Raw genomic sequence first — 43,117 nt, 5'->3', positions numbered from 1 at the left:
TTAAATTGTTAAAGAGCTTTACTTGTCGAGCATTCCTTTTAGTAAGGAGCCTCTCGAAGTGGACGGCCATTCTAGCGGATTGAATTCCAGTGTCAAACACTTTTTCCAGCTAATTTTTCAAAGCATCTTAAATGCTTATCACCGTCTTGTCACTCAGTTCAAACCGCTTGGTTATCCTTGGCAACGGAGGCGCATTATAGAGAGAATAATCCTTTGCACAAGGCTAAAAACGAAAAAAAGCCGCCACCGGCGACCGTTCGAACACTATTCACACAAAGCGTTCAAAATAGGTACGATCAAGCCTTAATTTCGACCAATCGCACCTACCGTTCTTACTTCAACTATTGGTGAGCAATAATGCGGTCGTTGTTTACTAATAGCTGCACTTTCTTATCTGGATTAATTTTTCCTGCCAATATCGCTTTCGCTAACGGGTTCTCGACACTTTGTTGAATCGCTCTTTTCAAAGGTCGCGCGCCATATACTGGATCAAAACCAACTTGAGAAATCAACTTGAGTGCTTTATCCGAGACTTCAAGCTCATAACCATTGTCTTCCATGCGCTTCTTAAGGTGCTCAAGCTGAATAGCGGCTATCGACTGAATGTGCTCTTGACCCAATGGATGGAACACCACGCTTTCATCAACTCGGTTCAAAAACTCAGGACGGAAATGTTTACCTACCACTTCCATCACTTCATTCTTTATTCCTTGGTAGTCGAGCGTATTGAAGTTCTCTTGAATTCTCGAAGAGCCAAGGTTGGATGTCATGATCACTACCGTGTTTCTAAAATCGACTGTACGACCTTGTCCATCGGTTAAGCGTCCATCATCAAGCACCTGCAATAAGATATTGAAAACATCCGGATGCGCTTTCTCTACTTCATCTAACAAAATCACCGAGTAAGGCTTGCGACGTACCGCTTCTGTTAAGTAGCCACCTTCTTCATATCCAACGTAACCCGGAGGAGCACCAACTAAGCGAGCAACAGAGTGTTTCTCCATAAATTCAGACATGTCGATACGCACCATTGCATCGTCACTATCAAACATGAAGTTCGCGAGTGTTTTACACAACTCGGTTTTACCAACGCCGGTTGGGCCAAGGAATAAGAAAGAGCCAATCGGCTTGTTCGGATCAGATAAACCTGCACGGCTACGACGAATCGCATTCGATACCACTTCGACTGCTTCCGCTTGGCCAATAACGCGCTTATGCAGAACACCTTCCATTTTAAGAAGCTTCTCTTTCTCAGCTTCTAGCATTTTAGAAACAGGGATGCCTGTTTGCTTCGATAACACATCTGCAATTTCTGCATCCGTGACCTTATTACGCAGCAGTGTCATTTCTTGCATTTCAGCTTGAGTCGCAAGATCTAACTGCTTCTCTAATTCTGGGATTCGACCGTATTGCAATTCAGACATTCGGTTAAGATCACCAGCACGTCTCGCAAAATCCATATCCATACGAGCCTGTTCTAGCTCTGACTTGATGTGTTGCGTGCCTGAAAGCGCGGCTTTCTCTGCATTCCACACTTCTTCAAGCTCTGCGAAATCGCGTTCTTTGTCAGAAAGCTCTTCTTGTAATGTTCGAAGACGTTTTTCACTGGCTTCATCATTTTCATTGGTAAGAGCTTGCTGCTCGATCTTCAATTGAATGATCTTACGCTCGAGCTTATCTAGCGACTCAGGTTTTGAGTCGATCTGCATACGGATACTCGAAGCCGCTTCATCAATCAGATCAATCGCCTTATCTGGCAGCTGACGATCAGAAACGTATCGATGAGATAATGTTGCCGCCGCAACAATCGCTGGGTCGGTAATTTCTACATGATGGTGAAGTTCATAGCGCTCTTTCAAACCGCGGAGAATTGCGACCGTGTCTTCCACGGTTGGCTCATCGACAAGCACTTTTTGGAATCGACGCTCTAACGCAGGATCTTTCTCTATATACTGGCGATATTCATCGAGTGTGGTTGCCCCTACACAGTGAAGCTCACCACGAGCCAATGCTGGTTTTAGCATATTACCCGCATCCATAGAGCCTTCGCCTTTACCCGCACCTACCATGGTGTGAATTTCATCGATGAAGAGAATGATATTGCCCTCTTCTTTCGATAATTCGTTAAGAACTGATTTCAAACGTTCTTCAAATTCACCACGATATTTAGCGCCTGCAATCAAAGAGCCCATATCTAACGAAAGTACACGTCGGCCTCTCAAGCCTTCAGGTACTTCATTATTGATAATACGCTGTGCTAAACCTTCGACTATCGCTGTTTTACCAACACCTGGTTCACCGATAATGACGGGGTTGTTCTTAGTACGACGCTGAAGTACTTGGATAGTACGGCGGATTTCGTCATCTCGGCCAATTACCGGATCCAGCTTGCCTTGCTCCGCTCTTTCAGTCAGATCGATGGTGAACTTCTCTAACGCTTGGCGTCGGTCTTCGGCATTTGGGTCATCAACTTTTTGACCGCCACGAACCTGCTCGATAGCTTGAGATAATTTTTGCTCAGTAAGACCTAGCTCTTTAAGCAGGTTACCTAAAGGGCCTTTATCTTCAATTGCGGCAAGTAGGAAGACTTCCGAAGAAATGTATGTGTCTTGACGCTTTTGTGCGACCTTGTCACATAGGTTGAACAAAGTACCCATTGCATTCGACAGTTGAACATCACCACCGATACCACTTACTTTCGGTACACGGTCTAATATTTCGCTTAGCTTTGAACGCAATTGAACCACATCAATATTCAGCATGGTGAGCAATGGACGAATTGCACTACCATCTTGATTAAGCAAAGACACCATTAGGTGCACAGGCTCTATATATTGGTGATCACGACCTAATGCGAGCGACTGAGCATCAGATATCGCAATTTGGAATTTACTAGTGAATCGATCGAGACGCATGCCAACCTTCCTACTCTTAGATATGTTTATCTTATGGTTAGAAGATGGATACGGTAACGCGGATTTTCAAGGGATAAGAATGAAGAATAGAGCTGTTATAAAAATATAAATGAGCTGGATGACTGGTTGCACTAGTTAAAGGTTACTCTAACCAAATAAAAGTAGCTTGGCGTCCAGTAATACCATCACGACGATAAGAATAGAACGCATCGGCATCAGCGAAGGTACATAGATTAGAGTCTGTCACAGAAGTTACACCAACTTTGTTCAGTCGTTGCGTTGCAAGCTGAGACATATTCGCTAGCCATTTGCCTGGTTCAGCTTTGGCTTCAAATGCGAGCTTAGCTTGAGAGTCAAAACTAACGAAAGCTTCCAACACATCATCGCCTACTTCAAAAGCTTGTTTGCCTATTGCAGGACCAAGCCAAGCAATGATCTTATTCTCTGAACCTAAGTTTGAAAACTTTGCGACGGCATTTTCAAGAATGCCACCAGCAAGACCACGCCAACCAGCATGAACAGCTGCGACTTGAGTGCCTTTGGTATCAGTAAGAATGACTGGCAAGCAATCGGCTGTCATTGCAGAACAGACAACACCGGTAGCCGTGGTAAATGCCCCATCAGCATCGAGAATATCCGTCGTCGGTTCTAAAACCGTAACAACATCTGTTGAGTGAGTTTGGTTTAACCAGACAGGTGAAGTTGGCATATTCGCTTGTTGCTTAAGCCATGCGCGGTTACTTTCAACAAGTGAAGTATCATCCCCAACATGCGTACCTAGGTTTAATCCTTGATACGCACCAGTAGAAAAACCATCAAAACGTGTCGAAGCAAATGCTTTCACGTTTTTTGGTGCATTCCAGTTAGGGATGATCATCGACATGATTAAATGTCGTCTTCCAAGTTTTCGCGCGCATCAACACGTAACGCTTCAGCCATCACAACCATGTCATTTGGCACAGGAGCGTGGAACTCAACTTCTTCACCTGTAATTGGGTGAACAAATTTAAGCATAACGGCGTGCAGTGCTTGGCGATCAAAAGAACGAATCATTGTTGTTAGTTCTTCAGATGCACCTTTTGGAATACGAGCACGACCACCGTATGCAACGTCACCTAGCAGCGGATGCTGAAGGTATGACATGTGAACACGAATTTGGTGAGTACGACCCGTTTCTAGGCGTAGACGAATACGAGTATGCTCGCGGAAGTGCTCAGCAACACGGTAGTGAGTTACCGCTGGCTTTCCTAATTCATTTACATCCATCAAGGTACGCTTAGTTGCATGACGGCTAATGCCTTTCTCTACCACACCACCAGCGGTCATTTTGCCAATTGCAATTGCTTCATATTCACGAGTAATACGACGCTTAGCAAGCGCACGCACAAGACGAGTTTGAGCTGGAACCGTTTTAGCCACAACCATAAGACCTGTTGTGTCTTTATCAAGACGGTGCACAATACCTGCACGAGGCACTTCTGCAATCTGTGGGTAATGGAAAAGCAATGCGTTTAGTATGGTTCCATCCGGTGTGCCTGCGCCTGGGTGTACAACCAGATCGCGAGGCTTATTGATAACCAATAAGTCATCATCTTCGTAGACAATGTTTAGAGGAATATCTTGTGCTTCCCAGCGCTCTTCATCTGCAAGTTCAGCTTGCAAGATGATCTCTTCACCGCCCAAAACCTTAACGCGCGGCTTTGTAATAACTTCGCCATCCACTTGGATTTTGCCGTCAAGAAGCCACTCTTTAATGCGAGAGCGAGAAAAATCGGTAAATAGTTCAGCGACAGCTTGGTCTAAACGTTGACCTAACTGGCTGCTTTTTACTGTGTCTGTTAATGTGATCTGCTGAGCCATATCGAACTTTTTTAAAAACCGTGAGACTAATACCCATTAGTATGGATAAAATAGAATAATTGCATCATTGTATCTGTTACTGGTTAGAAAGTAACGGAAGCTTACGAAATATTTAATTCAAGGAATCGACGCCTGACATGAAACACCTTACTTTATCGGGTCTATTAGCCGTATCACTCTTGGTTGGTTGTTCAAGTAGTGAAGAGATAGTGCCAGATGTACCACCATCGGTTCTCTACTCTGACGCTCAAGAATCACTGCAGAGCGGTAGCTGGCTTTCAGCAATAGAAAAGCTAGAAGCCCTAGACTCACGTTACCCATTCGGCGCCTATTCTGAGCAAGTACAGCTCGATCTGATTTACGCTTACTACAAAAATGATGACTTGGCACTTGGCCTCGCTACCATTTCACGTTTCCTACGTTTGAACCCAACGCATGAGAAACAAGACTGGGTTCTTTACATGCGCGGCTTAACGCACATGGCGCAAGACCGAAACTTCATGCACGATATTTTTAATATCGACCGTAGTGACCGAGATCCTGAACCAGTGAAACTTGCGTTTGCTGACTTCAAGCGACTACTCGAACGTTTCCCTAGTAGCCCTTATGCTGAAGATGCACAAAAACGCATGTTCGCACTTAAGAACCGCCTAGCAGAGTATGACTTAGCAACCGCTGATTTCTACCTACGCCGCGAAGCTTGGATTGCTGCGATCAACAGAACGCAAGAGCTGCAAAAAACTTACCCAGACACCATTGCTGCGCGTAAGTCTTTAGATATCCAGCTAAAAGCTTATCAACAACTCGGCCTAGATGACGCTGTGTTAAGAACAGAAAAGTTGATTGAGTTAAACCCACTACCTTAATCAAACCTCTTACATCTCAATCCTAAAAGCGCGCTAATTTACTAGCGCGCTTTTTTTCATCTACATATCGCAAACTTGATGGATCGCATAATACACGGTATCTTCAAAAGATAACTTTTAACAAAACATCAACATGGAGTGTGGATGTGAGTAGGTTGTTATTATTTATCTGGATATCGCTATTTAGCCACTTATCCTACGCATTAGAACTGTCTCCATTAAGCAATAAGCCTTACATGGGTGACTTGGATGTGCTCAAAACCAAAGGAACGGTTAGAGTGCTAGTGTCTGCCGATCTTGGTTTCTATTACATCGAGGATGGCAAGCCAAAAGGCATCGTGGCAGAAATGCTCTACCACTTTGAGAAAAGCCTTCGTAAGAAACATCCCTACCTCAATGTTCAAGTCATCCCCGTGCAACGAGATGATCTACTTCCCTCTTTAGAGTCTGGCTATGGTGATGTCGCTGTCGCTAACCTAACGATCACCGATAAACGATTACGAACCATCGATTTTTCGGATCCGATGATTAAAGATGGTAAAGAACTCATTATCACAGGGAAAAAGGCCGAACCTATCACCGAAATCAAGCAATTGAGTGGCAAAGAGGTGTGGATACGAGCAAGCTCGAGTTACTTCGAGAGTGTACAAAGAGTTAATAAGGAGCTTAACGAGCTAGGTTTACCACCACTGCATGTCCACTTTATCGAGGAGTCATTACAAGACTACGAGCTGATAGAACTGGTTAACCAAGGTTATATACAAGGCACAATTCTGGATAACCATAAAGCCAAGCTCTGGATCGATGTAATGGAAAACATTCAAGTCCATAACGACTTACCTTTACGAGAAAATGGTCGTATTGCTTGGGCTTTAAGAAAAGACAGCCCTCAACTGAAGAAAGAGATAAACAAATACGTCAAGACCGCACGAACAGGCACCCTGCTTGGGAATGTCATCTACCAGAAATACATCGACAATACTCGCTGGTTAGGCCGAGCACTCAACCCCAATAAAGTAGACCGAGTAGCTAAACTCTCAGATGTCTTTGAAAAGTATTCGAGCAAGTATGAATTTGATCCTTTAATGATGTCAGCTCAAGGTTTCCAAGAATCAGGACTGGATCAGAGCCGGATTTCTCATCGCGGGGCTATTGGTGTGATGCAGGTATTACCGAGTACCGCCAAAGATAAAAACGTCAACATCAAGAACATCCATAAGGTGGATAACAACATCCATGCGGGTGTGAAGTATATGCGCTTTATCAAAGACCGATATTTTGACGACCCGGCAATATCACCCGACAATCAAATCTACTTTACCTTGGCTTCTTACAACGCTGGTCCTGCTAAGATCAGAAAGATGAGGAGCATTGCCAAGCAGAAAGGTTACAACCCAAACATCTGGTTTAAAAACGTAGAAATCATCACTCGCAAATACGTGAGTAAAGAACCCGTAACCTATGTTGCCAACATCAATCGTTACTTCGTAATCTATAAACAATTACAAGCTATCAATGCTATCCGAGAGGACGGCACAGCGAGATTACTGAACACTAACGACTAGGATCGCCTCCATCCCAGAGCTGGGGAGCCAAAGGTATTAGGTAAAGCTAAAAAACACAAAAGCCGCATAAGAATACTTATGCGGCTTTTGTTTATCTAATTCTGAAGAAGCTTATGTAGCGACCTATATTACAAGACCTATATCACAAAACACTATTGAGTAAATTTCAATCAAGCACTTTCCATAGGCTGTAGGACGCCCCTAAAAACTGATTTAATTTTTAGCGAAGCCTTGCCTCCAAGTTATCGTTTTTCATAAGGATAACAAGCATTTTTCGCCAAAAAGATACTAAGACTTGCGTAAGATCACATTTGATTTTAATGCTTATCCTACCCAACCAAAACAAGATCTAGATCACATTCTTTATTCCTAAAAGTCGTAATCTGAAGTTAACCCATGAGGGATACAACAGAGGAAAACTTCTATGAAAATGAACATCACTGGTAAAAACATCGACATTACCTCTGCAATCCGTGATCACATAGAAAGCAAATTTAAAAAGCTAGATAAATGGCAAGTAGACATCATTGGCTGCCAAGCGAGCTTTAGCGAAGAACCAAACAAGAAGAAGAAATTTGAAGCGGTACTAACCGTACCAAAAGGCCAACTTGTTGCTTCATCAATCCATGACGACCTCTACGTAGCGATCAACGAAGTAGAACAAAAACTAGAGCGTCAACTCAACAAGCTACGCCATAAACCAGAAGCGCGCCGCGCTGAAAAGCCTGAAATCGAAGAGCTAGAAGCTGAAGTAGAATAAGGAAAGAGAACAGATTAAAAAATAGCGCCTCAGGGCGCTATTTTTTTGCTTGACGCTCGTAGCTCGCTTGCTTATTGTGTTTAAACATTCATAAAACAATCACTTTTTATGCACACTCAATCTTTGTTTATTTTTGACTTCTTTTTTCTTCCGTAAATCGGAGGCTAAGTCGTTTTAGAAAAACAAGTCAAAAACGAACAAGAAGCCTCCCACACTAGGGAGGCTTTTTTATAAGGACACATTTATGACTGACCGCTCAATTTCACTGGATGATATCCGCCTTCGTCTTAATGATTTAGACGACGAACTCCTGAAGTTACTTTCAGAGCGTCGCAAGCTAAGTATCGAAGTCGCTAAAAGCAAAGTAGAGACATCAAAACCAGTTCGTGATGCAGTACGAGAACAACAACTATTAGTTAAGCTGATCAACAACGGCAAAGATAAATACGAACTTGATGCGCAGTACATTACCAAGCTGTTTCACACCATCATCGAAGATTCCGTTTTACTACAACAGTCATACTTACAAAACCTAGCGAACCCGCAAAGCCGTAAACCATTGGCTCGCGTTGCATTCTTAGGTTCTAAGGGATCGTATTCTCACCTTGCGAGCCGCGAATACTTCAGCCGCAAGAATATGGAATTGATTGAGCTGAACTGTAATCACTTCAAAGAAGTCGCATCAACAGTAGAGTCTGGCCATGCCGACTACGGTGTCCTGCCGATTGAGAACACCAGTTCAGGGTCAATTAACGAGGTCTACGACCTGTTACAGCATACGACTCTATACATTGTTGGCGAACTTTCTCAACCGATTGAGCACTGCCTTGTTGCTAAAAGTGATATCCGTTTAGAAGACATCAAAACACTCTACTCGCACCCACAACCTCATCAACAATGCAGTGAGTTCTTGAGCCGCCTTAAGGGTGTCAACCTTGAGTCTTGCGCAAGCACCGCTGATGCAATGAAAAAAGTTAAAGAATTGGGTGGTAATGACGTAGCTGCTATTGGTAATGCATCGAGCGGTAAGCTTTATGGACTACAGCCAATCCAGAGCAATATTGCAAACCAAACAGAGAACCACACTCGTTTCATCGTTGTGGCGCGTAAGCCTGTTGAAGTATCGACTCAAATACCAGCGAAAACAACGCTCATCATGTCGACATCTCAAGAGGCGGGTTCTTTGGTAGAAACACTACTGATCCTGCAACGCTTAGGCATCAACATGACTAAGCTAGAATCTCGTCCTATCATGGGTAACCCTTGGGAAGAGATGTTCTATGTCGATTTAGAGGCGCATCTGGATTCAGATAATATGCAACAAGCGATAACGGAACTAACAGCCATTACTCGCCACCTTAAGGTGTTGGGTTGCTACCCAAGTGAGAACATCAAAGCGACTCAAGTTAAGTTGTCATAGCTGAAAGTGAGTATCAGCTTTTAGCTAACATAAGTATTTGGCCTACAGCAGGCCAAATACTTAAATCACCCTCTAGTCGAGTACTATTCTCGCTAAGAAAACTCACCCTAGCATGCCTGAAACACAATTCACTTGTTTCGCACATTCGGCACGCTTACTCTCTCCACTACTTGAGCCTTTCTAACAAAAACTCATTAGTGGCTTTTTTTATCAATAAAGACAAAACCTTACCCCCTTCACAGGAAATCATCGAACTACGTATAATTAATAGCGAGTAAGCATTAAGTAACATAAACTTATGCGCTTAATTTATAAATAGTGTTGTCATTAACTATGAAGCTAAGTACTAAAATCTTACTACTAATAGCCCCTGTGATACTGATCAGTACCGCGGCTTCTAGCTATATTATTTATTCGACGCAAAAAAGCAGTTTCATCAAACGCGAAGACAACGCACTTCAACTGAACATGGAAAAACTAGCCGGATACTTTCGCCAATCTCGTTCGTTCCTCAATAGCTACTCTTACACCTTGACCCAGAGTGATATGGTGAAGCGTTATTTTCTCACTGATCAAAATCTATCTCGCGATCTTGAACTGGTCAGTAACCTTCGAGAAGCCATTCATTTCCTGCAAGATGACGATGAAAGCTATACAGGTTTAGCGCTTCTTAATGGTGATCGAAAACTGCGTTATTACGCGGATAATAGCAATGACTCACGCACTCAGATTGACAGTAAGATATTGGAGTATGTTGACCTGCACTATCAAGACACCTTAGCAACATCGAGTACCAACTATATTCAAAACTCCCAAGGCGAAGGGATGTTGGTTCACTATGACAAGGTAGATAGAAAAGCGATTTTCCCAACCGTTAACAATCAACCCGACGATGTGTTCTTTGTTGTTGTCTCTGTCTCTCTCGACAAATTTAATGCGCTGAGAAAACAGATAGAGTTCGACTACCAAACCAGTTTATTCTTCACATCCATAGCGGTTTCTTTGGAAAATGATGTCACCCACTCAGTCAAGCTTGCTCCAGAACTGTACGCCACGGTCGATCCGGCGCAATTCCTATTAGAAAACAAGCTCGATTCAATTTGGAACAAGCTGAGTTTGTCGTTTGCCCTGTCTGCGTTTGTGACTGTCGCTCTTCTACTCATGCTTCTGTCTCGCACTGTGATTACTCCAATAACGCGGCTCGATCGACAGCTACAGCAAGTCGAAAAAAAACAACGTAAGAACATCGAACGCTTGGGCACTCGTGATGAGCTTGGCCGCCTATCACAGCGTTTTTATGACATGTACCAAGAGTTAGATAACACCTACCAACAGACCAAGCTCTTGGCCGAAAATGATCAGTTAACCCAAATAGCCAATAGGCATCAGTTTCAAACCTTCGTTCAGCAATCGTTGCCAAAACCGAGTTCGAATACCGAAACCTGGGTTCTCTATTTTGACTTGGACAACTTCAAGTTTGTGAACGACAAATACGGACATCAAATCGGCGACTCGATTCTGGTCTCTTTTGCTCAGCGTATTTCAGATATTTGTCGTCACTATAAAGAGGAGTTCGACGCTCATTGTATGCCAGCCCGACTTTCTGGAGACGAGTTCGTTGTCTACATTAACGCTCCTAGTCACCGAGGAAATGTCGCGCATCGATTCTCGAACGATTTGCTCACTCCACTGCAAAAAGGCTTTGTCACCGAATCAGGCAGCTTTCCGATCACGGTCAGTATTGGTATTGCGACCTACCCTAATGATGGCAACTCAATCGAGAAGCTTCTGTCCAACGCGGATACCGCGATGTACCAAGCCAAGCGTGCCGGTAAAAACCAATTTGCTGACTATTCACGGGATTTAGACAAAGCCATTCAGCGCCAAGCAGATATTGAACGTGCGCTTAGAGGTAAGAATTTTGATGATGAATTCAGGCTCGTTTACATGCCCTACATGGATTCCACCGGGACTGATGTTATTGGCGTTGAGGTGTTATTGCGTTGGAATTCAAAGCAACTTGGTTTGGTTCCACCAGATGAGTTCATTCCAATAGCCGAACAAACCGGGCTGTTTGAACATGTTGACCGCTGGGTAATACAGAATGCGTTTGCTTCATTCCATCGACTTCAGGCTCAATTTGATCACTCAATTCAATTGTCGATCAACCTATCTTCTGCTGGCATTGAAACCACTCATCTTGCGGGTTTCATTAAAGAACACGCGGAGTTAAATCGAATTCCACCAAGCCTAATCGATTTTGAAATCACTGAAACCTTTTACTCAAATTCAGAAGGTTTTCCATTGCTGAACGAACTGGCATGCATGGGCTATCGACTTGCGATTGATGATTTTGGTTCCGGTTACACCTCTATCACTCAACTGGTGCAGTATCCAACTCAGAAAATTAAATTGGATAAAGCGTTTTTGGATACCTTGATTGAGACCAATAACCAGAACATCGTAAAACCGGTTATCGGGTTGTGTCATGCTCAAGGGAAAAAGGTCACCGCCGAAGGGATTGAAACTCAAGGCATGCACCAGTGGTTACAGGATGCACAGTGCGATATGCTGCAAGGCTATTACTTTGGTAAACCCATGCCACTAGAAGAATTGAGTGACTGGTACCGACAACATCAACTCAATCTAATCGACAACAAAAAGAATCCGACACATGAAATCTGTAATCATCGCATCGCTGAACCCAGCTAAAATCAACGCCGTTAAAAGTGCGTTCTTATCTGCTTTTCCTGATACTGAATTTGATTTCCAAGGCATCAGCGTCCCTAGTGGTGTAGCCGATCAACCGATGAGCAATGATGAAACCTATCAAGGTGCCGTGAATCGAGTTCACAACGCAACTCAAGCTCAGCCTGATGCAGACTTCTATGTTGGTCTAGAAGCGGGAATAGAAACAAACGTCACCTTTGCCTGGATGGTGATCGAAACGAATGGCCAACGTGGCGAGTCTCGTTCAGCAAGTCTGATGCTGCCACCAGCCGTGCTTGAGAAACTAGAGCATGCAAACGAGTTAGGGGATGTGATGGATGAAGTGTTTGGTACCGACAATATCAAACAGAAAGGTGGTGCCATTGGCCTACTGACACATAACCAATTGTCACGCAGTTCGGTCTATCATCAAGCTTTAATTTTGGCTCTGATCCCATTTGTGAATCCTGAACACTTTCCTATTTAGTATTTGAGGCTTCCTTAAACTTCAAAAGATTCCAAGAACAATCTTCAGAATCGAGTAGGAGGAGGCCTCACGGCCTCCGTCCTCTCACACCACCGTACAAGCGTGGGTCGCATACGGCGGTTCCGAATATATTTTCAGTGACTCATACCCATCTCGCAATGAGTACAGGCCCAACTCCTCGAACCATTTTATTGGCATGGCGTGATTTAACTGCGGCGTTAAGGCCAAGTGCCACCACCCTTTATCTGACATCGCTACCTTCCACGCATTGCGCTCCGTTACACCTTGTTGTTGTAACCATGTCGCTATGCCGTATCTGCGTTTGCGTTGTTTTAAGCGGTAACATCGTAGCCGTCGCCGTATCCATTCGTCTAAGCGCTGCAAGCTGCTTTTCCGTATGGCGAGTTTGAAGTAGTGTTGCCAACCTCTTAGGTATTGAGTTAATTCCGCTATGACTGCTTGCAACTCTCGCCCTCGGTTTCGCTTCGTTATCGACTCTTTAACTCGATAAGCGGCTTCTTCACTATGAACGTAGATTTGGCAGTCGTCTGCATATCGACAGAACTTATGCCCTCTGCGCTCTAACTCTTTATCCAGTTCATCTAGTACGATATTGGATAGCAACGGGGATAATGGTCCACCCTGTGGTGTCCCTCTTTGTCTCTGTTCAACCATCCCGTTTCGCATTATGCCTGCCTGTAGATATGACCTGATGAGCTTCAACACTCGTTTATCACTGATGTCCTGTGACAGTCTGTACATCAGTCTATCGTGATTCACTGTGTCGAAGTATTTCGCTAGGTCGATATCTACAACATAACCTCGACCTTCTCGGATGTAATGACTGGCTGCCGTTAATGCATGGTGCGCACTGCGGTTTGGTCTAAATCCGTAACTGCTATTGGAGAACTTGGGGTCATAGATATCTGACAGTACTGAGGTCATTGCCTGTTGGACAACTCTATCAAGCACGGTTGGGATACCTAGTTGCCTTACGCCACCACTAGGTTTAGGGATTTCTACACCAAGTACCGGTTGAGGTTGGTAGCTTCCTTCCAGAAGACTCTGGCGAAGCGCTTGCCCATTTGAAGCCTGTCGAAGTGTTGAGATAGTCGCATCTATGTCGAGTTTGTCGACACCTGCACATCCTTTGTTCTTCTTCACTCTTCGTAGAGCTTGATTCAAGTTGGTTGAAGAGCAGATTTGCTCCATCAACGACGTTGAGATCACCAAGACTCGTCCTCCTGTTTACGCCAATCATGCTTGTCATTCTTCATCACCATGAGCTTTACTTGCTGTATCGCCCATTGGGACGTAGAGATGGTTTTCATCTTGCTATGACCCCACATGATTGAGTGTCTAGTGACTGCTTCTTGATATATTCAGTTCGGGCCTTCCCTTAAGTTGTACTTCCTTAAGGTATTATGCCTTCTGCTGACTTCTTATTGCTCGTCATACCGCATCGCTGCTGTATTAGTCTCTATCGAGACAAGTAATAAGATCTCCCGAGGTAAGACGTTGCTCTTTCCCTTGGCCGTGCCTGATTTATCACTACACACTTCCCGTCGAGGCATCGGGCTATTCTATCTATTGCTAGGTTGCCCAAGTTGTAATGACCTACTATCAGATTTCTGTTCGTCACAACCAAGTTTTGCCATTTGCTTCCTTCAGATTTCACCTCACGGTGAACACCCTTGCATAGGCTAACGGTTCTCGCTCGACTGAGCCCGTAGAGGACTTTCACCTCCTAGATCAACGCCATGCTCGGCGCACAACAAAAAACGCTAACATCCAGTTAGCGTTTTTTATCGAATTCGTATTCATACTATCGCGTGATAGCTTAATTCCATTATTACTTTAGCAATAGGTCGGCGATCACGACTTTCTCTTGCTCAGATTTGGCCTTTAGCTCATTTGAGCCTCTGGTTATCGTCGCTACGCCTACGCCCAGCATTTGACTCACCTGTCGTTGAGACATATCGCCTTTCATCAGCTCACAGAAGATATTAATTCGAGCAACCAGAGCATCTCGCTCGTCTGGTGTCATCATCATAGTCAACAACAGCTCGTGCTGATCTTTTTCGACAGCCGTCTTTACCAAGTCCATCAGTTGTTGCCAATTATCATATTCAGGTTGTGATGCCATATCTCTACACTTACTTTTAAATTCTGACTTTAAAGAGTCGCTTAACGATTGAAAGCGTTTAACACTTTATACCGAAACACTTGATGCGATCCAATGTAAAAAGGCAGTAAGTGGAAATGGTTCGCACTCACTGCCTTTATTCTTACTCAGTTTCGGGCCAAATGCCGAAGGCTTAGTATTTCGTTTTTGCCTCATGGGGCGCTAAAAACGTCCCTTTCTCACCCAAGATATCTCGATAGTAGGTCTCAAACATCAAGATATTCTGAACGTAGCCACGTGTCTCTTTGAATGGGATCATTTCGATAAATGCAAAGGCATCGAGCTTTTCATCGCTGCGTGAACGCCACTGTTTCACACGGCTAGGTCCAGCATTATAAGCCGCAAACGCAAAGATACGGTTGTCATCATATTGAGCGAGTAAACCATCTAAGTAGTGACTGCCAATCTCAATGTTTTTGCCGACATCATAAAGATCATCGCTGCCCTGATACTTAATCTTATGTTTGTTCGCTGTGTATTGCGCCGTCTTGGGCATAATTTGCATAATGCCACGCGCGCCAACTGGAGAGCGAGCTTCTGAATCCATCGCACTCTCTTGTCTTGCTAAAGACATCAAAGTGATTGGATCGAGATCGTGCTTTTCAGCGTAGAAGGTAAACCACCACTTATGAGCAACAGGGAAGCGCAGCGCAATGTTATCCCACATCTTCGCAGAGATACTCGCTGTTACGGTAAAGTGATTCCAACGCTGTGTCGCAGCGTAAGCGGCAAGCATCTCTTTTTGCTCTTTATCTGCATTGGTCAGTAACCAGCGCCATTCACTTTTCGCTGCCGCAATTTTGTCTCGGTCAATCAGTTCACCAATACGCACCAAAGAGGTGTCGAATGGCTTCACTGTTTCAGCATTGTATTTAAGTGTCGATGTTGGATATTGAACTGGCTTACCTAACTGCTTAGCCGCAGCCACACTGTAGAAATTACGCTGACCCAAGATATCTGACAGTCGCTTATTGCCTTTGTCAGTATCGCCCGTCGCGATTTCAGCTCTGCCCTGCCAATATTGCCAACGAAGCGAAGCCTGATGTTTATCATCCAAGCGCGCTATCCACTCTTTCAAACCCGTCCAATCGGCATGTTGAATTGCTAAGCGAGCACGTCGTTCCAGCAGAACTTGCTTTGATGAACTCGCGAGCATTTTGTCGCGCCACACCATTAACTCTTCAGAGTCGGTGTTGATCAGACGAAACGTTAGGTAATCAGCGAGCTCTTGAGATTTCTCTTTCGAAAACTTCTGAGCCTTGATGACATCATCAAACACCTTTTGAGCACTGCTTGATGATTTCCTTGCTAGCTTCTCGAAAGCAAACTCGGTTTGAGCTTGGTAGAATTCATTCGCTGGATGTTTTTTAGCAAACGCGAGTACATTTTCAGGCTTGTTGTACAACGCCTTCATCTGCTTCGCTTGAGCAATTGACTCATCATGATCCAATTGCTTAATCAGATAGCTCATTAACTTACCGTTACGGCCCTCGAACGCTAGCAGCATTCTATCCAGAATCAGCTCATCAGTTCTTAGCCCAGCTTGATCCCAGCTTTTAAATAAAGGGTCACAAGCGTCATCAACACCACTACCACTCAACCAAAGTTGTTTAGCTCCTTTAAAGGCAAGCTCTTGGTTACCTTGCTCGTAATGCGCTCGATAATAAATACATTGGTATTTTTCACCGACAGGCTCTTTGGTTTGAAACTCAAGGATCGTCTTCCACTGTTTTTGAGAAGCCAATGAGTCCAAATAAGGTGCGCGCATTCGATTGGAGAAAGGCAATGCCTTGTTCTCTTCAATGAAAGCATCGACCTCAGCAGGTGTGCGATCACCTAAGCCAATCAGAAAGGCCCGATAATCGGTGTAAGGTGTTAAAGGGTATGTTTGAATTTTGTTACGCAGCGCGGAGTAAGCTTTTAGATCACGGCTGTCTAAAACCTCTTGCGCTTTGTCATAAACGTCACGCTGCATTTCAAGCTCGGATGCATTGCTAGCCATAGCGACCGGAGCCAGTGAAACCGAAGACAAAATTGCCGATGCAGCCACAGCAATTTTCGTATTACCAATGCGGAAAAACATTCGCTCTTTCCTTAGTGCGTGTATGAATACGTGAAGTCTATTTACGCCCGACATCACATCAAATGTAAAGGATTTGAGTGTAAATATTATTAATATTTAACACTTCGCCTCAGAAGCCCATTAAATATAGTTTTAATGACCAATGTGACAATAATAGGTAAGGATTAGTTCAAGAGTGGCTTTTCTGCCCTAGGAGTAACATCTTTGAGGATATTGGTATAAAATAGCAGACAATTTTGAACAATAATTAGGATCGATCGGCAATGGCTGAATACGTATATACCATGTCTCGGGTGAGCAAAACTGTTCCACCTAAGCGTCAAATTCTTAAAGACATTTCTCTTAGCTTTTTTCCTGGCGCTAAAATCGGTGTTTTGGGTCTAAATGGTTCAGGTAAATCTACCCTACTACGTATCATGGCTGGTATTGATACTGATATTGATGGTGAAGCACGTGCACAACAAGGCCTTAAAGTAGGTTATCTACCACAAGAGCCTGTGCTAGACGAATCAAAAACTGTTCGTGAAATCGTAGAAGAAGCGGTTTCTGACGTTGCTGACGCACTTAAGCGTATTGATGCGGTTTACGCAGCTTACGCAGAACCAGATGCAGACTTCGATGCACTGGCAAAAGAGCAAGGCGAACTAGAAGCTCTGATTCAAGCAAAAGACGGTCACAACTTAGAGACTGCTCTAGAGCGTGCTGCTGATGCACTTCGTCTTCCTGAGTGGGATGCGAAAATTGAATTCCTATCAGGTGGTGAGCGTCGTCGTGTTGCTATCTGTCGTCTACTTCTTGAAAAGCCAGACATGCTGCTTCTTGATGAACCAACCAACCACTTGGATGCAGAATCAGTAGCATGGCTTGAGCACTTCCTTGTTGATTACAGTGGTACTGTTGTGGCGATTACCCACGACCGTTACTTCCTAGACAACGCAGCTGGCTGGATTCTAGAACTTGACCGTGGTGAAGGTATCCCATGGGAAGGTAACTACACGTCTTGGCTAGAGCAAAAAGACGAGCGTCTTAAGCAAGAAAAAGCGGGCGAAAGCGCACGTCAAAAGACAATCGAGAAAGAACTTGAATGGGTTCGTCAAAACCCTAAAGGCCGTCAAGCTAAGTCTAAAGCTCGTATGGCTCGTTTTGAAGAACTGACAACTGGCCAATACCAGAAGCGTAACGAAACTAACGAACTGTTTATCCCGCCAGGTGAGCGTCTAGGTGACAAAGTTCTTGAAGTGAACAACCTAACTAAATCGTTTGGTGATCGCGTTCTTATCGACGACTTATCGTTCAGCATGCCTAAGGGTGCAATCGTCGGTATCGTTGGTGCCAACGGTGCAGGTAAATCAACACTATTCAAGATGCTAAGCGGTGCAGAACAGCCAGATTCAGGTACAGTTGAACTAGGCGAAACCGTTAAGCTTGCTTCTGTTGATCAGTTCCGTGACAGCATGGACGACACTAAGACAGTATTCCAAGAGATCTCTGAAGGCGCTGATATCATTAAGATCAACAACTTCGAAATCCCTGCGCGTGCTTACTGTTCTCGTTTCAACTTTAAAGGCAACGACCAACAGAAGATCATCGGTGAGCTTTCTGGTGGTGAACGTAACCGTGTTCACTTAGCGAAACTGCTAAAAGCGGGCGGTAACGTACTGCTACTCGATGAGCCTACCAACGACCTTGACGTTGAAACGCTACGTGCTCTTGAAGAAGCACTGCTTGAATTCCCGGGCTGTGCAATGGTTATCTCGCATGACCGTTGGTTCCTTGACCGTATTGCGACCCATATCTTAGACTACCGTGATGAAGGTCAAGTTAACTTCTACGAAGGTAACTATACTGAGTACACTGAGTGGCTTAAGCAGACTCTAGGCGCACAAGCGGCAGAGCCGCACCGTATCAAGTACAAGCGTATAGCTAAGTAAATAAGCTTGTATTTTGAACAAAGGCCGCGATAATAGCGGCCTTTGATATATCTGGCTTACGTGTAATGCATCGATATAGAGAGATTACTTATGGTTGAAAGACGTCAATTTTCACGAGTTATTTATCAAGTCCCGACTGAGATCTCACAAGGACAAGTAAAGGTATCAGGCTCAGTGCAAGACTTATCACTCCATGGTTTACTCATTCAATGCAATGAATCAAAACAACTTAGCCATGATGTCCCTGTTCAAGTGAGCTTTAAACTCGAAAACAGTGATATCAATATTCAGTTAGAAGCAACGATAGTCTCTACCATCAATACCTCAATGCGTTTACGCATAGAGCATTTAGATATTGATAGTATCAGCCACCTTAAGCGACTTGTGGAGCTTAATGTTGGCGACGATGAACTGCTTTATAGAGAGATTGAACACCTTACCGACTTAGGTAGTAAGTGACATCTCCATTACCCTTTTTCTATTAGAAGCATTTAGTTAATACAGAACCATGTCTAAAAAACTATCCATTACTATTCCCTCCAGTCAGGGGGAACAGACGTTTTACTTCGGCCGTAAAGCCGTGCTCATTTGCACTACTGCCATTTTTTCAGTACCGCTATTGATTGGCGGAGCGGCGTACATGCACTTCGAGAGTAAACAAGAACTCGCACTGCAAGCGGGTGATGCCCAACAGTTGATTGAAACACTGATTGTTGAAAAAGAACAAACAGAATTTCTTTATGCTGAGCAAGTAGAAACCAACCATTCGCTATCGCAAACACTGACCGAGAAAGAAGGCACGATTCAGCTACTTGGTAAGCGTGTATTCGATGTGGAATCAGTACTGGGTCTTGCTGATGAAGATCTGCTTACCGATGATATTTCTTTAGAAGATCGCATTGATGCGGCTGCAGTCGATTCAGCAGTAAGAGCCACAATGTTCCGCTTGATTCCAAACGACAGTCCGATGGCTTATCAACGTATATCTTCTTCTTATGGTAGCCGCACTAACCCTATTTCAGGGAAACGCCATGTACATACTGGTATCGATCTAACGTGTAAGCGTGGTGAAGATATTGTCGCGCCCGCAGATGGAGTCATTGAAACGGTACGCCCAAGTAAAAAAGGCTTCGGCAACTTTATTACTATGCGTCACTCGTTTGGTTTCATGAGTTCTTATGCGCACCTACAGAAGTTCAAGGTACGTAGCGGTCAGTTTGTGAGTAAAGGCGATGTGATTGCGAGCTGTGGTAACTCAGGTAACTCAACCGGCCCACACTTACATTATGAAGTACGCTTCCTTGGTCGTTCATTGAACCCTCAATACTTGATGGATTGGACACCGGAAAACTTCAACTACGTGTTCGAGAAAGAGAAAAAGGTGAAATGGGGCCCACTAGTTCAGCTGATTGATAATGTGGTTCGCTTGCAGATCAACCTGACTAACGTGCCTTACATTAGCTCGACCATCGACACCGTATCGAGTGAAGATAGCAAAAAACCTATCACGACTAACTAGTTGTTAATGGCTAACTAGTTGTTAATAGCTAAGACCTGTTGATTTGGCCTATGATGATCTAATTGCTTTTAGTCTACTGTAGGCAAAATGCTTTCATAGCGTTCAGCACAAACAAAAAGAGCGACCAGATGGTCGCTCTTTTTTATGATTTCAAATCAGTATTAACCACGATGAATCGAGTCATGTGCTTGTTTTAGAAGACTTTGGCTCTCTTGCAAAAATTGTTGTGAGTAGTCACCAAACCAATCACTCACTTGGTTGAAGCTATCAACAAACTTAGCCTTATCTTTGCCATCTAGGATTTCTAACGCTTCTCCGAAACAACTATGGAAGCGTCGAATCATCTCAATATTCTCATCTGAAGAAAGAATGATATCACCGTACAAGTTCGGGTCTTGAGCAAACAGACGACCAACCATCGCAATCTCAAGTCGGTAGATTGGTGAGCTTAGCTTCAGAAGCTGATCAATGTTCGGGTTCTCTTTACTCAGGTGTAAGCCGTAAGCAAAAGAGGTGAAGTGACGAAGTGCTTGAATCAAGGTCATGCCGTGATCGTGTTCAGCTGCATCCATCTGGCAAAGGCTCGCGCCCCAAATACCAAATTGATTCAGTAGCCATTGGTAACTTTCAGAACCACGACCATCACTGTAAACAATCACCTGCTTAGCAAGGCTAGGAACATCAGGGCCAAACATTGGGTGCAATCCAACTACTGGGCCTTGATGCATGTTCATCATTGCTTGTAGAGGTTTAGATTTAATTGACGTCAAATCACATAGAATACAATCGCTTGGTAGATTACCTAGCTTCCCAATCACACCTTCCGTTAGGTGAATTGGAACCGTAACAACCACAAGCCCAGCATTATCTAAGATTTCGTCGGCCTTATCCCAATCTTGGCTGCCAAGGATTTTTACTTCGTAGCCAGACAGTTTGAACATACGACCAAACAAGCCACCAAGTTGACCATTACCACCAACGATAACCACTGAACGTAACTCTGGGTTAAGACACTTAAAGCCAGAATCTTTCTCGCTGGCATAAGACTCACGCATAGTACGACGCAAAATATCTTCGATTAACTGTGGTGGAACCCCTATTTTCTCAGCTTCTTGACGACGAGATGCCAGCATCGCAGCTTCACGCTCTGGTACATAAATAGGTAAACCATGTTCACTTTTTACTTCGCCTACTTTCTCTACTAGAGCAAGGCGTTGAGCCAGTAAATCCAACATTTGTTTATCGACAGCATCGATTTGGTCGCGTAATTCGTTCAGTTCAACGGCCATTTTATTCCTTACTAATCTATAAGCCCGTGCCAATCTATAAGCCCACAATCATGCAGGTTCGCTAGCAACAGATCTTAAAATGCCTCATTAGATGAGGCACTTAAATTTAAACTCTGACTAACCTTTCAAGCGGTTCTCTAAGAACGGGACTAATTCCGTATGTGCATGTTTTAATAGTGCCTCAGTTGAATCCCAATTGATACACGCGTCGGTAATAGAAACGCCGTATTTCATCTCATTGAGAGGTATATCCGAAGATTGGTTTCCTTCGTTAATATGGCTTTCAATCATCAGGCCGATAATCGACTTGTTGCCTTCACGAATTTGGTGAATCACATCTTCTGCAACTAAAGGTTGGCGACGGAAATCTTTACGAGAGTTCGCGTGGCTACAGTCGACCATTAGCGCTGCCTCTAAACCAGATTTACCCAGCTCTTGCTCACATTCGTGTACCGATACTGAATCGTAGTTCGTCTGCTTACCGCCACGTAAAATCACGTGACCATTTGGGTTACCTTGCGTTGTTAGTAGTGCAACCTGACCTTCGCGGCTGATACCCATGAAACGGTGGCTAGAAGAAGCCGCCTGCATTGCGTTGATTGCAGTGCCTAGGTTGCCATCGGTGCCGTTTTTAAAACCGATTGGCATTGAAAGACCACTTGCCATCTCACGGTGAGTTTGAGATTCAGTCGTACGAGCGCCAATAGCCGCCCAGCTGAAGGTATCTGCTAGGTATTGCGGGCTAATTGGGTCTAATGCTTCAGTCGCTAGTGGGATTTCCATCTCAGCGAGTTCAACAAGTAGTTCACGACCAACATGCAGACCATGCTCAATATCGAAAGTGCCGTCTAGATGTGGGTCATTGATCAAACCTTTCCAACCGACAGTGGTACGAGGTTTCTCAAAGTAAACACGCATAACAATATACAGTTGATCGCTAAGTTGCTCAGATAAGGCTTTTAGGCGTTTCGCGTACTCTTTCGCAGCTTCAATGTCATGGATAGAACATGGGCCACATACAACAAGCATGCGATGATCTTTCTTATGAATGATGTTTGCGATAGTTTGACGAGACTCTTGAATGAAACGACGAGCATTATCACTCAAAGGCAGTTTTGCTTTTAACTCCTCAGGAGTAATCAGTACCTGTTCGTCGATGATATTGACATTGCTTAATTCACTTTTCTGCATAACTCAACCTGTATATTTATTTTTACACCCAACATTTCCATTTGGGCTAACAATCTTTAAAAACACAATAACAGCTAAAAAAACGATTGCAAGTGTAAACAATAAAAAACATTAACTGTAAATTTTATATTACACATTGAATTTAGCTCACTCTAAGAGATAAATAGGTTTAAACCATGGATCACACATACAAAAAAGGCGATATTTATCATATCGCCTTATCTAAAATTATTATGTGTTTATTTATCACTCACTGCCTAGCATTCGCTTAATCGTCTCTGAGGTCTCTTTCCACCTAGCATCCGAGTGAAGTGTCGACAAATCAAAGCTGTGTTTTTTAAGCAATGAGTTGGCTAAAGGCACCTCTTGAATCGCTAAGTTATCCAGAGCTTCAATTTGTGCATCTCGTTTATTACACATCAACACCATGTCACAACCTGCATTCAAGGCCGCTTTCGCTCTGTCGGCTGGTCCACCCATTATGGCAGCGCCTTCCATCGTTAAATCATCAGAGAACACCAAGCCTTTAAACCCAAGCTGCTGCTTCAATACTTTCTGCAGCCAATACTGTGAACCGCTCGCAGGTTGATCATCATAGTGAGAGAAAACCACGTGAGCTGGCATCATGGCATCCAATATTCCAGCTTCAATTTGCGCCTTGAAGATTGCCATGTCTGTTTCAAAGATGTCGTCTCTAGGGTCATATGGCGTCTCTAAGTGTGAGTCAGCAATCACGCCACCGTGTCCAGGGAAGTGCTTGCCTGTCGTCGCCATGCCAACCGACTTCATGCCTTTGATGAAAGCGCTGCTATGACGAACAATAGTATCAATATCTTCGCCAAACGCTCGGCTACCAATCGCTTTACAGTCATGGCCTTTGTCTAATACTGGCGCAAAGCTCAGATCGATATCGTGGGCAATCAATTCTGCCGCCATCAGCCAGCCAGCCTGTTCTGCTAAATGTTCACCGTTATTCTTAGTCGCAAATTCCTGAGCAGCAGGAATAATTGAAAAGCCGTCACGAAAACGCTGAACTCGACCACCTTCTTGGTCAACACCAATCAAAATAGGACGTTTCGCTACCTTACGAATTTCTTTGTTTAACGCCGATAACTGTTTGCTATCGTGGTAGTTTCGAGCAAATAAGATGAGACCACCAACAGTTGGGTGATCTAAAATTTCTCTGTCTTCAGCTGTCAGCTCGTAGCCTGCAACATCAACCCACAACGGTCCCATATTTATCCCTTATTAAACCTAATTTCATAAACTTCCCGAGATTATTCTCTTTAAATTTGCTTTACAATGTTTTTAAACCAATCTGTGGAAGACTTTAAGAATGCAGTGCAAGAGCTTAGAAATGGATCATAAAGAACTGTATATCGGTGTGATGTCAGGGACGAGTATGGACGGTGTTGATACTGCCTTAGTGTCGATTGAAGATACGCGCATCACATTGCTTGCTCATGATGAGTTCCCAATGCCTGACGACCTCAAAGTGCGTCTGCTTGAAGTTTGTATTGGTCAGAAAACCGATTTAATTGCCATTGGAGAACTCGACCACCAGCTTGGCCATCTGTTTGGCGATGCGGTTTTGCAACTTCTCGAAAAGTCAGGTACACCTGCATCTTCTGTGACTGCGATTGGTAATCATGGTCAAACGGTATTCCACCAGCCAAGCGGCGAATCTCCATTTACCATGCAGTTGGGTGATGCCAACATCATTGCCGCTAAAACACAGATTCAAACGGTTGCCGATTTCAGGCGTAAAGACATGGCATTAGGCGGACAAGGTGCGCCATTAGTCCCTGCCTTCCACCATACTATTTTCCAGCCACAAGACAGCTCAGTTGTGGTGTTGAATATTGGTGGTATCTCGAATATTTCAGTGCTGCGCCCTAATCAGCCAACACTTGGTTATGATACTGGCCCGGGCAATATGTTGATGGACGCTTGGGTTGATAAACACACGGGCGATAAGTTTGACCGTGATGCCCAATTTGCGCTTAAAGGTCAACTCAATCAAGCTTTACTCGAACAGTTGTTAAATGAGTCTTATCTATCTCAAATGCCACCGAAAAGTACTGGTAGAGAACTATTCAACCTACCTTGGCTAGAGCAACAATTAACAGAATTTAAAGATCTTGCAGTAGAAGATGTTCAGCGCACGCTTTATGAATACACCGCATTGACGATAGCCAATGAAGTGGAGACTTATCGCTTGGGTAACCAGCCTGCACTGTATGTGTGTGGCGGTGGTACAAGAAACCCATTGTTGATGAAGAGACTGTCTGAACTGCTTCCAAGTTGGGAGGTTGACTCAACCACCAGTAAAGGCGTGGATGCCGATTACATGGAAGCAATGGCCTTTGCGTGGCTTGCTCAGCGTCATGTTCATAAACTGCCAAGCAATTTACCAGAAGTGACTGGCGCAAGCAGAGCGGCCTCTCTAGGCGTTCTCTATCGAGCTGACTAAACAACTTTAGAACCATAATTTTAGAATCACCATTTAAGGATCATTATGAGTAACGACGCTCTCATATCAGCGCTCTCGCACCTCGTTTCGGAGGGGAGAAACCCTGACACTATGGATATTGATCTGCTCACCTCTCTCGAAGTGGTTGAAAAGATTAACCAACAAGACAAACAAGTCCCACTGGCGATTGAAGCGGAACTGCCACAGATCGCGAAAGCGGTCGATAAAATTGCTCATGCCTTTCAAAACGGTGGTCGACTGATTTATATGGGCGCAGGCACCAGTGGTCGATTGGGTGTTTTAGATGCATCAGAATGCCCTCCGACTTTCGGTGTTTCAGACAAAATGGTTATCGGCTTAATCGCTGGCGGACCAGAAGCGATTTTAAAAGCCAAAGAGGGAGCGGAAGATTCGCTGACTCTCGGTATTGAAGACCTGAAAGCCATTCAATTTACAGAAAATGATGTCGTGGTAGGTATTGCTGCGAGCGGTCGCACACCTTACGTGATTGGTGCACTCAACTATGCCAATCAGCTTGGCGCAGTAACGGTTGCATTATCTTGTAACCCTGACTCTCCAATTGCTGAAATCGCTCAAATCGCAATTAGCCCGGTGGTTGGCCCAGAAGCCTTAACCGGTTCAACACGACTCAAATCAGGTACAGCACAAAAGCTGGTGCTTAATATGCTGACCACTGCCAGCATGATTCGCATTGGTAAGAGCTACCAAAACCTTATGGTCGACGTAAAAGCGACCAATGAAAAGTTGGTTGCCCGCGCCGCTCGTATCGTTATCCAAGCAACGGAGTGCGATAAAGCACTGGCGGTGTCGACACTTAAAGCGACTGATTACGATGTGAAGTTATCTATTTTGATGATTCTAACAGGGCTAGATTTAGAGTTAGCCAAGGCTCAGCTTGATAAGCAAAACGGCTTTTTAAGAAAAGCTGTAGAGAATAACCAGTAACCTAGACTCTGCTGTTGAGTGTTACTCCGGCTACCGACAAAAAGACCAGTACACACGCGGTACTGGTCTTTTTTAGTTTTAATTTTTCATCGCTAGCTTGGGCTTAGTAGTCGTTTGAGAACTCGTCCCAGCCGCGTTGCCATTCCATACGGAAACGTTGAGCGTCTTCCGTACCAGAACACACGCCTTCATACACCTGACCAGATAAACCAATCTGATAAGCATGGTTCGGATTACAATATTCAGTCACACCTAGGTGATAACCTTCTGTGTAACTCGCTTGATCGACTGCGCCAAGCTCAGTCATCTCTGAATACGAACGCTGAGTGTGGCCTTTGATACCATCACGATAGCCAATCTCTTGCCAATTGCCTTCAGCTGCTAAATCTTGAACATTGGCGCTGCATCCTGCAAGGCTAAATGCCACGGCGAATAGTACGATTATTTTTTTCATTTCAATCCTTTATATTGTTACTTCACCACTTTCTGACGAAGCGCTGCCTTTGTGGTGATTCTCCGCTGAACGCCTATCGATGTCCACTTATTGTCTAATGTTCGCCACTTTAGGTTCATTCCGACCACTCAGAATCAATAGTCGCCGTTAAGCCAACTCAAACAACCTCTCTATAGAGCTAATAGGCCTCTCGATAGAAATATCGGCCACTCAGCACAGTGAACAAACCACTAAATCAGTTATAACACCGCTAAATTGGCTATTCGACCACTCACTCTCGTAGCGGAAGTTTCTTCTCATCGACTCCTTTAATATACACCCTGACTTAATTAATACATTCAGGGATAACAAATTATGATGTGGTTTCTTACCTGTGTCGCAGCACTCATTGGTGGCTACTTTATTTACGGTGCCTTTATCGAGAAGATTTTCGGTATCAATGAAAAGCGTCAAACACCCGCTCACACCAAGCAAGACGGCGTGGACTTCGTTCCAATGTCGACGCCAAAGGTTTACCTAGTTCAACTGCTTAACATTGCAGGTGTAGGTCCAATCTTCGGCCCTATCATGGGTGCCCTTTACGGCCCAGCAGCAATGCTTTGGATCGTGCTAGGTTGTATCTTCGCAGGTGCCGTACACGACTACTTCTCAGGTATGTTATCTATCCGCAATGGTGGCGCTTCGGTTCCAACCATCACTGGACGTTACCTAGGCAATGGCGCAAAACACTTTATGAACATCTTTGCCATTGTTCTACTGCTTCTTGTTGGTGTGGTGTTCGTTTCTGCTCCAGCAGGCATGATCACTAACCTAGTGAACGACCAAACTGATTTCGTAATGTCTACGAGCACCATGGTTGTCATCATCTTTGCTTACTACATCATCGCAACGATTGTCCCTGTCGATAAAATCATTGGTCGCTTCTACCCATTGTTCGGTGCACTGCTTATCTTTATGTCTGTTGGCCTAATCACTGCGATTGGTCTATCTGACGAGCACCAAATCATGGGTGGCTTCGAGATGAAAGACATGTTCACCAACATGAACCCTAACGATCTACCACTTTGGCCTGCTCTATTTATTACCATCGCTTGTGGTGCTATCTCTGGCTTCCACGCAACTCAGTCTCCACTAATGGCGCGTTGCATGGAAAACGAGAAAAATGGTCGCTTCGTATTCTACGGTGCAATGATTGGTGAAGGCATCATCGCTCTAATCTGGTGTGCACTTGCTCTGTCTTTCTTCGGTTCGGTTGAGTCTCTGTCTGACGCAATTGCAAACGGCGGCCCAGGTAACGTAGTATACAGCGCTTCATTTGGTCTACTGGGTGTATTTGGCGGTATCCTTGCTTTCCTTGGCGTGGTTATCCTACCAATCACTTCTGGTGACACAGCGTTCCGTTCAAGCCGTCTTATCCTTGCTGAATACTTCAACATGGAACAGAAAACACTGCGTAACCGTCTACTAATGGCGTTACCACTGTTCGTTATCGGTGGCATCCTGACTCAAGTTGATTTCGGTATCATCTGGCGCTACTTCGGTTTTGCTAACCAATCAACAGCCGTAATGATGCTGTGGACAGCTTCAGCTTACCTACTTCGCCACAACAAACTGCACTGGGTAACAACAGTTCCAGCTATCTTCATGACGTCTGTGTGTATCACATTCATCCTGAACAACAGCCAACTGGGCTTCGGTCTACCAATGCAAATCTCAACCATCATTGGTGTGGTGAGTGCGCTAGGTGTTGCGGCTTACGTTATTAAAATTTCAAAAGGCAAAGGCGATATCGACCTAGCTGATGAAGAAGAGAAAGAAGCAAAAGGCGTCACCAAAACAGCCTAGTTCTTTAAGGCTCTTGGGAACAAGAGACCAATCTTCATAGAAAGAGATAAAAGAACAGCCAAACACAACTTCGCTTGCTCCCGTAATCACTCAGTGATTCGTGGAACCTAAGACTAAAGCCCGTCCACTGTGATGGGCTTTATTGTTTGTAGGCGTTAGTGCTTTCGACTCTGGGAAGCGAATATAGGCTACTAAAACACAAGCAAAGCTACCGTTACCAAGCAATGAGCTTTACACTTAACAAGCGTCTCAATAGGTGAAAATATGGAACTCATTCTCTCTCTGCTGCAACAAACCTGCGTCTACTTAGTGATTGCTTACATGCTGAGTAAAACCCCACTGATTCTCCCTTTGTTGAGCATCTCTTCACGCTTAGGCCATAAGATCAGCTGCTACGTTCTGTTCTCCCTATTCTGTATTATGGGCACCTATTTCGGACTGCAAATCAATGATGCCATCGCCAACACGCGAGCGATGGGCGCGGTAATGGGCGGTTTGTTTGGTGGTCCTGTAGTTGGCTTTGCGGTCGGCTTTACTGGCGGGATTCACCGTTACTCATTAGGCGGCTTCACGGACTTAGCTTGTGCTATCTCAACGACAGCAGAAGGCTTGATTGGTGGCCTGCTGCATGTGTACTTAGTCAGAAAGAACAAAGCCAGTCAGCTGTTTAATCCGCTGGTAGTGTTCTCTGTCACCCTATTTGCAGAAATTATTCAAATGTTGATTCTGCTCGCAGTCGCCAAACCATTTGAGCAGTCCTACGCGCTTGTTTCCGATATTGCCGCGCCAATGATCATTGCCAACTCTGTGGGTGCAGCACTGTTCATGAGCATCATCCAAGACAGAAAGACCATCTTCGAGAAATACTCCGCCACCTTCTCACGCCGCGCACTTACTATTGCCGAGCGTTCGGTAGGTATTCTGCATGGCGGCTTCACTTCCGATAACGCACAAAAGATCGTGCGTATCGTTTATGAAGAAACTAATGTTGGTGCGGTGGCGATTACCGACCGAGAAAAAATCCTCGCGTTCGTCGGCATTGGCGATGAGCACCATATTCCAAATACCCCTATTTCATCGCAAAGTACCCTCACCTCGATGGAAAAGAACGACATCATCTACCTTGACGGTAAAGAGAATCCATACCAATGTTCTCTATCTCAAGATTGTAAGTTGGGCTCTGCACTAATCATTCCACTGCGTGCTGGTAACGAAGTGGTCGGCACCATCAAGCTCTATGAGCCAAAGCTGAAACTATTCTCAACTATCAATATGTCGATGGGTGAAGGTATCGCTCAACTATTATCGAGCCAGATCCTATTTAGCAACTACCAGCAGCAGCAAACGCTACTGACACAAGCAGAAATCAAACTGCTGCACGCTCAAGTGAACCCGCACTTCTTGTTCAATGCGCTTAATACTATCAGCGCAGTAACACGTCGTGACCCAGATAAAGCTCGAGAGTTGATTCAACACCTGTCTCACTTCTTTAGAAGCAACCTAAAGCAGAACATCAACACCGTGAAGCTCAAAGACGAACTGGCACACGTCAACGCTTACCTGACCATAGAGAAAGCACGCTTTACCGATCGACTAGAAGTGGAATGGGATATCGACCCGCAGTTATATGAATCTCAATTGCCGAGCTTTACCCTGCAACCGCTGGTAGAAAACGCCATCAAACATGGGATATCTAATATGTTGGAAGGCGGTAAAGTAAAGATATCTAGCGAGGCTTTCGAGGGTGGGTTCAAGTTAACCGTTGAAGACAATGCAGGTAATTATCAGAAGCCATCTCAAGATCATGTAGGATTAGGGATGGAAATTGTTGATAAACGACTCACTAATTTCTTTGGACAAGACTCAGCACTAAAAATAGAATCTCAACCACAGCAATTTACTCGAATGAGCTTTATCATACCTATACTAAAATAACGGTCTTTTCGCAGGTGATAGCTTCTCGGTAAGCATATTTAAAAGACATATATAGAAAACAAGCAGGGATAGTAACAAGATGAAGATTGTAGGATGTTAAAAGCACTAGTTGTCGATGATGAGCTTTTTGCTCGCGAAGAGTTGATTGAGCTGCTGACTGAAACTGGAGAAGTGGAAGTCATTGGCCAAGCAAGTAACGCAATTGAAGGGCTTAAGCAGATCAACCTTCTAAAGCCTGATGTGGTGTATTTGGACATTCAAATGCCTCAGGTCACTGGGATTGAATTGCTGAGCATGCTTGACCCAGAAACCATGCCCTACGTGGTATTTGTGACCGCCTACGATCAATATGCGATTCAAGCCTTTGAAGACAATGCCTTTGACTACCTACTCAAACCCGTTGAACCTTGTCGATTAAATAAGAGTGTTTGCCGCCTGAATAAAGTCATCAAGCAAAACCAGAAAACACCGGAGCAAGACATCTCTGCGATTGCTCCCTGTCACTTAGAGCAAATCCCATGTATTGGTCATAACCGCATTGTGATCATGGCAAGCCAAACGGTAGAGTGCGCCTATTCCGATATCAGTGGTGTGCATGTTCGTAGCTCATCGCAAACCGCAACCTCACAGTTAACACTAAAGATCTTGGAAGAAAAGACCGATTTGATCCGCTGTCATCGACAGTATTTGATCAACATAAAATCGATCCAAGAGATCAAACTGCTAGAAAATGGATTAGCAGAGATCATTACCCTGACTGGCTTTGAAGTCCCGGTGAGTCGTCGTTATTTAAAGACTTTAAAAGAGCAACTCGGTCTCCAGTAACGCGTTAGAATTAGACGCCTTGTTCCAAAGCACGATCAAAAAAGCCAACGTATCAACGTTGGCTTCCTGCTGTTTACAAATCAATAGTGTTTGCAAATCGATAGTGTTACGCATCGATCTTGTCACCAATCAATAGAGATTAGTCGACTTGCTTAATCTGTAGCTCTTTTGGTACTTCAAAGAACATGTTCTCTTCACGACCTTGAATCTCTTCAACGTCAGTCGCACCTAGCTCACGAATACGATCTAGAATTTGGTTTACCAGCTCTTCAGGAGCAGAAGCACCGGCTGTTACACCGATTTTCTTTTTCCCTTCAACCCACTCGGTTTGAATGTCTTCAGGACAGTCAGTTAGGTAGCCTGGTGTGCCTAGTTTCTCAGCTAGCTCTTTTAGACGAGTTGAATTCGATGAGTTCTTAGAACCAACCACTATCACCACATCAACGTCATTCGCCATCTCACGCACAGCGTCTTGACGGTTTTGAGTCGCGTAACAGATGTCGTCTTTACGTGGGCCTTGAATCTCAGGGAACACTCGACGTAGCTCTTCAATCACATCTGCAGTTTCATCTACTGATAGCGTAGTTTGGCTAACATAGTGCAGGTTACTTGGATCATTCACCACGAGGTTCTGTACGTCCTCTGGTCTTTCAACCAAGTACATACCACCAGTTTGGCTCGCGTACTGACCCATAGTGCCTTCCACTTCAGGGTGACCTGCGTGGCCAATCAGTACCACTTCCATATGTTTGCGGCTCGCACGAGCAACCTCCATATGAACTTTAGTCACCAAAGGACACGTCGCATCAAATACCGTTAACTCACGCTCTTTCGCTTCTTTACGAACCGCTTGAGAAACACCGTGAGCCGAAAAGATCACGATGTTGTCGTCTGGCACCTCACTCAGTTCTTCGACAAAAATAGCACCACGCTGCTTGAGCCCCTCAACAACAAAGCGGTTGTGTACCACTTCATGGCGAACATAGATCGGTGGCTGATACATTTCGAGTGCACGCTCTACGATGCTGATCGCACGATCGACACCGGCACAAAAGCCACGAGGGTTAGCTAACATTATTTTCATTTCATTGCTCATCATTTACCGCGGTACTAAGGTTGCTTCTATAGAGTTCGCCGTCAGCGAGGTTCGCATTCTACAGTGAAGCGTCTAGACAGTGAAGCTCTGGGTGAGATCACAGCTGTAAGGCTATCTTATTCTAGCGTGAAGACAGCTATTCTAACGTTAAGAGAGTTATTCTACCGTTAAGATATTGACGTCAAAGCTAACGTCTTGACCAGCGAGTGGGTGATTAAAATCAACCGTCACTGAATCACCTGCGATCTCAGTAATAATACCTGGAATTTCCATACCGTCAGGACCTGAAAATGCCATGATAGTGCCCACTTCAACTTCAGAGTCGCCAACAAACTTAGCACGATCCATATAGTGAATATGATCTGGGTTTGGCATACCAAACGCGTCTTCCGCCTTCAGTTCGATAGACTTTTCAGTGCCGGCTTCAAGTCCAAGTAAGCACGCTTCAAAGTTCTCACTTAGGCTGCCATCACCCATGACGAACTTCGCTGGTTTGCCCATGTTCTCCGTACTATCGGCAACTGAACCATCCTTCATTTTAATCGTAAAATGTAGAGTTACTGCTGAATCATTTTTAATTGCTGCCACGTTACTTTCCTTAGACTTCTTTATTATTTGAGGATGCGCTGTGCTTTGCTTCCTTGTTGACTGAAGCATAAAAAAAAGCGCCGTCGGAATCAACCGACAGCGCTTAGGGCTATTCTATTCTGTGAGTCATAGACTGACTTTGAAGCAAGCTATTTGCTTTCGTCTTTCTTACGGAAACCATCTAAGATGATCATCGCAGCACCGATACAGATTCCCATATCCGCTAAGTTAAATGCAGGCCAGTGGTAAGTGCCCCAGTAGAAGTCTAAGTAATCGACAACAAAGCCATGTACGACTCGGTCAAACACATTACCTACTGCACCACCAATGATGATCGCATAAGCAATGTTATTCCACTTCTCTGTTGCTGGTAGTTTGCTCATCCAGTACGTCAGCATACCTGTTACCGCAAAGGCGATACCCGTAAATAACCAACGCTGCCAACCACTTTGATCACTCAAGAAGCTAAACGCTGCACCGTAGTTATGCACGTACAAAAAGTTAAAGAATGGCAGCACCTCAATACGGTTTGCCCAACCATAACCCATATTGTCCATGACAAAGAGTTTAATGCCGATATCAGCCAAGAAGACCAATAGAGCCAGCCATAACCAACGTACACCAGATTGTTTTAACGAAACTTCACTCATTTCTATTCCTAGTATTTACGAAGTTGGTATTCATTGTTAGTCACCTTACGTGACCTTGATTACCAACTTGGTTAAACACATTTCCTATAACTAAAAATAACCCCAGTTGATACTGGGGCTATGATTTTTACAAAAAGTTCAGTCTTTCTCTGAGTCGTTATGCGAACTTACGCACTTCGCCTTCACCGTCGATGTTCGACACACAACGACCACAAACTTTCTCGTGACCTTCGATAGTGCCTACATCTGGAGTGTGGTGCCAGCAACGGTCACACTTCTCAGCTTCAGTAGCCGCAACTTCAACGAATAGACCAGCAACGTCTGTCGCTTGCGCTGCATCAGACTTCTCGCTCAGTGGCTTAACAACAGCTGCAGAGGTGATAAGTACGAAACGTAGCTCATCTTCTAGCTTGTTGATTTTAGCCGCTAGTGCATCGTCAGCGTATAGAGTAACTTCAGCTTGCAGTGCACCACCGATCGTTTTCTCTTTACGAGCATCTTCAAGAAGCTTGTTCACTGCGCCACGAACAGACTGGATTTCAGTCCAGAATTCGTTGCTTAGCTCTTCGCCTTCTGCAAGACCAAATAGACCTTCGAACCACTCACCTGTGAATACGAACGTGTCGCGCTGCTCTCCAGTTGGTAAAGAGCTTGGCATTTCGTTCCAAATTTCATCTGCAGTGAACGACATGATAGGTGCCATCCAACGAACTAGAGCTTCTACGATGTAGTAAAGCGCCGTTTGACAGCTACGTTGAGCATGGCTGCCCTGCTTCGCTGTGTACTGACGGTCTTTGATTACGTCTAGGTAGAAAGAACCCATTTCGATAGAACAGAACTGCATTAGACGTTGAGTCACACCGTGAGTGTTGTACTCGCCGTATGCTTTAACAATCTCTTCTTGTGCAGCTTGAGCACGGCCAACAGCCCAGCGATCAAGTGCAACCATCTCTTCAGCAGGAACTAGGTCAGTTTCAGGGTTGAAACCGCTCAAGTTCGCTAGGAAGAAACGAGCCGTGTTACGAATACGACGGTAAGCATCCGCTGAACGCTTCAGGATTTCATCAGAAACCGCAACTTCACCCGTGTAGTCTGTAGAAGCAACCCATAGACGCAGGATATCTGCACCTAGCTTGTTGGTTACATCTTTAGGTGCAACAACGTTACCGATAGATTTAGACATCTTACGGCCGTTACCATCAACCACGAAACCGTGAGTTAGCACTTGCTTGTACGGTGCTTCGTCTTTCATCGCGATAGATGAAATTAGAGAAGACTGGAACCAGCCACGGTGTTGATCTGAACCTTCAAGGTAAAGATCAGCACTGTTACCGTTGTACTCTTCACGAGAGTCAACAACAGAGAAGTGCGTAACACCTGAGTCGAACCATACGTCTAGCGTATCCATTACTTTTTCGTACTTATCAGCGTCTTCTGCGCCCATAAGTTCAGCAGCGTCTACATCCCACCAAGCTTGAATGCCTTTCTCTTCAACTAGCTTCGCTACTTTTTCAATAAGTGCTGGGCTATCAGGGTGAAGTTCTGACGTTTCTTTATGGACGAACAGAGCAATTGGCACACCCCAAGTACGTTGACGAGAGATACACCACTCAGGACGACCTTCAACCATGCCTTCGATACGGCTTTGACCCCATTCAGGCAACCACTCAACACTCTTGATTGACTCTAGTGCTTTAGCACGTAGGCCAGCTTGATCCATAGAGATGAACCATTGTGGTGTTGCGCGGAAGATGATTGGAGTTTTGTGTCTCCAACAGTGTGGGTAGCTGTGCTCGTAAGCGTGGTGATGCAGAAGTGCACCTTTCTCTTTTAGAACTTCTAAAACAGAGTCGTTCGCTTTGAATACGTGCTGACCAGCAAATAGCTCGGTATCTGGCAGGTAAACGCCGTTAGAACCAACTGGGTTAGCGATTTCTAGGTTGTACTTTTTACCAACCACGAAATCTTCTTGACCGTGACCAGGCGCAGTGTGAACCACACCAGTACCTGAATCTGTTGTTACGTGATCGCCAAGAACTGCAGGAACAGTAAAGTCGTAGAACGGGTGGTTGAACTGAGAAAGCTCAAGATCAGCACCTGTAGCAAAACCAAGGTTGTGGAAGTGCTCGATACCTGCACGATCCATTACGTCTTTTGCTAGTTCAGAAGCAACAACGATACGTTGAGCAGGCTGGTCGCCATTCGCTTCAACTTGGATAAGCACGTATTCAAGATCATCACGTAGACATACTGCGCGGTTAGCAGGCAGAGTCCATGGTGTTGTTGTCCAGATAACGATAGAAATTTCGCCTTGACCCTCATGACCTTCAGCTAGAGTAAATTTCTCTAGAAGCGCCGCTTCGTCAGCTGCTGTAAATTTCACATCGATAGATGGAGAAACTTTATCTTTGTATTCAACTTCAGCTTCAGCCAGAGCAGAACCACAATCAGTACACCAGTGAACGGGTTTGAAACCTTTAAGAAGGTGACCTTTGTCTGCGATTTTGCCAAGAGAACGAATGATGTTCGCTTCTGTGCCAAAATCCATAGTGCGATAAGGTTTGTCCCACTCGCCCATGATGCCAAGACGTTTGAAGCTCTCTTTCTGACCTTCAACTTGACCCGCAGCGTACTTTCGACACTCTTCGCGGAATTCAGCCGCCGAAATCTTCTGACCAGGCTTACCTTTCTTCTTCTCAACCATTAGCTCGATTGGAAGACCGTGACAGTCCCAACCAGGGATGTACGGTGCATCAAAACCAGAAAGGGTCTTAGATTTGATAATAATGTCTTTAAGAATCTTATTCAGCGCGTGGCCAATGTGAATATCGCCGTTCGCGTATGGAGGGCCATCATGCAGTACGAAAGATTTTTTACCTTTCTTTGCCTTACGGATTTCGCCGTAAAGATCTTCTTTGTACCAACGCTTCAGCATTTCTGGCTCACGATTTGCCAGATTGCCGCGCATTGGGAACCCTGTTTCTGGTAAGTTCAGGGTATCTTTATAATCACTCATCGATTCTTAATTCCGTTATATTGGGCGAAGTTAGACATTATGTTAATCGGTGGAATCATCCGATTAATTCTTTAGCTGAAGCAGCCACACCCTTGCGGCTTCAGCATCCAATTCTATTTGATTCTTTAGTGCGTCGAACGATTCAAATTTTATCTCGTCGCGCAGTTTGTGCAAAAGTCGTACTTCTAACTGTTTACCATATAAATTGGCTTTAAAGTCAAAAAAATGCACTTCCAATTGCTGCCTTACCCCATTAACTGTTGGTCGTTGTCCAATATTAGCAACGCCACCGACAGGAACACCGTCGATATCCAAAGCTTCAACAACATACACTCCCGATACAGGAGAAACACAACGCTTTAATGGAATATTAGCGGTAGGGAAACCGATAGTTCTCCCTAGTTTTCGACCATGGGACACTCGACCACTAATACTGTAATCACGTCCTAACATGGTAGCACTTGCAGCCAAGTCATCGACCGCTAATGCATTTCGTATCTCAGTACTGCTTACTCGTAATTGGTTTAAGCAATAGCTTTGGGTGCTGACCACCTCAAAACCGTACTTCTCGCCCGCCTCTTTGAGCATAGCGAAATTACCGGTACGACCTTTACCAAAGCAAAAATCGTCACCAACCACCAAGAACTTCACACCAAGCTTATCAACCAAAAGATCCTTAATGAATGCTTCCGCGGATAAACTTGCAAAATACTGATTAAAATTAACACACAATAAGCGACTGATATCTAGCTTACTCAGTTGCACGTATTTGTCTCGTAAACGAGTTAAACGTGCTGGCGCTCTATCTCGGGCAAACAGCTCCATAGGCTGCGGTTCAAACGTCATAACAACAGAAGGTAGCCCTAATGCTGCAGCTTGTTTAGAAACCTGACTCAAAACCTCTTGATGTCCTAAATGAACACCATCGAAGTTACCTATGGTTAATACACAGCCATGATGCTGCGCTTTAATATTGTGTATACCTCGGATCAGTTCCATTATGATCAGCTAAAACCTGTTATTTGCATCATTTATTGTGTGAAACCGACGGATTATATACTAATCAGTATTAATCTGTCGCTGCTTTTAAATGTTTTACTCGGATACCTAAAATCAGTACCGAAACAATATAAACAAAGCCACCAAGTCCAATCAAGCCAGTTAATGTCAGCGCTCTCTGGCTAAAGCTCCATTCAAGCCAATGTTGCATATTATCCAGCTGCCATAAAATAGCCGCTACCATCACCACACCTGAGATAATTAATTTGGCACTGAACAACAAGGTTGTCTTAGTTAATTGATACACACCCGCAAGGTGCAATCCTCGATATAACAAGGCCATATTCACAAAGGCAGACAGTGCCGTCGCAATCGCCAAACCCACATAGCCATAAAAATAAGCAAAGATCGCGTTAAACACCATATTGGTCACCATAGCGATAATGCCGTACTTAACCGGTGTTTTGGTATCTTGGCGAGAGTAATAGCCCGGAGCTAAAACTTTAATCAGCATGAAATTAAGCAAGCCTGATGCGTAAGCTACCAATGACATCGATGCTTGCTGTACATCGTGTGGAGAGAACTCACCACGCATAAATAGCACCATCAACATGGGTTTAGCTAAAACGATAAGACCTAACATCGCAGGAATACCAAGCAGCAACACCATGCGCACGCCCCAATCCATGGTATGCGCGAACCCTTCCCCTTGAGCATCTACGTGTTTACGAGACAAAGCAGGAAGAATCACAGTCGCAATCGCGATACCGAATAAACCGAGAGGAAATTCAAGCAGTCGGTCTGAGTAGTACAACCAACTGATAGAGCCTGTTGCGAGGAAGCTGGCAATAAAGGTATCAAACAATAAGTTGATTTGGCTGACCGATACACCGAACAGAGCAGGGATCATTAATGTGCGGATCTTAACCACACCCGGGTCTCTCCATCCCCACTTCGGCTTAACCAACACACCCGCTTTGATCAAGAAAGGCATTTGGAAAAGGAATTGGACTAAGCCACCAAGAAACACACCAATAGCCAAACCAATTTCTGGTTGTTCTAAATTAGGTGAGATAAACCATGCAGCGCCTATGATCATCACGTTCAAGAACACAGGAGTAAAAGAAGAGACCGCAAATTTACCTAATGTATTAAGAATGGCACCAGATAAAGCGACGAAGGTGATAAACCATAAATAAGGAAAGGTAATCTTGAGCATAAAGCTCGCTAGCTCAAATTTGGGTGCTGATGGGCCATCATTTAGCCAGTCGATAAACCAACCCGCACCAAACATCGCGGTGATCACGCCAGAGCCCAATACCCCGATGACGGTGACAATAGAAACTAAAACCCCGAGCGTCCCCGACACCTTAGCAATTAAATCTCGTGTCTTATCTTTATCACCTGCGGCGTGATATTCCGTTAATACAGGAACAAACGCTTGAGAAAACGCACCTTCTGCAAAAAGTCGACGTAAGAAATTAGGAATTTTATTAGCGAAGAAAAATACGTCGGCACTCGCTCCTGCCCCCATCAAATTTGCTACTACTACATCACGTACTAGCCCCAATACACGGGAAACAAAAGTCATTGCGCTGACAATCAGGCCTGACTTTAATAGTCGTTTACTCACAGAAACCTCTGACACTGGTTGATTACTTTCAAGCGAGGATAAATACTATCCTGTCCTAAGAAGCATATTTATTAGCATTGGTCTAAAAATGCTGTTAGAATCCCCGCCATCTTAACCGCGATGACCTTTCCATACCAAAGTTTGTTTGGCTACGATTGGTTTTTGCACAAATCATTTGACAATTAAGCGCTAATGAGGGATAGTCCTCGCCCTTAAATTGTCACCGAACTAAGTTTTTGGGAGTTAGACCCTTGGCAAACAGTAAATCTGCTAAGAAGCGCGCTATCCAAGCTGAGAAACGTCGCCAGCACAATGCTAGCCGTCGTTCTATGATGCGCACTTACATGAAAAAGACTATCGCAGCTATCGCAGCTGGTGATAAAGAAGCTGCAACTGCTGCTCTTGTAGAAGTTACACCACTTCTTGACCGTATGGCGACTAAAGGCCTTATTCATAAGAATAAAGCTGCACGTCATAAGTCTCGTTTCGCTGCTGCAATCAAAGCTCTTTAATAGAAATTTGATTACAACGCAAAACGAAAAAAACCGGCCTAGGCCGGTTTTTTTATATCTAAATTTTGAGTAACGCTTTTATTTTACGTGCTAACAGCCGTTTTTCTGACCGATAAACAATTTAAGCAGATAGATAAAACAAACAATCAGAAAAATAAATAGAGAAGCAAATTGGTACGTAGATAGATAGGTAAACACTAACGTTCAATGTGAAATGCTAACACTTCCTTGTGTCATTCTATCGCTGATAAGAAATCCCCCTCCCACCAGCAATAAGCTACTTGCAGTAAATACCATGCAGTAGGTTAATCATCGCTTTTACTTCTTCACTACTCAATGTGTAATACACCGTTTGAGCTTCTTTGCGAGTTTCGACCAAACCATCTCTTCTCAACCAAGCAAGATGTTGAGATAAAGCAGACTGACTCAGTTCCAACTTGCCACACAACTCCCCAACCGACAGTTCAGTGCCATGTAATAGGCACAAAATCTGTAAGCGACGCTCGTTAGCCATGGCTTTGAGTAGAATCACAGCTTGTGCTGAGTTCTTCTCCATCTCTTTTAAGTTCATAGTTTGGCTCCCTACAACCTTTACGCCAACTACGGGCTATCAGTATTTCCGGCATATTGCGGAGTTATGATAATCGATATCAATTCATTAACAAACTATCTCACTCGAACAATTTGCTAAAATCTGCGTCACATACGTTTTTTACTGCTGGATGTTGGATCATCCTCTCAGCAAATATGACGTAGTACTCCTCTTTTAACTCTTCAATACCGCCTAATAGTTGCAGTGATGTGTCGTCTTCCACTTCAGACATATAAATCGTCGGTGCTAAAAATATTACGTCATGATGGTAACGAGCAAAAGCCTTCATCAATGCGGCATCATCAAACTCACCTAAAATATCTGGCTTAAGCCCTTGTCTATCAAACCATTGCAGCACTTTACGACCCATTGAGGTTCGGCTGCCAGGGATCAAAAGCTTTCTTTGCTCCAATACAGCAGGGAAATTAACCCCTTCAACCTGACCTGAACTAAAAAAGCTCATTCCACTCTCACCCAGCTTTTTACTGAACAGGCCCGGGCTTTGACTAGAGTCCACCGGACAGTCAGACAAAATCATATCGAGCTTATGTTGAGAGAGTTGCTCAAGTAGCATTTCATGGGTCGATTCAAAACAGCGCAAGTGAATGCTGTTATCTGGAGGGATGGTCGACATCAGTATCTTACTGACGAGTCTTTTAGAGAGCGCATCCGCGACGCCAACATCAAACAGAATATTGGAGTGTTGGCTGTAATTCACGATGTCCAGCATCTCGTAACTCAGGCCAAACATACGATCGGCATATTTAAAGACCAGTTGCCCAAGCTCTGTAGGCTCAACACTTCGGCCATTACGCTTGGTCAACTTGCCATCCATGCGTTCTTCTAAGGCTTTTATCTGCCCCGTTACCGTTTGTGGTGTTAGGAATAGGGCTTCTGCAGCTTTAGTAACAGAGCCTTGCTTGCAAACCATCCAGAAGTAATACAGATGGTTGTAGTTGAGATGCGACATAGATGTGCCGTAATAAAAGAGTAGATACCCTTTTATATCAAATATGACACCGCCACTCAACAAACTCGGAAAAACCTAACCAAACATAGATTTACCACTTATTTTTTCGAAGCGTCTGATTTCATAATGTAATATTTCATCGATTATTTTCAATTTTTTTCTAACTTTTAAGATCTATATCACCTATAGAATTTCCATTAAAAAACAATTTTAAACAACAACTTAAAACAACCACATTAGCAATTGGAATATTTAAAGAGTAAATCATCACAAAAAAGTCGCACCTAAACCAAAATGTAATATTACTGAAATATTTCCCCTCTAACATCACGCTCAGATTAAACAAACAGACCAAACACAGACTTAAACGGTCCAATGGAGAAAACATTATGAACCAAGCTACTACTGCAGCAGCGCCTATCTCGAGCACTACTCGTTGGCTACGCTGGGCTAACTTGGCATTCATGCTTTACCTACTATTACTTTCAGTTTCAATGGTTGGTACAGGCTTCAAATGGGCAACAGGCGAGCAAGCAAAGGTTCTTTTCGAATTTGCTTCACACCCAGTTGCAGGCTTAATGATTGGTTTAGTAGCAACAGCGCTTATTCAATCATCAAGTACAGTTACTTCAATTATCGTTGGCCTTGTGGCAGGTGGTTTACCTGTTGAGCTAGCAATTCCTATGATCATGGGTGCTAACATTGGTACTACGGTAACCAATACGCTAGTTAGCCTTGGTCACGTTCGTTGTAAAGAAGAGTTCAAACGTGCATTCGCAAGTGCGACAATCCACGACTTCTTTAACCTATTAGCCGTTGCTATCTTCCTACCACTAGAGATGGCGTTTGGAATTCTAGAGAAAATTTCTCACTGGTTAGTATCACCGATGCTAGCAACAGGTGATATGAGCATGGGTGGTCTTAACTTCATCAAGCCAATCACTAAGCCTGTTGTAAGTGCGATTAAAGAACCACTATCAACGTTTGGCGACACTGTTGGCGGCATCATGCTTATCGCTCTAGGTATCGCAACTATCTTCGTAGCTATTACTGTAATGGGTAAGCTGATGAAGAGCCTAATGGTTGGTCGTGCTCGTGAGATTCTAAAGAACGCAATCGGTCGTGGTCCAATCCACGGTATCGCTTCTGGCTCTATCGTGACTATCCTTGTTCAGTCTTCTTCTACGACAACAAGCTTGATGGTTCCACTAGTAGGTTCAGGTGTTCTTAAAGTACGTGACGTTTACCCATTCACTCTGGGTGCAAACATCGGTACATGTATTACGGCTCTACTTGCAGCTACAGCAGTGTCTGGTGAGTTCGCAGTATTCGCACTACAAATTGCTCTAGTACACTTGGTGTTCAACATCATGTCAACGGTATTCATCTTCGGTATCCCGTTCCTACGTGAACTTCCAGTTAAAGCGGCAGACATGATTTCAGACATGGCTGTGAAGAACAAAGCTGTAGTGGCTGGTTACCTTGTTGCGGTATTCCTTGTACTGCCTGGTAGCGTGTTAGCTCTTACCGCTTAATAGCAAAATAAACATCGCTTATAGCAAAGCCCGCTACCTCCTAGGTTGCGGGCTTTTTCTTTTTAAGAGCAGATACGGGATTCGTGTAAGCGAGTATCGAAGAGAAAGAGCCAATGCGCGTTGAGAGTATACGAGTAACATAAAGCATCACACAGCATATGATTTCTCTGCTCTTCGAATCTCGATTACTCGTCACTGTAACTTAGATACAAAAAAGGCTGCACAGAGGCCTGTCTCTTGATCACAAG

The 43,117-nt window shown here is 44.3% G+C and carries 34 protein-coding genes and 1 other annotated feature; of the genes, 16 read left to right on the top strand and 18 right to left on the bottom strand.

Annotated features, from left to right (window positions below; genetic code table 11):
- Positions 1-341: 341 nt before the first annotated feature.
- The 3 genes from clpB to rluD form a co-directional block, all read right to left on the bottom strand.
- A complete protein-coding gene (gene clpB / locus AB4384_RS14695) occupies positions 342-2,915 on the bottom strand; it encodes an ATP-dependent chaperone ClpB (RefSeq protein ID WP_372129723.1) in 2,574 nt (857 codons plus the stop codon).
- A 142-nt stretch (positions 2,916-3,057) separates the two neighbouring features.
- On the bottom strand, positions 3,058-3,798 hold the full coding sequence (gene pgeF, locus AB4384_RS14690) for a peptidoglycan editing factor PgeF (RefSeq protein WP_372129722.1): 741 nt from the start codon (positions 3,796-3,798) through the stop codon (positions 3,058-3,060).
- Positions 3,799-3,800: 2 nt separating this feature from the next.
- On the bottom strand, positions 3,801-4,775 hold the full coding sequence (gene rluD, locus AB4384_RS14685; RefSeq protein ID WP_017059364.1) for a 23S rRNA pseudouridine(1911/1915/1917) synthase RluD: 975 nt from the start codon (positions 4,773-4,775) through the stop codon (positions 3,801-3,803).
- Positions 4,776-4,912: 137 nt separating this feature from the next.
- On the opposite strand from rluD, the gene AB4384_RS14680 reads away from it, so the two are divergent.
- The 6 genes from AB4384_RS14680 to yjjX all read left to right on the top strand — a co-directional run bounded on the left by AB4384_RS14680 (position 4,913) and on the right by yjjX (position 12,582).
- On the top strand, positions 4,913-5,641 hold the full coding sequence (locus AB4384_RS14680; RefSeq protein WP_017059363.1) for an outer membrane protein assembly factor BamD: 729 nt from the start codon (positions 4,913-4,915) through the stop codon (positions 5,639-5,641).
- Between the two features lie 140 nt (positions 5,642-5,781).
- A complete protein-coding gene (locus AB4384_RS14675) occupies positions 5,782-7,206 on the top strand; it encodes a lytic transglycosylase F (protein WP_346762950.1) in 1,425 nt (474 codons plus the stop codon).
- Between the two features lie 424 nt (positions 7,207-7,630).
- A complete protein-coding gene (gene hpf, locus AB4384_RS14670) occupies positions 7,631-7,966 on the top strand; it encodes a ribosome hibernation-promoting factor, HPF/YfiA family (protein ID WP_004735034.1) in 336 nt (111 codons plus the stop codon).
- Between the two features lie 110 nt (positions 7,967-8,076).
- Positions 8,077-8,198, top strand: a sequence feature (Phe leader region).
- A gap of 12 nt (positions 8,199-8,210) precedes the next feature.
- Positions 8,211-9,386 (top strand): prephenate dehydratase, encoded by a 1,176-nt coding sequence (gene pheA / locus AB4384_RS14665; protein ID WP_017059361.1) that lies wholly within the window; start codon positions 8,211-8,213, stop codon positions 9,384-9,386.
- A 333-nt stretch (positions 9,387-9,719) separates the two neighbouring features.
- Entirely contained in the window at positions 9,720-12,098 is a 2,379-nt protein-coding gene (locus AB4384_RS14660; RefSeq protein ID WP_017062854.1) for a bifunctional diguanylate cyclase/phosphodiesterase, read from the top strand.
- The gene (yjjX, locus tag AB4384_RS14655; protein ID WP_017062855.1) at positions 12,061-12,582 is read left to right on the top strand and encodes an inosine/xanthosine triphosphatase; all 522 of its coding nucleotides are present in this window, start codon (positions 12,061-12,063) and stop codon (positions 12,580-12,582) included. Before AB4384_RS14660 ends, yjjX begins: the two co-directional genes overlap by 38 nt.
- 84 nt (positions 12,583-12,666) lie before the next feature.
- Here yjjX and ltrA read toward each other — a convergent pair whose 3' ends face one another.
- From ltrA to sltY, 3 genes are all read right to left on the bottom strand, one after another.
- Complete coding sequence (gene ltrA / locus AB4384_RS14650; protein WP_372129724.1) at positions 12,667-13,794, bottom strand: group II intron reverse transcriptase/maturase; 1,128 nt, start codon at positions 13,792-13,794, stop codon at positions 12,667-12,669.
- Between the two features lie 640 nt (positions 13,795-14,434).
- Positions 14,435-14,728, bottom strand: a complete 294-nt coding sequence (trpR, locus tag AB4384_RS14645; protein ID WP_017059358.1) for a trp operon repressor — start codon at positions 14,726-14,728, stop codon at positions 14,435-14,437.
- A 172-nt stretch (positions 14,729-14,900) separates the two neighbouring features.
- Positions 14,901-16,850, bottom strand: coding sequence for a murein transglycosylase (gene sltY / locus AB4384_RS14640; RefSeq protein WP_372129721.1), 1,950 nt, complete (start codon positions 16,848-16,850; stop codon positions 14,901-14,903).
- Between the two features lie 263 nt (positions 16,851-17,113).
- Between sltY and ettA the strand changes: the two genes are divergently transcribed.
- From ettA to AB4384_RS14625, 3 genes are all read left to right on the top strand, one after another.
- On the top strand, positions 17,114-18,781 hold the full coding sequence (gene ettA / locus AB4384_RS14635; RefSeq protein ID WP_017056147.1) for an energy-dependent translational throttle protein EttA: 1,668 nt from the start codon (positions 17,114-17,116) through the stop codon (positions 18,779-18,781).
- Positions 18,782-18,871: 90 nt separating this feature from the next.
- Positions 18,872-19,240, top strand: a complete 369-nt coding sequence (locus tag AB4384_RS14630) for a PilZ domain-containing protein (RefSeq protein WP_229647445.1) — start codon at positions 18,872-18,874, stop codon at positions 19,238-19,240.
- A gap of 49 nt (positions 19,241-19,289) precedes the next feature.
- Entirely contained in the window at positions 19,290-20,300 is a 1,011-nt protein-coding gene (locus AB4384_RS14625) for a M23 family metallopeptidase (protein WP_029235086.1), read from the top strand.
- Positions 20,301-20,461: 161 nt separating this feature from the next.
- Here AB4384_RS14625 and tyrA read toward each other — a convergent pair whose 3' ends face one another.
- From tyrA to nagZ, 3 genes are all read right to left on the bottom strand, one after another.
- Entirely contained in the window at positions 20,462-21,589 is a 1,128-nt protein-coding gene (gene tyrA / locus AB4384_RS14620; protein ID WP_372129720.1) for a bifunctional chorismate mutase/prephenate dehydrogenase, read from the bottom strand.
- A 117-nt stretch (positions 21,590-21,706) separates the two neighbouring features.
- Positions 21,707-22,780 carry a 3-deoxy-7-phosphoheptulonate synthase gene (locus AB4384_RS14615; protein WP_017059354.1) on the bottom strand — a complete coding sequence of 358 codons (1,074 nt, stop codon included), beginning with the start codon at positions 22,778-22,780 and terminating at the stop codon, positions 21,707-21,709.
- Between the two features lie 246 nt (positions 22,781-23,026).
- Entirely contained in the window at positions 23,027-24,016 is a 990-nt protein-coding gene (gene nagZ, locus AB4384_RS14610) for a beta-N-acetylhexosaminidase (protein WP_017062860.1), read from the bottom strand.
- Positions 24,017-24,137: 121 nt separating this feature from the next.
- Between nagZ and AB4384_RS14605 the strand changes: the two genes are divergently transcribed.
- Both AB4384_RS14605 and murQ read left to right on the top strand, forming a co-directional pair.
- Complete coding sequence (locus AB4384_RS14605; RefSeq protein ID WP_372129719.1) at positions 24,138-25,253, top strand: anhydro-N-acetylmuramic acid kinase; 1,116 nt, start codon at positions 24,138-24,140, stop codon at positions 25,251-25,253.
- A 45-nt stretch (positions 25,254-25,298) separates the two neighbouring features.
- Positions 25,299-26,219: an N-acetylmuramic acid 6-phosphate etherase gene (gene murQ, locus AB4384_RS14600; protein ID WP_032547377.1), complete on the top strand. Its 921-nt coding sequence runs from the start codon at positions 25,299-25,301 to the stop codon at positions 26,217-26,219.
- Between the two features lie 103 nt (positions 26,220-26,322).
- Here the strand turns inward: murQ and AB4384_RS14595 are convergent, their stop codons facing one another.
- Positions 26,323-26,673: a DUF2799 domain-containing protein gene (locus AB4384_RS14595; RefSeq protein ID WP_017059350.1), complete on the bottom strand. Its 351-nt coding sequence runs from the start codon at positions 26,671-26,673 to the stop codon at positions 26,323-26,325.
- Between the two features lie 354 nt (positions 26,674-27,027).
- On the opposite strand from AB4384_RS14595, the gene AB4384_RS14590 reads away from it, so the two are divergent.
- From AB4384_RS14590 to btsR, 3 genes are all read left to right on the top strand, one after another.
- Positions 27,028-28,518, top strand: coding sequence for a carbon starvation protein A (locus AB4384_RS14590; protein ID WP_137002297.1), 1,491 nt, complete (start codon positions 27,028-27,030; stop codon positions 28,516-28,518).
- 264 nt (positions 28,519-28,782) lie between these two features.
- Complete coding sequence (locus AB4384_RS14585; RefSeq protein ID WP_017071388.1) at positions 28,783-30,453, top strand: sensor histidine kinase; 1,671 nt, start codon at positions 28,783-28,785, stop codon at positions 30,451-30,453.
- Between the two features lie 93 nt (positions 30,454-30,546).
- The gene (gene btsR, locus AB4384_RS14580; protein WP_136973914.1) at positions 30,547-31,278 is read left to right on the top strand and encodes a two-component system response regulator BtsR; all 732 of its coding nucleotides are present in this window, start codon (positions 30,547-30,549) and stop codon (positions 31,276-31,278) included.
- A gap of 139 nt (positions 31,279-31,417) precedes the next feature.
- On the opposite strand, the gene ispH is transcribed toward btsR, so the two are convergent.
- From ispH to murJ, 6 genes are all read right to left on the bottom strand, one after another.
- Positions 31,418-32,374 carry a 4-hydroxy-3-methylbut-2-enyl diphosphate reductase gene (gene ispH / locus AB4384_RS14575; protein ID WP_029235087.1) on the bottom strand — a complete coding sequence of 319 codons (957 nt, stop codon included), beginning with the start codon at positions 32,372-32,374 and terminating at the stop codon, positions 31,418-31,420.
- 156 nt (positions 32,375-32,530) lie between these two features.
- Complete coding sequence (gene fkpB / locus AB4384_RS14570; protein WP_017059345.1) at positions 32,531-32,962, bottom strand: FKBP-type peptidyl-prolyl cis-trans isomerase; 432 nt, start codon at positions 32,960-32,962, stop codon at positions 32,531-32,533.
- 149 nt (positions 32,963-33,111) lie between these two features.
- A complete protein-coding gene (lspA, locus tag AB4384_RS14565) occupies positions 33,112-33,612 on the bottom strand; it encodes a signal peptidase II (RefSeq protein WP_004739521.1) in 501 nt (166 codons plus the stop codon).
- Between the two features lie 157 nt (positions 33,613-33,769).
- Complete coding sequence (gene ileS / locus AB4384_RS14560; protein WP_372129718.1) at positions 33,770-36,628, bottom strand: isoleucine--tRNA ligase; 2,859 nt, start codon at positions 36,626-36,628, stop codon at positions 33,770-33,772.
- A gap of 63 nt (positions 36,629-36,691) precedes the next feature.
- A complete protein-coding gene (gene ribF, locus AB4384_RS14555; protein WP_017062867.1) occupies positions 36,692-37,627 on the bottom strand; it encodes a bifunctional riboflavin kinase/FAD synthetase in 936 nt (311 codons plus the stop codon).
- Positions 37,628-37,697: 70 nt separating this feature from the next.
- On the bottom strand, positions 37,698-39,260 hold the full coding sequence (gene murJ, locus AB4384_RS14550; protein ID WP_032545655.1) for a murein biosynthesis integral membrane protein MurJ: 1,563 nt from the start codon (positions 39,258-39,260) through the stop codon (positions 37,698-37,700).
- 251 nt (positions 39,261-39,511) lie between these two features.
- Here murJ and rpsT point away from each other — a divergent pair, with 251 nt between their 5' ends.
- Entirely contained in the window at positions 39,512-39,772 is a 261-nt protein-coding gene (rpsT, locus tag AB4384_RS14545) for a 30S ribosomal protein S20 (RefSeq protein ID WP_004739529.1), read from the top strand.
- 277 nt (positions 39,773-40,049) lie between these two features.
- Here the strand turns inward: rpsT and AB4384_RS14540 are convergent, their stop codons facing one another.
- Both AB4384_RS14540 and nhaR read right to left on the bottom strand, forming a co-directional pair.
- Positions 40,050-40,343 carry a metalloregulator ArsR/SmtB family transcription factor gene (locus AB4384_RS14540; protein ID WP_004735028.1) on the bottom strand — a complete coding sequence of 98 codons (294 nt, stop codon included), beginning with the start codon at positions 40,341-40,343 and terminating at the stop codon, positions 40,050-40,052.
- A 100-nt stretch (positions 40,344-40,443) separates the two neighbouring features.
- Entirely contained in the window at positions 40,444-41,334 is an 891-nt protein-coding gene (gene nhaR, locus AB4384_RS14535) for a transcriptional activator NhaR (RefSeq protein ID WP_017059341.1), read from the bottom strand.
- A gap of 389 nt (positions 41,335-41,723) precedes the next feature.
- Here nhaR and AB4384_RS14530 point away from each other — a divergent pair, with 389 nt between their 5' ends.
- Positions 41,724-42,869: a Na/Pi symporter gene (locus AB4384_RS14530; protein WP_017059340.1), complete on the top strand. Its 1,146-nt coding sequence runs from the start codon at positions 41,724-41,726 to the stop codon at positions 42,867-42,869.
- Positions 42,870-43,117 lie beyond the last annotated feature (248 nt).

Origin of the sequence: Vibrio sp. 10N.261.51.A4 (genome assembly GCF_041471945.1) — a bacterium.
GTDB classification, from domain to species: Bacteria; Pseudomonadota; Gammaproteobacteria; order Enterobacterales; family Vibrionaceae; genus Vibrio; species Vibrio crassostreae_C.
The sequence above is the reverse complement of the archived record's forward strand: the minus strand, read 5'-3'. Positions and strand labels throughout refer to the sequence as shown.

Coding starts and splice junctions, on each gene's coding strand:
- nagZ (WP_017062860.1), bottom strand. CDS start 24,016: ATGGGACCGTTGTGGGTTGATGTTGCAGGCTACGAGCTGACAGCTGAA.
- ltrA (WP_372129724.1), bottom strand. CDS start 13,794: ATGGAGCAAATCTGCTCTTCAACCAACTTGAATCAAGCTCTACGAAGA.
- pheA (WP_017059361.1), top strand. CDS start 8,211: ATGACTGACCGCTCAATTTCACTGGATGATATCCGCCTTCGTCTTAAT.
- lspA (WP_004739521.1), bottom strand. CDS start 33,612: ATGAGTGAAGTTTCGTTAAAACAATCTGGTGTACGTTGGTTATGGCTG.
- AB4384_RS14585 (WP_017071388.1), top strand. CDS start 28,783: ATGGAACTCATTCTCTCTCTGCTGCAACAAACCTGCGTCTACTTAGTG.
- ribF (WP_017062867.1), bottom strand. CDS start 37,627: ATGGAACTGATCCGAGGTATACACAATATTAAAGCGCAGCATCATGGC.
- pgeF (WP_372129722.1), bottom strand. CDS start 3,798: ATGTCGATGATCATCCCTAACTGGAATGCACCAAAAAACGTGAAAGCA.
- nhaR (WP_017059341.1), bottom strand. CDS start 41,334: ATGTCGCATCTCAACTACAACCATCTGTATTACTTCTGGATGGTTTGC.
- ispH (WP_029235087.1), bottom strand. CDS start 32,374: ATGAGCAATGAAATGAAAATAATGTTAGCTAACCCTCGTGGCTTTTGT.
- AB4384_RS14605 (WP_372129719.1), top strand. CDS start 24,138: ATGGATCATAAAGAACTGTATATCGGTGTGATGTCAGGGACGAGTATG.
- AB4384_RS14595 (WP_017059350.1), bottom strand. CDS start 26,673: ATGAAAAAAATAATCGTACTATTCGCCGTGGCATTTAGCCTTGCAGGA.
- yjjX (WP_017062855.1), top strand. CDS start 12,061: ATGAAATCTGTAATCATCGCATCGCTGAACCCAGCTAAAATCAACGCC.
- murQ (WP_032547377.1), top strand. CDS start 25,299: ATGAGTAACGACGCTCTCATATCAGCGCTCTCGCACCTCGTTTCGGAG.
- AB4384_RS14540 (WP_004735028.1), bottom strand. CDS start 40,343: ATGAACTTAAAAGAGATGGAGAAGAACTCAGCACAAGCTGTGATTCTA.
- btsR (WP_136973914.1), top strand. CDS start 30,547: ATGTTAAAAGCACTAGTTGTCGATGATGAGCTTTTTGCTCGCGAAGAG.
- sltY (WP_372129721.1), bottom strand. CDS start 16,850: ATGTTTTTCCGCATTGGTAATACGAAAATTGCTGTGGCTGCATCGGCA.
- ileS (WP_372129718.1), bottom strand. CDS start 36,628: ATGAGTGATTATAAAGATACCCTGAACTTACCAGAAACAGGGTTCCCA.
- tyrA (WP_372129720.1), bottom strand. CDS start 21,589: ATGGCCGTTGAACTGAACGAATTACGCGACCAAATCGATGCTGTCGAT.
- AB4384_RS14630 (WP_229647445.1), top strand. CDS start 18,872: ATGGTTGAAAGACGTCAATTTTCACGAGTTATTTATCAAGTCCCGACT.
- ettA (WP_017056147.1), top strand. CDS start 17,114: ATGGCTGAATACGTATATACCATGTCTCGGGTGAGCAAAACTGTTCCA.
- trpR (WP_017059358.1), bottom strand. CDS start 14,728: ATGGCATCACAACCTGAATATGATAATTGGCAACAACTGATGGACTTG.
- AB4384_RS14660 (WP_017062854.1), top strand. CDS start 9,720: ATGAAGCTAAGTACTAAAATCTTACTACTAATAGCCCCTGTGATACTG.
- AB4384_RS14680 (WP_017059363.1), top strand. CDS start 4,913: ATGAAACACCTTACTTTATCGGGTCTATTAGCCGTATCACTCTTGGTT.
- AB4384_RS14590 (WP_137002297.1), top strand. CDS start 27,028: ATGATGTGGTTTCTTACCTGTGTCGCAGCACTCATTGGTGGCTACTTT.
- AB4384_RS14530 (WP_017059340.1), top strand. CDS start 41,724: ATGAACCAAGCTACTACTGCAGCAGCGCCTATCTCGAGCACTACTCGT.
- hpf (WP_004735034.1), top strand. CDS start 7,631: ATGAAAATGAACATCACTGGTAAAAACATCGACATTACCTCTGCAATC.
- rluD (WP_017059364.1), bottom strand. CDS start 4,775: ATGGCTCAGCAGATCACATTAACAGACACAGTAAAAAGCAGCCAGTTA.
- clpB (WP_372129723.1), bottom strand. CDS start 2,915: ATGCGTCTCGATCGATTCACTAGTAAATTCCAAATTGCGATATCTGAT.
- AB4384_RS14615 (WP_017059354.1), bottom strand. CDS start 22,780: ATGCAGAAAAGTGAATTAAGCAATGTCAATATCATCGACGAACAGGTA.
- AB4384_RS14625 (WP_029235086.1), top strand. CDS start 19,290: ATGTCTAAAAAACTATCCATTACTATTCCCTCCAGTCAGGGGGAACAG.